A 42,787-nucleotide genomic window follows, 5' to 3' on the forward strand; every position below is an offset into this window, starting at 1 on the left:
CACGAAAGTAAGTGCCCGCCCCGGCATGAGGGGCAGGCCCGCGCAAGCAGAAACCCCGCGGTATAGCCGCAAAGAAAAGAATTCGGTTCTTTCATCAAAGATAAATCGAAACACATAAAATCAACGAAGAAGCATGCCCTGTGCCAGCAGACAGGCTGAGCCTGCACGCACATCGCGGGAAATCCCGCAGAAAAACAGCTCATTCTGCCGCGGATATGACCTCTCTGCCAGAAAGTAAAAAGACCCCGGTGCGAATTGGTGGTAATCCATGGGCACACAGCGCTGCTATCCATTAGGCGGTATTACAGTCGTTTGCGGTTATTATACCACAAAGCAGACATTTCCGGTTGCATTTTTTTCGTCCAACTGATAAAATGGAAGCGAAAAATTGAACGCTCCCCGCGGCAAATCGCAGAAAAGTGTTGTTTTTTTTTCAAAAATCGTTTATACTATTTTAGTTAGCTTATGAAAAAGCAAGGCAGAATTGCGTGCAATAGGATATGCGGGCGGGCGGGCTCTGTACGGCTGGCCGCCGTGAACCATGTCAGGCGGGGAACCGAGCAGCATTAAGCGGATTGGCCGGTGCGATGCAGGTTGTGTCTGTTCGTCCGCATATCCTATTGCATGTGTCGTCATTTTGGCGAACTGTCTTGCTTTCGGTTTATTCACGCAAAGGCAGGTGGACACATTCCGATGTATCAGGTTTTATACCGTAAATGGCGGCCCCGGCAGTTTTCAGATGTCGTAGGGCAGCCTCAGGTTACGTCCACTTTAAAGAATGAGCTGCTCTCCGGCAGGCTGGCCCACGCGTATCTGTTCACCGGCTCAAGGGGAACCGGCAAAACCACCTGCGCCAAAATTCTGGCCAAGGCGGTCAATTGCCTGAATCCTCAGAACGGCGACCCGTGCGGAGAATGCGAAATCTGCCGCGGGCTCGACAACGGCTCCGTGATGGATGTGGTGGAGATCGACGCCGCCAGCAACAACGGTGTAGAGAATATCCGCACCCTGCGCGAAGAAGCGAATTTTACGCCCGCCGCCGCAAAATACCGTGTATACATTATCGATGAAGTCCACATGCTTTCGATCGGCGCGTTCAACGCCCTGCTGAAAACGCTGGAGGAACCGCCGGAGCACGTGATCTTTATCCTGGCCACTACCGAAGTGCATAAGCTTCCCGCAACGATCTTATCCCGCTGCCAGCGGTTTGATTTCCGCAGGATCGCACCGGCGGATATTGCGGACCGCCTCACCTACATTGCCGGCGAGGAAAATGCCAGCATTGAGCCGCAGGCGGCGCTGCTGCTGGCCAGACTGGCCGACGGCGCCTTGCGCGACGCACTCTCGCTGCTCGATCAGTGCCTGGGGCGCAGCCGCGACGTCACGGTGGACATCGTCACCCAGACCGCCGGACTGGCGGGACGGGAGCATTTGTTCCGGCTGGCGGACGCCATTACCGGAAAAGACGCAGCCACAGCGCTGCTGGCGATCGACGAGCTGTATACTGCGTCAAAGGACATGGCGCGGCTGTGCGAAGAGCTTTCGGGTTATTTCCGCGGGCTGATGCTGCTGAAAACCATGAAGGACGCCAGGGATATTCTGGCGGTTCCGGAAGAAGAATATCAAGCCATGTCCGCACGGGCCCTCCCCACCTCTCTGCCGGTGATTCTGCATTGTCTGGATACGATGCAGGACGCATTGGAGCGGATGTACCGGGGTGGCAACCGGCGGATTGAAATGGAAATGGCGGTTCTGCGCCTTTGCTCGCCCGAGCTGGATTCCGGCACGGACGCGCTGGTACGGCGGATTGCCGCGCTTGAGAGAAAGGGCGTTGCCCCCGCGGTGCAGACGGCACCACCGGAACCGCAGGTCCACCGCATACCGGAACCTGCGCCCGTTGCCGTGGCGGCTCCTGCTCCTTCTGTTTCCCCCGCACCCACGGTGCAGCGTCAGGAACCGGACGACGTACCTCCATGGATGGAGGAACCGCCGCCTGATCCGTATGAACCGGCTGTTCCCACACTGCCCTCTGTTCCCGAAGAGCCGGTGTCTGAGGAAGCCTCAAAACAGCCCGCCGTTTCGCAGGCTGTAAGGGAATCCGGCACATCCAATGCGCTCGAGGAGCTGCAGGATTCGGCCCGGCCGCTGGATGTATGGCCGGAAATTCTGCAGACGATGAAGGATTATTCGCGGGTCGTCGCCGCTTCGTTCGCAGGATCCACCGCCTATGTGAGCGGAGAATACGTTTTGATCGACGCACCCAGCCCCACCGCTCTTGAGCTGCTTCGCCGCCCCGCTCAGCGGGATAAAATGCGCGACGCCATCAAGCAGGTAACGGGACGTACCTATAAACTGGGGCCATACAAAAAGCCCCAGACAGAACAGACAAAAGAACAGGACCCGCTCAAAGCCCTGGCGGAAAGCGCCGCGGCGGCGGGAATCCCAGTGATTCAACAATAACGGGAGGTTTCGACATGAAAGCAAGATTACCGGAAGGCTACGGCAAAGGCGGCGCCGCCAATTTACAGCAGCTGGCACGGCAGGCCCAGAAGCTGCAGGAGGAAATGGACAAGACCACCACCGAGCTGGAGACCAAAGAGTACACCGCTACCTCCGGCGGAAACGCCGTAGAGGTTGTCGCCACCGGCAAAATGGAGCTGAAATCTATCACCATTAAACCCGAGGTCGTGGACCCCGAGGATGTGGAGATGCTTTCCGACCTGATTCTGGCCGCAACAAACGAAGCGCTGCGCACCGCCGCTGCCGACAAGAGCGAGCGGATGGAGGCCCTTTCGGGCGGCCTGAACGTACCCGGGATCTTTTGATCTATGTCCGCCTATTATGTGGCGCCCTTGGCGCGGCTGATCGAGCAGTTTGAACGCCTGCCCGGCATCGGCCATAAAAGCGCCCAGCGCCTTGCTTATTATGTTCTTGGGCTCTCTAAAGAGGAAACGGAGCAATTCACCGGAGCCATCCGGGAGGCCCACGAGAAAATCCATTACTGCAAAGAGTGCTGCAACCTAACGGATCAGGAGCTTTGCCCGGTCTGCCGCAGCGCCGGCCGTGACCGCTCGATCATCTGCGTGGTGGAAGACCCGCGCGACGTGTTCGCGCTCGAGCGCACCAACGAATACAAGGGCCTTTACCATGTACTTCACGGCGCGATCTCCCCCTTGAACGGCGTGGGCCCTGATCAGCTCTGCATCAAGGAGCTGCTGGCCCGCATGAACGACGAGGTCAAGGAGATCATCATGGCCACCAATCCCACGGTAGAGGGCGAGGCCACAGCGATGTATCTGTCGCGCCTGCTCAAGCCCATGGGCATCACGGTGACACGCCTGGCTTATGGCATTCCTGTCGGCGGCGATCTGGAATATGCCGATGAGGTGACCCTGACCCGCGCGATGGAGGGCCGAAGAGAAATTTAGAACGGAGGCTTTTTTGTATGGCCGAAAAGCTTGCAACCAAAACAATCGCTCAAAACAAAAAAGCCTTTCACGACTATTTTGTGGAAGAAAGCATGGAGGCCGGTATCGAGCTGGCCGGCACCGAGGTCAAATCCCTGCGCCAAGGGCGCGCCAACCTGAAGGACGCGTGGTGCTCGGTGGTAAACGGCGAGCTTCTTCTCAACGGCATGCACATCAGCCCATATGAGCAGGGCAATATCTTCAACAAAGACCCCTTGCGCGTGCGCCGCCTGTTGATGCACAAGCGCGAAATCATGCGGCTGTTCGGCCTTGTCAAGCAGGACGGCTACTCCCTGATTCCGCTGTCGCTGTATTTTAAGGGTTCCATGGTCAAGGTACAGGTCGGTCTTTGCAAGGGTAAAAAGCAATACGACAAACGGCAGGATCTTGCGGCAAAAGCCGCGAAGCGCGACATCGAGCGCGCAATGAAAGACAAAAACAGGGCATAATATCTGAAAGAAGCCTGTATCTATATTTTTAATATGGGGATGCAATGGTTTCGACGGGGGTTGTGAGCCTAAGTAAGCGAGTAGCGGTGCGGAACCGCTATAAAATCCGCAAACTTAAAATTAAACGACAACAATAAAGTTGCATTAGCAGCCTAATTTAGGCTGCTCGTTCTTACCGGGAGTACCGCGGCCCGGATAAGGGCGTCATTTAGCGGTGAACATGAACCGGGCTACGCCTTTAACCCGGTCATGGCTTAAAGGCTACTGATGCACAGAGCCTGCCGACGGGCGCTGTGCGGAGGGAACGTTAAAACACCGGCTACACTCGTAGAAAGCTTTGGTAGGCGGTCTTCGGACAGGAGTTCGATTCTCCTCATCTCCACCAACCTTATCACTATCCGCATTGGCTCTTGGGCTGATGCGGATTTGTGCTGTAATAGGGGAAGGTCGAAAAAACCGAATAAAACAATGAAGCGGCGCACTGAAATGATTTTCCGGTGTGCCGCTCTTATTTTTTATGATGTCTCGATAATTTTGATAATAAGCAGAAAATATCATAATGTCCGAGGGGTCTCTCTAGTTAATTAAAATAACTGGTGTTTCTTGTGGCAGTTCCCTGCGCTTTTACTCCTTTTTCTACCGTTACTTTGACAGAAGCGTGCGTAATCTCCTTTTCGTCTTGATATACGGTGATCATAATATAGCTCGTTCCCGGTTTTACTCCGGTTACCCTGTAGTTTCCACTGGGCAGTTTTTTTACAGTGGCAATTCCGTCGCGAGAAGATACCACTTTAATGGTACGCATATGTCCATAGCCCGCCGGCCTTACCCCAATATCATAGATATTTTGAGGCTGCATTTGATATGTTTTGGTATCTACCATAACCGATCCCTGATAGTCTTTTCCGTTGTATTTTATTTTTCCCGGGGAAGTACCAAGGGAACGGAATGGGATTTTCTTTGCGGCGGAAAAGCTTTGAATCTTACTGTGTTCATACCCGCTAATTGTAAGCTTAGATAATCCCTTAAAACTATTTGACTCATCAATGCTCACAACACTGTCCGGAACAAACAGATTTTTTAAATTTTTGCAGTCCCCCAGAAAATTATACCCCAGAGAGAAAACACTATTGGGAATTTCCAGATTGACCAAGCTGGAGCAGTTTGTAAAAGAATATTGTTTGATTGATGTGACGCTGCCGGGAATTGATAGGCGGGTCAGACTGGTGCAATCATAAAAGGCAAAGCTTTCAATGGTTGTAACACCGTCGGGAATGCTGACATATTTCAAACGAGAGGATCCTGAAAAAGTGCTTTCCTGAATACTGGTAATCCCCTCCGGAATAATCACGCTCTCAAGATTATCACAGGAGTAGAAAGCTTTTTTGCCAAGATAAGATAATTTTTTTGGCAGTTTTACTGTCTTCAAACTGCTGCACTCAGAAAAAAACTCATCTCCAATTCTCGTTACGCTGTCCGCGATAACGACAGTTTCCAGCTTGCTATTGTGTTGAAACAAATAGTCTCCCATGCTGGTGACGCTGTCGGGGATGGTAATGCTTTTTAACTCGGAACAGTAAGCAAACGCACTGCCGCCGATGCTGGTAATATAATTTGGTACAGCAAACGAAGTAAAGGCTGTTGCGGTGAACATTCCTCCCTCAATTCGGGTAATGTTTTTCGAGAGAGTGATCTTAGACAAACTGTTGCAGTCGTTAAAAACAGACATTCCTAATACCGTAACGCTGTCGGGCATAATAACGTTGTTTAATTTTCTGCAGCCCATGAAGGAGTAGTCGCCCAATTCCACCAGGCCTTCGGGCAAATTGATTTGAGTCAGGCTTTCGCACCATTTAAACGCGCTAACACCGATCTTTTTGACGCTATTGGGAAGCGTCACATCTTTTAAGTTGATGCAATAGCTGAATGTGTCCTCTTCAATCTCTGTGATACCTTTGGGAATCACAATACCGGTCAAGACAGTGCAGTCGGAGAATGCCCCTTTTCCAATTTTTGTTATGCCGTTTGGAAGGTTTATTTCTGAAAGATTTTTACAGTACTGAAAAGCGCCTTCTCCAATGGTAGTCAATCCTTCTGGAAGGATCACTTTTTTGATTTGGAGTTGAGACATAAATACATTCCTGCCTATGGAAGTAACTCCATCAGGAACCGTTACAATCTCTTCCTTTCCCGTATACTGAATTAAAACTCCATTTTCAATCCGAAAGGGATCCGTTTTTTCCGCAGATACTGGAAGTACGATGAAGGTACATAATAATACCAGGCTTAATAAAGATGAGATAAATCTTACCACACTTTTCATAATTTCTCCTCAATGTATGTAATTGCACAAAAACCACAAATTCAGGAAGGCTGAATTGAGTCCTAGCGTAAATAATTATATCGGATAAATGTTAGGAATTTCAAATCCATTATATCCCATATAAAGAGAGTGCATTGTGCAGCCTTATAGGACATATTCCCCTTTTGTTGATACTATTTTTGATTATGGAAATAATTTGTCTTGTCAGTACAACTGTAGTAAATGGACGAGTTTATGCGTTTGGGGCCAGATATTTGAATTATCCTGCCCCTGCTTATTTATACCTTGATATGACAATCCCCCGTAACTGGAGTAAATTCAGTTACGGGGGATTTTTTTGTTTTATATTCTGATTGTTCAGTTTTCTTTACTATCCTCTTTCTTTTCCTGAATTGCGTCAATCAGATCATTAGCCTTTTCAGCAATCTTTTCTTTTACCTTTTCCCCAACCTCGGCTGCTTCGCCTTTTAAGCCCTGCAGTTTTCCCTTTAGCTCCAACTCTTCGGAATTGACAACCTGCCCAGCAACCTCTTTTACCTTACCAACTATCTTGTCCACATTTTTTTCGATCTCGTTGCTCATTTTTTATTCCTCCTTTGATGGGGCTTAATTATACTTTATTTATATATAACATAAATTTCTATCATCGTCCAACTATTTCTTCAAAAATACAGTTTACTTGAAAAGCATTTGTGGTCTGCAATGTACCATTACACAACCGGACTTTTACCCATTCATATATGCTCACTTGCCATATATAAGCTATATTTAAAAGAATTACCACTTAAATATTTCCGAATGGAACTTGCTTCAATGTTGCTCATTTTTGCTAATTGCTCTGGGGTGATATCTCTTTTATTAAGAACATTAAGATAGTCGGGCTGAGAATTGATCCATGTCTGATTCTGGAAATCTCTCGCAGCTTCCTTGAACACTATATACACCAGACAACCAGTCCATATCTACATTCAGCGCCGTTGCGAGTTCGTACATCTTTTGACTTCTGGGGGTTACCGTACCGTATAAATAGGTAGCTAAGATATTTTTATTGCAATTGATTCAATTAGCAGGCTCACTTTACATCACACTGGCTGATTTCATGGCGAGTTTAAGATTATCTTTGAATTGATTCATCTACTAGCCCCACTATCTCTTAAACTTTACCTTATTATAATAAATATACCTAAATACCTGTGTTTGGTGTGAGAGATGTGGATCGAATCATATTGCATTCGGATTGCAACAGCTTTTATGCGTCTGCGGAGTACCTGCACCGGCCAGAAATCTTGATAAGCCGGTTTTTTTTAGGCGGCGGCCCAGAGCAGCGGCACGGGATAATATTGACCCAAAATGAGCAGGCAAAGAAATATGGCATCAAACCCGGTGAAGCTCTTTGGCAGACGTTGCAGGAATGTCCTGATCTGGGTGATTGCACCGGCGCGTTTTGTGTTGTACTAGCGCTTTTCAAAGCCTTGTCATAAAATCCACCTTGACTATACTGACGAAGTGTGACCATTTGGGCTGGACAAACGCTTGCTTGATCTCCCGGCCATCAATGAGGATCGTTTTACTACGCCGACAGCACTTCCTTTCTGCTGGCCGTAAACGGTAAGATTACACACAGGTCATCTCTACCATATTAAGACGCTGATTATTGATACAATGTTGACGCACGAAAAAAGCCCGGTAACACTGGGCCTTTTTGCATTTTGGGGCAGAAATCCGGGCGCCTTTCAGGGCAGTCTTTTGAAACCTCTATCGTGAAAAGACGCAATCGGTCTGTGCGATATTTCTGGCTTTCGTGAAAAGGTTCGAAGGAATCGTGAAGAAGTGCTACCCCCTAAGATGACGTTCATTTTCCTTGAAAAAATTCAATTAAGAAGAACGTCAAAAAGTCATTCATGGCAGATTGTCACTCCTGACTCTGTCAAAGAAGAAGTGACCTGCCCATAAGGTTCCGAGAATTGTTGAAAAACCGACTAACAACAATTGAATTGGTATTATAACACCTGTGATCTGGCCTTGTAACGTATGAGCATAGTAATCCGGCAGAAAGATCAAGAGAAATTGTAACGGCTTTATATGCCAAAAAATCTCGGTGAACATGCTTTCTAATAAGAGAAACAACAGGCAGCCGAATGTGCCTGCGGCTTTGATTTTGCTGAAAGACCGTATGAAAAAGAAAATGGACATATAGATTATCAGTACAATAACCTGCAGCAAGAAATTTACAAGGCTCCATGGATTGAAAGAGCCAAATCCTAAAGTATTGGTCAGGCCGACTGTACAAAACAGTACATAAAAAGTTATCAGCAGCAGCATGCAAATAACAGACTGTTTGAACCGGCGTATGTATTGCCTGAGTGACAGCCGTTCGGAGGCTGAGTCTCCCAAAAGAATACCAGACAGGAAAATCATAAAAACTGAAAGCAGATGCGGTGGAGTAGAAAGCGTGTAAATCGCGTTTGCGCCGCAAGGAGCAAAGCCAAGCATTTGCTCCGCATAAAACTTTGTACCGTCAATGATGGGATCGGTGCTTAGGTAAGTTATTCTTATAATAGTAAACATTGCGTATGCCACAGTCGCAAACCCAAGAATAACCAGATTTTTCCGCCGCTTCGGGGAACCAAAAGGCTTTGGGGAGCGTGTGAATACGCTTGCGGCAATAACCAATATCCCAATTAGCACAGCGGTAAGTGTCGTTAAAGTAAAATTTATGGAATGAAAAAATATCCGAACAGATTCATCGTCAAAAATCATTTGCAGGGCCATGAACACCAAGTATCCGGAACATAAATAAGTAATTATTTTGTATTTGTCCATCAACTTTGATACGGTTTTGCCGAACAATAAAAGGATAGGCAGACTGATTAAGAGCGCGATGACAATTTGCCCTACTTCTTTTCCTCCTAACAACGCTCCATTCTTGGTAACAATAGATAAAATAGATATACTGCTTTCCAAACTCAAGGTAATATTAGCGGCAAGGATAGACAGGAGTGCCACCGCTATCCCTTCATTTTTAACGGTTCTTCCTTCGTTATTATCAATGTGGCGTAACATATTATAATTAACATAGATCAGCAATACGCCTCCAAGGATACGGATATGCATCCATGACATATTTAACAAAAAACTTGTTAGCCATATAAATAATAGCACCAGCAGTGGTGCCAGACAAATACCTAAAAGGCGCAAAAGATTTGACCGTCTGGGTTGTAAGCTCTTTGTCGCACTCGCGATAATGACCACGTTATCGCAGGCAAGCAGCAGATACGTTAAAAATATTTGGATCAATACTGACATTTTTTCACCTACTCCTCCACTTATTAATTGATATGAAAATTGATCTCATACCATAACGAGTCAAGAGAAATATTCCAACTGCTAAAGCCAATTACAAAATGTTCAGATGGTTATATGGAATGAATTTAAATTCTGTTTACATTGTTGTCGTAGAATAATCTGTAAATTTGTTCTATTATGTAACAAAAGGGAGGTATGATTATGTATTTCAGACAACTGACTTTGATGGTCAAAAACCTTGAGGAATCTATTGAATTTTATGAGACAATCACGGAGCTGACAATTTCTCGCCGTTTTAAAGACGGGCCTGCAGAACTGGCCTTTTTGTCAAATGGAAATGGGGAAACGGAAATTGAATTAGTCTATGCACCGCAGATGCAGAAATTTGAAGGCAAAGGTTTTTTCATATGCTTTGTAACGGATAAGTTGGACGCGATGCATGAACTTGCACAGAGCAAAGGACTAAATCCTTCGGATATTCGAAATCCCGATGCCCAAAGTCGATATTTTTATGTCTATGATCCCGATGGAGTATCCGTACAGCTAAGACAAAAAATTTAAGATTACTCGGCCCGGAGCATATCGTTTGCATCCGGGCTTTTTTGTTCGTCCAGAAACCGACGCAAAGCACATATCGTTTCCTCACTTACCACATGTTCCAGTGCATGGGCATCCAGATATGCAGTATTGGAATCAACCTGAAGCTCGTTGATCAGAAAGTCATTGATGATCCAAAATTTGTCTAAAACGGACATTGCCTGCTTTTGGCCCTTATGGGTAAGGTAAACCAGCCGACCAGCATCCCGCCATACAAGCCCTTTCTCTTCCAGTGACTTTGCGGCTACACTGGCGCTGGCCTTTGATACTTCGAGGTTGGCAGCAATATCGGATATATGAACTGCGCCTTCATGCAAAGAAAGCTCATATATGATTTTTATGTAGTTTTCCTGCGATTTTGTAAGCTGGTTCATACTCCTTCACCTCCCTTTACGTTATGCTGGCGATCGCCTTCCAAGCGAGGGCGAATCCACCAGACGGTGTGAGTCACCTTTCTTTTCCAAGCTTGCAAAGAGGTAACAACCGATAATCAGGCAAACCACCCTCAGTGCGGCAATGGCGGCACAATTTATGACCGGGTTAAACAATGTAACCCTGTCTATTCTGGTACTCCGACATATACGACTGCGCATACTGCCGTTCCAAATTCACGCCGAACACGTCGATCTATTTCCACAGGTTTCTGCGGCTTATTGCATTCAAGCCTTGCGCCGGCTGGTCGAGAAAGAGAATTTTCGATGTGTGAATCAACGGATAATCTTCAGCTTGCTCTGTATGCCGCCGGATAGCTTCTTAATCGTCCCAGACAGAGCATCCTGTATTCCAATGATTTCAACCAGCTCATTCACTCGCCTACGACAATCGGCTGGCACTATCCAAAAGGCCGGACTATAGCTGTACATCCCATGCAGACATGGATTGAAAGCAAATGTTTTCTTCTGCGGTAAGCTGCATGTCAAGGCTGGGGTGCTGGAATAGAGCCCCTACTTTCTCACGCACATGTTTCGCTTCCCTTTATACATCATAGCCCGCGATGTTAACCTCACCGCTGATTTTGCAGAAAATAGTGGTCTGGATTGGATATAACCGTAGTTTTCCCGCTCCGTTCGGGCCAAGAAAGGTGAAAAATTTCTTCTTGTTCACCGTGGAATCGATCCCATTATCCGCCGCTTCCTTTGTCTTATTATGTTTTTTTACAAGGCCTTACATTTACAATTGACTGCACAAAAAAGCCTGCGTTTCATTTGATGATTGCATTTTACAGCCGCAAATTAAACAGAGGTTAAATTGTAGTTAAACACAATGTAAACGCACTAATCATTTTTTGATCGGTAAAGGCACGCTGAAAACAAGCCTGTCCCCAATTTACTATCTGCTGTGATGTACCCCATACAGCTCTATAATTTTTTACCAGTGGCAATCCAAGTACATTTCCACCGAAGCATGGTCACGGGCTTTGTCCGTCTTATAAAATCGCTCGAAAATGTGCATCTGATTATCGAGAGTGATCCTTACACTGCTATCAGATACGGTGACGATAGCTGTCTCCACAGGCAGAGTGATTTTTAGACTGCTGTCTATGGCTTGTGCAGAAGATTCACCCACACCTGTAACAGAAGATCCTTATTCACCGCAGAAGGTTAATTTTTGATTCGATTTGAGCCGGATAGGGTGTCTTGAATTCGAGCTGCCTATATGGACCGATCACTGTAGAAAAAGAAATCTATATTTTGTACCTTCTTCATTCATTCCGCCTTTATTGTTTAGGAATGTTTTTGAATTCTTCCTTCTTGATCGGGAGGAATGATCCCACAAATACGTTATTGTGGGTAAGCCTGGGATGAGTTTGGAAAGGAGCAGAGCGACAGAATGCCTGCTCTTTCAGAAGCTGTCATCTTCAATTTGTAGCCGCTTAGCTTCCTTTTTTAGAAAGTAGACGTCACGGTAGTAATCGCGCTTTGTCATAAAAGTATTCCTTTCCCAAAGTATGTGACCATAATAATGTTCTAATCTGAACGCTCACTAAGATGCTATACACGAATCCAGCTTGGCAACATAAAATGATTCATAGGAGGGTACCTTTATGAGTATATCATTGCAGGTTGAACGCTTAACAACGGGAACCGTTGAATCTAACACAAACGTCATCTTTGATTCAACACTGATTTCTGTTGGGAATATCAGTTACAACAATGCCACTGGCGTTATCACAATACAAGAAGCAGGCACATATGAATTTGATTGGTGGGTAGCCACACAATCCTCTGTATCGACCATCGGAGCCGGATTTTCGCTGGTTTCATCGCAGGGAGATGTCATAATCGGTAATTCTCCCATTAAAACAGGTGAAGTAGTCGGAGTTGGCGTCATAGAGGTGGTAGCAGCGCCTGTAACCGTAGAACTGAGGAATAGCAGCAGCGCTACGATTTATTATTCAACCGTTGTCCCAATCAAAGCCTCTCTGGCTGTAATGGGAACAGATGATACGGGCATGACAGGTCCCACCGGTCCAACCGGTCCGGAAGGTCCCACTGGCCCAACCGGTCCGGAAGGTCCCACTGGCCCCACCGGAGAAGTCGTCTTGGCTTTCGGGTCTTTACGAGGAAGTAGTGTTGAGACACCTGGGGCAACACTCACACCCGTACCATTCAGCGTGGTCGGACCCTTATCGGATACTGTCACAGTCAGTGTATCGGGCAATGAATTAGTGGCAGGAGAAAGCGGAATTTATCAAATCACGATATCTATTAACGCTGAAGCCACCACAGATCCAGATCCAGATGAACCATATCTGAATGCTATTATCACGGTCAATGGTACACCGATTTTTGGTGACACTACTACTTTCTTTAAGATATCTAATCGAAGCAGTTCAACGTTTGTCGTTCAAGCTTCCCTAACAGCAGGAGATGAAGTAGGCGTAAGTATTAGTACAGATTTTCCTGTTTTAGGTTATATAAACCGCTCTTTAACTCTTGTTCAGTTAAGTGATTAAATCATCTTGAATATGAATGAGGCAAAATTCTGAATTTGTGGGTAAGGTAATACTTCTGAAAACAGATAAAGCAAAATCTGAATCCTTTTATTGGATTCGGATTTTGCTTTATTCCTCATATAGAATCAAACATTATCACTTGATTATCCTTTATAGGTTGTTGCCAGACGACCGGAAGCAATCGAATTCCGAGCTTTTTATTACGTTGACCGCTTATTGACTGCCCCATTTCGAATCGCATATTCGTCAATAAAACTCTTTATATGTTTTACTATTTCATCTGCTGAATAATTAGGCGTGACAAACTCCTGTACTACTCCCTTGTTGAAAGCAAGCTCGTATTTATCTAAAAGCTCATCATCAATAAACAACAATACATTTTCTTTGATGATCATTTCGGCGGCTCGATTGAGCATAAAAACCTTTTCTACCTTCTCGTTTTTGTAGTTATAGTAGACGACAGTTACCTGATAAATTATTCTTGAAACATAATAATCTCCAACATTGTTTCTATAGTAACCCATATATGATTGAAAGTATTCATTTGAATGCTCGTTGTTAACCATTCTATCGTTAAAAACAATTAGGGTATCATCGTCTTCCCCGTTGTGGAAACTATAATAATTATGTAATAAAACAAATTCATCCTGATAAGCTTTCCGTTCATGGATGATAAAAAAGTGTAAAATCGGTTCGATCTTAACGTTTGCTTGCCTTATTTCACCGCCCTTCCTAATGATTTCATATGAATATTCCATGTTATCTGGGTTGTATCTATTATTGATTGAAAAGAAAGGTTGCTTTTCAAGATTTGTTGTTTTCATCGCCAATTCAGTAAGGTAATTCTGATAACTTGCTACACTACATGAAGCTATGCTCACTGCGATAGCAGCGCCAGTCAATGCAAAGGATAATATCGTCTTAAACCATATCTGATACTCTTCTAAAAGTTGTGTTAGTCTTTCTTTTCTTTTTGGTAGTTTCATAAAATCCCCGCCGCTTCATTTATTTTTCAAAAGATGAATGTAGGTATCCATCAAAAACGCTGCAGAGTGGTGGTTTCCTTTTTTCCGTAAAGCTTTTCTACCATCTTCGAAGAGTTAACATGCAACAGCCTAAGTGCGCCGTGGATCACATGGCTGCGTTTTTGGTAGCAAATACGGACAATTATGATCCTGAAATTGTGGTAGATAGTAAAACGAACTATTTCCTCGATTTATTTATTTGGAGGCTAATTCATTAACTCCGTTATATTAATATTTCTATTTTCAATGCCTTACTTGAATTGTAACACGATGGACATTGTTGTCAATGAGATTAGAAATGAAACAATACAAACTCACACTAGCAACGAGCAAATGCGGGCTTATGATAAAATATGATAAAAAAGGAAGGCTCATCCCTGATATGAGCCTTCCACAAGATTGTTCACATATGACTGCATTTCTTCTTTTGAGGAAACTTGTCTTGCCCCGTAAATAAAAGATTCCTGCGCTAACTGCGACATATTCGAAAATCTGTTCAACGCTTCCAGATTTCCCGTGAGCGCCATTCTCAATCCTGCCGGCATCTCGGCATTCTGATCATATTGACTATTCATTTTTATCACCTCGATCTTAGTGTGCACAGATCATCCGTCTTTCATCACAAACGAGAAGGAAATAATTGTGATTGCAACAATTGAGGTATTTCGTAAGGAGCGTTTCAGGTAATTCCACACTGAAATCGGCAACAAAAAACAGTACAATCCTTCAAAGGATTGTACTGTTTTTGTTTGTCTCAAAGAAATATAAACATCAAAAATTCAGGTATATCTTTTCGCACATACAGGGCAGAAAATATTTCTGATCAGAAATATGGAAAATGCAGCAATGTCAAAATTCTGATGAAAAGTTTGGTTTATATTTCGATAATTCAAAAAAAATCAGAAAAATACACAATTAATAATTTTATAATTAGGTTTTTTTAAGATAGTTTACGGACACCAACTGTGATACAATATGGGCAATTTCGATTTTTTTTTAACAAAGCAAGGAGTTGACATTCTGTGAAAAACAATGTAAATCTATTCCTGGCTGTTTCTGTGATCGTATCTTTATGCTCTTTCCTCTTCGCTGTGTGGCTGTATAAATGGGTTGAACGACAGCCATCCTCGAATGTACAAATCGCCAGAATCGGCGAATTGATTCGCGGCGGTGCCAATACATTCCTAAAAAAAGAATACACCGTGCTGGCAAAATTCGCCGGGGCGGCGGCTGTCCTGATCTTTCTGTTTCTTCCTTCCCCTGTTTGGACAGGCAATGTAATCCCCAATATCATCATGATGATTTCTTACCTGGCCGGTACCGTATTTTCTGCCGCGGCGGGTAAAATCGGGATTCAAATCGCAACCATTGCCAACAAAAAGACAGCCGAAGCGGCACAAAAGGGAATCCAGCCCTCTTTCATGTGCGGATTCCGCGGCGGCGCTGTGATGGGCATGGCCGTCGTCGGCAGCACTTTGCTCGGCGTTTCTTTGGTATTCTTTCTGACGAACAACACCACTTCCCTGTTAGGCTTCAGCTTCGGCGCAAGCTCCCTTGCTCTGTTCGCAAAGGCGGGCGGCGGTATTTTCACCAAGACGGCAGACATCAGCGCCGACCTGGTGGGCAAAGTCGAGCTTGGAATCCCGGAGGATGATCCCCGCAATCCGGCCGTCATTGCAGACAACGTCGGCGATAACGTGGGAGATGTTGCCGGTATGGGCGCGGACCTGTTTGATTCGAACGTCGCCTCTATGGCCGCGGCGCTGGTAATGGCTGTTTCTTTGGATAAGGCCGCAGGCGGCTCTCAAAATTCCGCTACCGTATTCTGCTATGCGGCGATCGGCCTGTTAGCCTCGATCATCGGCGTGGCAACCGCCAGAATGGGGAAAAACGGGAATCCGACCAGAGCCTTAAATAGCAGTACATATGTCACCACCGCTATCTTTGCTGTTTTAACCGCACTTGCCACCTGGTTTTTCGATCTGGAATGGAGAATCTGGGGCGCCAGCATCATCGGCCTGCTGGTCGGCGTCGTGATCGGCATCGCCAGCGACTATTTTACTGACGACACAAAGCCTCCGGTGCATCAGGTTGCGAATGCCTCTGAAACCGGCCCGGCCTTTACCATTCTTTCCGGCGTATCCTATGGATTCATCAGCACCCTGCCCGCTATGATCGGCATCGGCATTTCCGCTTTGGCCGCTTACAAAATCTGCGAGCCTCTGGGCGGCGGCTACCCCATGTTTGGAATCGCGATGTCGGCAGTGGGTATGCTCTCCATCGTGGGAATGATCATCTCGAACGATGCCTATGGCCCGATTGTTGACAACGCCCGCGGACTGGCTGAAATGGGCGATTTAGGGGACGAGGTCCTCGATATTACCGATTCGCTGGACAGTGCCGGAAATACCGTAAAAGCGGTAACCAAGGGCTTTGCGATCGGCGCGGCCGGCCTGACAGTCATTGCGCTGTTGGGGGCCTTTATCAGCGAAGTAAATGAAGCGGGAGCTTCTATCGCCGGATTTGTCCCGATTACCGGCTTCGACATCATGAATCCCACGGTCTTTTTCGGAATGCTGGTCGGCGCATCGATCCCTGCGGTATTCAGTGCTATGCTGATGCTGGGTGTTGACCGCAACGCGCAAAGAATGATAGCGGAAATCCACCGTCAGTTCCGGGAAATCGCCGGCCTGAAAGAAGGAGACCCCAATGTGGAGCCCGAATATGACAAGTGCATTGAAATTGCCACGCACGGTGCTCTCAAAGAATTGATCCCTGCCGGACTGATGGCGATTCTTTCTACCATTATCGTCGGCTTTGTCGGCGGTGTGGAAGCCATCGGCGGATTTTTGACCGGAAACATCGTCAGCGGACTTCTGCTGGCTCTGTTTATGAGCAACGCCGGCGGGCTTTGGGATAACTCCAAAAAATTCATCGAATCCGGGCACAATGGCGGAAAAGGCAGCAGCGCACATAAAGCTGCTGTTGTAGGCGACACAGTAGGCGATCCTTTTAAAGATACGGCGGGCCCTTCCATTAATACACAGATTACCGTAGTTTCTCTTGTTTCCTCCCTGATGTCTACCTTATTCCTCACCCTGTCCCTGTTCCATTAAGCTTGGGCCTGCACACAAAAAACGCACCTCACTTTTGTGAAGTGCGTTTTTATATACATACTGTTTTTTTTGGATAAGCGGAATCATAAATCCTGCAGATCCGCATCGGGAATGTTGTTTTCCAGATTATCCCGTGCCAGATCGGTGTCGATGACAGGATAAATATCCTCTGGAATCGGCTTTTCACTGTCTTCGTCTGCAGGCCATATCCGTTGATTTTTCTTGGGTCCCATATGATTTCCTCGCTATTGTTTCAGTTTATATCTTTCAATACAATCTTGAAGATCCGCTTCAGAACGGATTTCTTCCTTGAGTATCGCCTTTTGCGCATCCTCCGGCAAGGATAAAAAAACATTCTCCAGGCCGGAGTCCTTCCCGAAAAGATCCCGAAAAGCAAAAGGATAAATCAGACCGTTTGTACCGCTTTCCATCACAACTATCACCTCAAAATTAGCTTGCACAGATTCATGAAGTTTATCCGTGCCCGCCAGTGAGGGATTCGGCAGAAGAAAGCGGAATCACTATCGCGTTTTTGAGGCTGCAAAAGCAGCTTAAGACGGGATGATCCATCACATGATGTGATCCTGGTTGCTGATCAGCTGGGCATCGACGCCGATATTGCGCAGATGCTTTTCGATTGCGGATACATTGGTTCCGCTGCTGTCGTAATCGACCGCAACCTGATCCTTTTGGCCATTTGCACTCACGGATAAAACGCCCGGGATTTCGTCGAGTCCCTGCTTGATTTTTTTGATCTCATGCTTTCCGTCAAGCCCCGGCACTTTAAAATATGCGCTCTGTTTTGACACAATCATCACCTCGCCCATAGTATCGGCGCTGGCCATTGGGATATGCACAGACGCTTGATAAAAACCGACTGCCGCGCGGCCTGTTAAGCTCCTATTTTTAAAGATGAAATGACTGCCGCAATATGGAAAACCGCCCTTTTGAAAAGGGCGGCTCCACAGAAAGGAAGATGAAAAATGTATTGTGATCCTCACAGGAGGAGCGTGCAAGCAATTTAACGCCGACAACATCTTATGTGAAAGGAACAACAGATTGTTTTTTGATGATTTCAGTGTACCGGAGCGATATGTACGAAATATGGCGTTTGAATGAGAGTTTTAAGAAGAGACTGTAAAGAAAATTTGAACCTCTGCGCAAAACCAGAACGGCCGCCCAAAAGCAGAGCGGCCGAATCAAAGCTAATGACAGGAATCACACCGCAGTACCCGGCAACTGGCCAGAAAAAGCGGAGCAAGCACTTCGTGCTTCGTGCTCGCTCCGCTTACACACTCCTTTTTGGAGAAACCGGCGGTGTAGTTGGTATGGATTGTATAAGCTTATTTCATCATTTCTGGTATAGTGCATGATACAGACGAATGAATTTCTCATCCCGCTCACGGATCGCCTGTTCCCCCTTATCGCCGCTGTAATCGTAAAAGCCCTTGCCGGTTTTCACACCCAGCTCGCCCTTTTCAAACTTTTCCCGCAGCAAAGCGGGCACCTCTTGTGAGCTGTACAAATCCGGCACCAGATATTCCGCCACATGATAAAAAATGTCCAGTCCGCCAAAATCGGCCGTTTCGAGCGGGCCAAGGCAGGCATACCGAAACCCGATGCCGTATTTTACGGCCTTATCTACATCCTCCGCGTCGGCGATGCCGGACTGCACGATATGAAGAGCCTCTCGCAGAATCGCGGTCTGCAGGCGGTTACCGATAAATCCCTTGGCATCCTTTTTGACCGTTACGGCTTTTTTGCCGATTCGCTCTGCCAGCTCGGCCACAACGCGGGCCGTCTGATCCCCCGTTTTCTCCCCTTTGATCACTTCTACCAGCGGTACCAGGTGCGGCGGGTTAAACCAGTGCATGCCGCAAAAGCGTTCGGGCCGCTGCACGGCCTTTGCGATTTCGGTAATGGAAAGCCCCGAGGTATTTGTGGTCAGAATCGCACCCTCGCGCGCAAGGTCCGAGATTTTCTGCCAAAGCTGATGCTTTGCTTGCATATTCTCGACGATCGATTCCACAACGACGTCGCAGTCCTGAAAGCAGGATTCGTCTGAAGTCAGCTGAATGCGTGCCTTTACGGCATCCGATTCCGCCTGGGACAGCTCCCCGCTCAGTACCAAAGCCTCCTGATTCAGCTCGACCATGCGGCGTGCCTTTTGGAGCGTTGCCTCCCGGTGATTGTAGAGCACCGTATCGTATCCGTGCGCCGCAAAAATCTGCGCCATCGAGGTTCCCATGGTACCCGCACCGGCCATCACTACCTTTTGAATCTGTTCTGTTTGCATCAAAACCACACCCTTTCTAAACGATAACCATTACAGCTTTCAGGCAGCAATTTATCCCCCACCAAAGGCAGGGGATAAATTGCTCTTGATTCAACAAAATGATCGTTAAGCTGTTTGATTTCCACCAAAGCCGAATTATAGATCGCTTTCATTATCCGATCCAATCCCCTTTTCTGCCAAAACAGGAGGAGGGAATTTTCTGCCGTACTGTGCAAAAGGAACTCCTGCTGCCGGAAAAAACGCTACAGAAGCTCGCGAAAATCATAAATAAAGCGATCCGACATCTGACGCAGACGCATTTCTTCGTCCTTGCTGTAAGAATCGAACACTCCCACCGTGTAAAAGCCGCCGTCCCGCGCGCCGCGCAGGGCATCCGGCAAATCCTCAAATACGACGCATTCCTGCGGCAGACGCCGCATCCGCCGTGCCGCCTCCTCATAAATGTCGGGGAAACCCTTGCCGCGGCTCACCTCCGACACAGTGACGATCGCGTCGAACCAATCTAAAATCCCATGGCGCTCCAGCGTGGGAAGAAACAGCTCACGATGGGAAGAGGTCGCGACAGAAAGCGGCACGCCCTGCCCCCGCAGGCGGGAAAGATACTCCCTGGCCCCGGGTTTGAGCTCCACGCGAAAGCGGTACGCATCCTGCGCCATCTGATGCCATTCCTCCGTCAGCTGCTGCGGCGTGTCGGGCAGCCCGAACCGGCGAATCGTATACTCCGCCGACTGCCAAAAGCCAAGCAAAGCCACCGCCTGCGCATAATCCTCCGGCACCGGAATTCCCCGGCGGCCCAAGGTGTCCCGGTCGATCTGCTCCCATACCCCCATGGAATCCAGCAGTGTCCCGTCCAAATCAAAAACCGCTCCCTGAAATTGCTTCACACGCATTCTCCCCAAATTGATTTTCTACAATGATTTTCATTTCCGCCCCCGGCCTCGACGCGAACAGAAACCGGTTCTTTTGAATTCTATTTTAGCACAGGATTTTTGGATTTGCCAGTCCCCTGTTTCGCCCGATTTCTGCGCCAAACGCAAAAAGGGACTCCCTTAGCAGGGGAGCCCCTCCCCACCCGATTGCCGGATGGTTTACTGTTATTTTCCGATGGGTGTTTCAAAGAACGCCTTAAAGCCGCGGTATGCCATGTGGATATCGAGCTTTGCGGTAACCTCCAGCGGTGCATGCATCGAAAGCACCGGAACGCCGACGTCTACAACGTCTACGTTCAGGTTTGCGATGAACATGGCAACGGTTCCGCCGCCGCCCGCATCCACCTTGCCAAGCTCACCGGTCTGCCACAGAACGTTGTTCTGAAACAGCAGATTGCGCACCTGAGCCATAAATTCCGCGGAAGCGTCGGAGGTGCCGGACTTGCCGCGCGAGCCGGTGTACTTCATCACGGAAACGCCGTTATTCAGGTAGCAGGAGTTGGCCGGTTCGTATGCGCTGGCATAAATGGGATCATACGCCGCGCAGACGTCCGCCGACAGGCACTGAGAACGGGTAAACACATCTCTTGCTTCCACGCCGTCCTGCTGGGCCAGCGTTTCCACAAAGTAGCGCAGGAACGAGGAATTCAGGCCGGTGTTGCCCTCGCTGCCGACTTCCTCTTTATCCGCCAGAACGGTAATCGCGGTATGCTCGGGGGTTTTGCAGTCGAGGATCGCCATCAAAGCCGGATAGGCGCACACGCGGTCGTCGTGGCCGTAAGCGCCGATCATGCTGCGGTCAAAGCCCATGTCCTGCGCGTGCCAGGCAGGTACAAACTCGATTTCGGAGGAAACAAGGTCCTCTTCGGTGATCCCATATTTTTCATTGAGCAGGCGCATCACATTAAGCTTAAACAGGCTTTCGCCCTTACCGGTTTCTGTACGAACCGGGCGGCTGCCCACCAGGATGTTCAGGTTTTCGCCCTCGATCGCTTTTGCCAGCGGCTTCGACATCTGCTCGGCGCCCAGATGCGGCAGCAGGTCTGTCACGCAGAATTGCGGCTCGCCCGGCTCCTCGCCGATGCGCACGTCGACGAAGCTGCCGTCCTTCTTCACAACGCGGCCGTGCATCGCGAGCGGAATGGCCGTCCACTGGTACTTCTTGATGCCGCCGTAATAGTGAGACTTGAGCAGCGCCAGATCGTTGGATTCATACAGCGGATAGGGCTTTAAATCGAGGCGGGGGGAATCGATGTGCGCGGCAGAAATACGCACGCCCTCGCGGCAGCCCTTTTTGCCGATTACCGCCAAAATAATGGATTTGCCCCTGTTATTGAAATACACCTTATCGCCGGGGTGATACACCGCGTCGGAATCCAGCTCGCGGAAACCGCGTTTTTCAGCCTTTTCGATGGCGTACGTTACGCATTCGCGCTCTGTTTTGCACAGATCTAGAAATTCTTTATAGCCCTCGCAGTATTCGTCGGCCTCTTTGATCTGCTCGTCGGTTACGGAGAAAAAGCCGTTCTTGCGGTTGATCAAAAGCTCCTCGCGCAGACGGTCCACCTCAGTTTTTTCCTCTGCGGCGGATTTTTTTTCAGGCTTTCCGTCTTCTTTTTTGCTCGTCTTTTTTTCTTCTTTCTTCGCCATATCAAAAACCTCCTTCGTCATATTAAGCCATATCGCTTTTCAAATGGGATTGATTTTCCTCCCGCCACGGCGGAGAAGAAATCGCCTTTTTCGGCAACATGCTTATTTTGTCATTGGATTGCTGCAATTCAGGGGATCTATCTGAAACAGGACTAAAAATCATATAATTCCTGATAGATTTCATAATTCTTGATCACGGCCTCGGTGTAGTGCGCAGTTTCGGGATAAGGGATTTTACTCAGCGTGACCCCATCCGGAGAAACGGACCGGTCAGAAAGCCAGCGGTCTACCGTTCCCATTCCGGCATTATACGCACACAGCGCGGTCGTTCGGTCTGAATAAATCGAGCTGAGCATCGACAGCAGATAGCAGCCGTATTTGATGTTGGTTGCCGGGTCTAACAGCGAGGTCTCATCCATGGCGTCCTGCTCTGGGAGCTTTGTCTGCAGCCACTCAAACGTTGCGGGCGTCATCTGCATCAGCCCCACGGCTCCCGCGCGGGATTTGGCGTCCGGGTCGAAATTGCTTTCGGCCTTGACCACCGCGTACACCAAAGCCGGCTCCAGATGATAGTTTTCCGCTTCTTTCTCTATGATATCCTGATACCCCAGCGGATACTGGCGTTTCATAAAAATTTCGTAGCCGTTTGCCAGAAAAAAATATCCAACTGCCGTTAAAAAAAGCAGAATCAGCGAGGCACCCACTATTTTTTTAGCTCTGCCGCCCCGCTTCGTCCGCGTGGAAACGATTTTCATCTGCGCCACCTTTCCAGAAGAGCAGCTGCCTGCCGCCGCAGTTCCCCGGGATCTTCATCCCCTCTCAGACAGGCATCGGATCTCTCCGTATAATAGGCATCCTCCTGCTGGGCCCGGATGCGCGATAGAGCCATTTCATGGTCGATATTATCCCGCCGGATGATGCGTTCCAGCCGGACGGGCAGCGGCGTGATTACCGCCAGGATTTTATCGCAGAGCTTCTCGGCTCCGCTTTCGAACAGCAGCGGCGCGTCGACAATGATGAACTCCTTGCCCGCAGCTTTCCACTCGTCGATTTCCTTCTGCACCCGCCGCAAAATCCACGGGTGGGTGATTTCGTTGAGCCGGTGTGTTTTTTCGTGAGAGGAAAAGGCGCGGCGCGCCAGAAGCGCTCTGTCTACGCTGCCGTTTTCCCCCACAATATCGTCGCCGAATTCCTGCCGCAGCTCCCGTACGCACGGTTCGCAGTCGACAAGCACCTGTCGGGCCGTTTGATCGCAGTCGATCACGGCGCAGCCAAGCTCGCCCAAAATACCCGCCACGGTGGATTTCCCCGCTCCGGTCGGGCCGGTCAAACCGATAATCACAGATTCAGCCAAGCTCTACCACCTCGAATCCTGCCGCGCGAATCAGCCGGTTATACACGGCAAGACCCACGCCTTTCGGCTGCGGGCTGCGGGCATACACGACCTTCGCACCCATCTGGTCCAGCTTTCGCAGCGCATCGAACAGGTGCCGGGCCTGCCCGGCGGCGTCCTGTTTTGCGCCATAGGCGACCGCGGGCACGCGCAGCGCTTCCTGCTCGCCGTCGTAGCACAGAGCGAACACACCCTCCCCTGCGCGGCTGTTGACATACTCTGAATACGCCGAAAGATTTCCCTTTACCAAAATTACGTTGGCTTTCGGCGAATAATGCTTATACTTCATACCTGGGGAAAGAACTTTTTCTCCCGCTGCCAGCGGATTCATCACGGCGGGGTCCACCTCGACCCGGCCCAGCACCTGCGAAAGCTGCTCCGGCGTAATTCCGCCTGGGCGCAGCAGGCGCGGAACCTCCTGCGCCAGCGTGATCACCGTCGACTCCACTCCTACGCGGCACGGACCGCCATCCAGAACGGCGTCGATTCTGCCGTCGAGATCGGCCAGCACATGCTGCGCCTCGGTCGGGCTCGGGCTGCCGGACAGATTCGCCGACGGCGCCGCCAGTGGCACACCTGCCGCATCGATGACCGCGCGGGCCACCGGATGGGATGGAAAACGCACCGCAACCGTCGCCTGCCCGGCGCTCACCTCATCGGGAATGAGCGGCGACTTCGGCAGTATAATGGTCAGCGGCCCCGGCCAGAACCGGTTTGCCAGCTCCATCGCACGCGGCGGAATCTCGCTGACGAGCGCCGCCCATTGGTCGAGCTGTGAAATATGGACGATCAGGGGATTGTCCATCGGCCGCCCCTTGGCGGCAAAAATGGCGGCAACGGCCCGGCCGTCGAGCGCGTTGGCCGCAAGGCCGTACACCGTTTCGGTCGGAATCGCCACAAGGCCGCCGTTTTTGAGCAAATTGCCCGCTGTTTGTATCTCTTCTGCCCTGTCCGCCGAAAGGCGCAGGGTTTTACTTTGCTGTTCCATGACTTTGCTTTGATTACTCCTGACGATCGATTGTTTCCTCCAGCTGTCTGGCACGGTCCGCAGTGATCAGCGCGTCGATCACTTCATCGAGATCGCCGCTGAGCATTTCCTCCAGCCGGTAAATGGTCAGGCCGATCCGGTGATCGGTCAGCCGCCCCTGCGGGAAATTATAGGTGCGGATCCGCTCGGAGCGGTCGCCCGTGCCAACCTGGGATTTTCTCTGCTGTGCCACCTGTGCGTCCTGCTCCCGCTGCTTTGCCTCATACAGGCGCGAGCGCAGAACCTTCATGGCCTTGTCCTTATTTTTAAACTGGCTTCGTTCATCCTGGCATTCCACCACCGTGCCCGTGGGCAGGTGCGTAATGCGGATGGCCGACTCCGTCTTGTTGACGTGCTGGCCGCCCGCGCCGCTGGCCCTATAGGTATCGATCTGCAGATCGGTGGGGTTGATCTCGATTTCGACGTCGTCCACCTCGGGCAGAACGGCCACTGTTGCGGTAGAGGTATGGATGCGGCCCTGCGTTTCCGTTTCGGGCACGCGCTGTACCCGGTGAACGCCGCTTTCATATTTCAGGCGCGAATACGCTCCGTCGCCCGTAATTTGAAAGCTGATTTCCTTATACCCGCCCAGCTCGGTCTCGTTGACGTTCAAAAGCTCGGTTTTCCAGCCGCGCCGGGTCGCGTACATGCTGTACATGCGGAACAGCCGCGCCGAAAACAGCGCTGCTTCCTCGCCGCCCGCGCCGCCACGGATTTCCATAATCACATTGCGCTCGTCGTTCGGGTCGCGCGGCAGAAGCAGAATTTTCAGCTCCTCTGCCGTTCTCTCCACCTGATCCTTGGCATCGTCCAGCTCCTGCTGGATCATTTCCTTCATCTCGCGCTCAAGGCCGGACTCGCCGAGCATTTCGGTGGAATCCTCCACCGTTTGCACCGCTTTCAAATATTCGCGGTATTTTTCCACGATCGGTTCCAGATTTTTATATTCCTTCATCAGCTCGGCATATCCTTTGGCATCCGCCGCGACGACGGGGTCAAACATGCGCTGATTCAGCTCCTCCAGCCGGTTGACAAACACGGTCAGATTTTCAAACATTTTGCTACCACCTTACCTAATATGGAATCAAACAGAGTGATCAGCAAGGCAGCTACAAGGTATCCTGCGTTTCTTCGCGCAGAATCTTCTTGATGTTTTTTTCGCATTTCAGGCGCGGAACCATTACCTCATGCCCGCAGCCCCTGCACCGGATTTTAAAATCCATGCCGGCGCGCAGCACCACAAATTCTTTACTGCCGCAGGGATGCGGCTTTTTCATCTGTAAAATATCACCGGGCCGTACGTCCATACCGTATCCCTCCTCAGTTCATTATTTCAGAGCAATTTTTCTTTTGCGGAGAATCCCCGCAGGGATTCTGCTTGCATAGGGCTTTCCACTCAGGCCGAGACATTCCCTCTTTTATTTTCAAAAAGGAAGAAAATCTTTTCATGCGGCTTTGCTGCGGGGAATTTCTTTTTTGTCGGTTTGCCCCGCTCGGTGGGGTAAGTCTTTTCTTTTTTTATCTTGATAGAAAGAGATAATTTTCAGCGGGTGCCCCCGCGTAGGGTTTCTGCTTGCGCAGGCCGCGCCTGCACACACATCACAAAAAACAGAAAAACAACCTATTCTGTCCCGAACACACCCCTGATGTTGGAAGGAGAAAACTCGCTGAGACATTCAAATACTCTCTATATTATAGCACGATAACAACCATAAGACTATTCTCTTTCCTAAAATGCAGTTCTTTAAAGCAGAGTCCTCATACTTCGATGCTCTCTCGGACGCCCGAAGCTTTGGCTTCGTTTGGCTTGCGCCGTGAGGTTATTATAGCACTAATTGCAAAAAACTCCCATGCTTTTTCGAAAATTCTGCAGTTTGCCTTTCTGTGCTTGCCTATCCGGGGGAAAACAGTCTATAATGGAAACAGAACCGGATGAAAAAGGACGGAGAAAACGATATGAAAAAGGAAGACATTATCCTTCAATATTTAAAAGAGAGCAAAGATTACCTTTCCGGCGAGGAGTTGAGCCGGCGCTTGGGAATTTCGCGTTCCGCAATATGGAAGAACATCAACAGCCTGCGCGAGAGCGGCTATGTGATCGAATCGGTGACGAACCGCGGCTACCGCATTCTGAATTCCTCCGACGCGCTGACCCCCACCGAGATACAAAGCGGTCTTTCGACCGAAGCATTTGGACAAACCGTATCCGTTTTTGCAGAAATCGACTCCACGAACGAGGAGGCAAAGCGCCAGGCACACAAGGGCGCTCCACACGGAGCCGTGTTTGTGGCGGAACAGCAAAATGGCGGGAAAGGCCGGCTGGGCCGCCCGTGGCAAAGCCCGCCGAAATCGGGTCTTTGGTTTACGATATTGCTGCGCCCCGATGCCGCGCCCCCGCAGGTTTCGAACCTGACGCTGCTGGCGGGGCTGGCCGTCAGCCGGGCAATTCATACTTTGACCGGATGCGAAGCGAAAATCAAGTGGCCGAACGACATCGTCATCGGCAGCAAAAAGGTATGCGGCATTTTAACGGAAATGACTGCCGAAATCGACCGCGTTCATTTTGCGGTTGTCGGCATCGGCGTGAACGTCAACGACGAAGGATTCGCCGAGGAGCTGAAGATAAAAGCGACCTCTCTGCATCTTGAAACCGGAGCGCCGGTTTCGCGCGTGACGCTGCTGCAGCAGATATTAAAGGAATTTGAGGCACTCTATCTGGAATATTTTATTGAGGGAAGCAGCCGCTGGCTGCAGGCTTATAAAGAAAGCTGCGTTTCGCTGAACCGTACGGTAGGCGCGACTCGGGGACACGAGAAAATCATCGGCACGGCGGTGGATATTACCGATGGCGGCGAGCTGGTGGTGCAGACCAGCGACGGCGAACGCATAGAGATCAATTCCGGCGAGGTCGTCGTACAGGGCATCTACGGGCAGACGCCGGAAGCATAAGGAACGGAGGCGCATCGCTTGGCGATCTACGATTACAAAAGCAAAGAGGAATTGCTCGACGCCATCGACCGAAACTACCGGCTTTTTGACGCCGAGTTTGAAGGAATTCCGGAAGAGGACAAAGACCTGCGCCTGCCGGAAGTGGACAAAACCCCAGCGGAGATGCTGGCCTACCAGATCGGCTGGCTGCCACTGGTAAGGGGCTGGGACAAGACGGAGCTTTCGGGCCAGACCCCCGAGGTGCCCGCGCCGGGCTACAAATGGAACCGGCTGGGCAAGCTGTATGCAGAATTTTACCGCAGCAGCGGCGGCCTTTCTCTGCGGGAGCTGCGAAACCGACTGGCCGAAGAGGAAGCCGCCTTTGTGGGTTGGGTGACAAACCTGACGGAGCAGGAGCTTTTCGTGCAGGGCGCGCGCCGTTGGACGGGCGACAAGCTCAACTGGCCGATGGCGAGGTGGATTCACATTAATTCAGCCGCTCCGTTTCAGACCTTCCGCTCGAAAATCCGCAAATGGAAGCGTGTACGCGCGGCAGCGGCTGCACGGGCGGCGGAACGGGAATAAACGCAGCGGCAATACAATCATAACGCATTTACAGCAGCACAGGATAAAAATCAAGACCGGCTCCGAGGCAGACGCTTTCGCGCATGCTTCGGAGCCGGTCTTTTCCGCCCACGCCGCCCAATCGGCAGCTATGGACAGTATTAAGGAGGCTTATTGATCGACGACTTCGGGGAAGAACTTGTTGTGGATCGCCGCAACCGCCTTGTCGGCGTCTTTGCGCTCGATCAGAACCGAAATCTTGATCTCGCTGGTGGAGATCATCTGGATATTGATATTGGACTCAAACAGGGCCTCGAACATCATCGCGGCTACGCCGGGGTGTGTCTCCATACCTGCACCGACAATGGAAACCTTTGCGACGTCCTCGTCATATACAACACTGGAAGCACCAATCTGCTCCACATAGGGGGTGAGAACCTCCATAGTGGCCTGCAGGTGATCCTCAGAAACAGTGAAGCTGATGTCCTTTGTGCCGTTGCGGCCGATGGACTGCAGAATAATATCGACATTCACGTTCTTTGCAGAAAGCTTGGAAAATACCTTAAAGGCCAAACCGGGACGGTCCGGAACTCCGATAATCGCTACACGGGCTACCCCGTCATCCTTTGCAATGCCGCTGATCAACATTTTTTCCATTTTGGTTGCCTCCTTCACAATCGTACCCGGTACCCGGTTATAACTGGACAGAACTTCCAGCTCAATATTATATTTTTTCGCCATTTCCACAGAGCGATTGTTCAGCACCTGCGCGCCGAGCGTGGCCAGCTCCAGCATTTCGTCGTAAGAAATGACATCAATTTTCTTTGCGTTTTTGATTTTGCGCGGATCGGCGGTGTACACGCCCTCCACGTCGGTATAAATCTGGCACAGATCCGCGTGCATGACAGCCGCAATCGCAACGGCGCTGGTATCGGAGCCGCCGCGCCCCAGAGTGGTCATGTCGTTGTAGCGGTTGATTCCCTGAAAGCCCGTAACGATCACGATGTTGCGCTTATCCAGTTCTTTCTTGATACGGTCGGGCGTCACGCGCTTAATGCGGGCGGAACCGTAAGACGTATCTGTAAGAAAGCCTGCCTGCCAGCCGAGAAGCGAAACGACGGGGAACCCCATCCGCTCGATGGTCATGGCGAGAAGCGAAGCAGACATCTGCTCACCGGCGGTCAGAAGCATATCCATCTCCCGTTTGGAGGGGCGGGGATTCACCTCTTTGGCCTTGGCAATCAGGTCATCTGTTGTGTCGCCCTGTGCAGACACGACAACGACCACGTCGTTGTTTTGGGAATACGTTTTGGTGATGATGTCGGCGACGTTGCGCAAACGATCCGCGTTGGCCACGGAGCTGCCGCCGAATTTCTGAACGATCAAGCTCATAACGTTCTGTCCTCCATTATCAGATAAAAATTCATCAGGAATTTGTTTCTTCAAATACTCTGGCGCCGTGCGCTTCCGCGCTGCGGATCGAGATTTCCCAATCTGCCACGCCCCACTGTGCCATATGCGCCCGCGCCTGCTTCGCAAAGTCCTCCGCCTGCCCGGCCTCCACCATCGCGATGATGGTCGAACCCGCGCCGCTGATGTAGGTACCAAGAGAACCCAGCGCAGCGCACATTTCAAACACCTTGTCGCAGTGGTCGATCAGGCCCTTTCGGTATGGCTGGTGAATGCGGTCCTGCACAGCCACACGCAGGTTTTCAAGATTGCCCGAAAAGAGCGAGGCCGTCATCAGCGCCGAACGCGACAGATTGTAAACCGCATCCTCCCGCGAATATTCCTTTGGCAGCACCGAGCGCGCCGTTTCGGTCTTCAGCTCAAAGGGGGGCACAAAAACAGCGAACCGGATTTTCTCGGATACCGGCACGCTGACGCTGTACACGCGCCCCTGCTCCATTGCCGAGGTGACAAGCCCGCCCAAAAGAGCCGGCGTGGTATTATCGGGGTGACCCTCAATCTCTGCCGCAAAATCGATCAGCTGCTGCTGGCCGAGCGGGTTGCCCAGAAGATGGTTGGCGCCCAGCAGGCCGGCCACAATGCAGGCCGAGCTGCTGCCAAGACCGCGCGCCATGGGAATGTTGTTTTCCTGCTCAATATGCAGCCCGCGCGGGCTGTGCCCGCAGCGTTCATACAGCAGTTTTGCCGCCCAGTAAACCAGGTTATGCTCATCCTGCGGCACCGGGGTCGCATCTCTGCTCACAATCTGAAGGGTATCGCTCTCCTCCATCCAAACCTGATTGTACAAGGTGAGGGCGATTCCCAGCGCATCGAAACCGGACCCCAAATTCGCGCTGGTCGCCGGCACTTGTATTCTGATCATATCGGGATATCCTCTTTCTATGCTGATTAAAATTCGCCGACGCGCAGAGTGGAAAGCACCTTTGCGCCTTCCTCCCTGAGCTGCTCCAGCTTTTCAAGGAAGTCCTCTTCCACCAAAGGCTCGGTGACAAAGGCAAACTCGTCTTTGTCCGCGCCCTTGCGCACCAGCTGGCGAACCGGCCCAAAGAGGCCTTCTGCCTGACCCAGCGCAAAAGCAGAGTCTTCGGATTTGGCACGGACATAAAAAGCGATGGTATCCTTGCGGTAATCGCGCACATAGTCCGGCACGGCCTGATCCCAGAACAGGTACTTGCGAGCCTTGAAGTGCCGCACACAGTCGATCACATCCGCTACCACGGCGCTGGCGGTGGGCAGCTTACCCGCGCCCTTGCCGTAGAACACCACATCGCCGATCGAATCGCCGCGCACCTGAATGCCGTTGAACACGTCGTCCACGGTGGCCAGCTGACTGCTGCGGGGAACAAACATCGGGCAGACCATAATATGAATCTGATCGTTTTCGAGAATCTTGACCCGGCCGATCAATTTGATCACGCCGCCCCACACCTCCGCGTATTCCACGTCGGCCAGGGTTACCTTGGTGATTCCCTCCGTATGCACCTGATCGGGGTACACATGCTTGCCAAACGCCAGAGACGCCAAGATGCAGATCTTGCGGCAGGCATCCATTCCTTCCACGTCCGCAGCGGGGTTGTGCTCCGCGTAGCCGAGCTTCTGCGCTAAGGCCAGCGCGTCGTCAAAATCCATCTGATCGCGGATCATCTTGGTCAGGATGAAGTTCGTTGTGCCGTTCAGGATACCGTCGATCTCGATCACGTCGTTTGCCGCCAGGCACTGGCTCATGGGACGGATGATCGGGATACCGCCGCCGACGCTGGCTTCAAACAGAAAGTTCAGGTTCTGCTTCTGTGCCAGGGCCAGAAGGTCTGCGCCCTTGGCCGCCACCAGCTCTTTGTTCGAGGTAACGACGCTCTTGCCCGCCAAAAGGCAGCTGCGCACAAATTCATATGCCGGATGCAGGCCGCCCATTACCTCTACTACGATTTTGACTTCCGGATCATTCAAAATATCGTCAAAGGATTTCGTAAAGCGATCCGCCAGCGGATCCTCGGGGAACTCCTTTAAATCCAGAATATATTTGATTCTGATTTCCTCTTTTGCCCGTTTGGCAATATTTTCGGTATGGTTGCTCAGAACCTCCGCCACACCGGAGCCCACTACACCATACCCCATGATTGCGATTTCTACCATTTCTTCCACCCCTTATCCAATTTTCCCTGAAACAAGGCCATTGATTCCCCCTCGCTGAAGGCAGGGTAAGGAATTGCCTTATTTTCTAAAGTCACTTTCAAAACGAAATTGACCCTATTCTCTACTGATCGGTAATATTATCGATGCTGCATACGCCGTCGACATTCCGAAGCAGGGCCAGCAGCTCGTCAATCGTACCCATCATGTTGTTGATTCGCGCGGAGATCGAAACCATCGCCTTGCCGCTGACAGGGATATTCTGATTGATCGTCAGAATGTTGGCCCCGGCCCCGTAGAATTCAGACACCAGCGACATCAAAACGCCGGGGCGGTCGTACAGCACCGCCTGAACGGTCAGAATCCGGTTTGTGGCTTCCGGCTGGTAAGGATACACGGAATCCTTGTATTTGTAAAACACACTGCGGGAAATCCCCGCCATCCGCGCCGCCTCGGATGTGCTGGCGGCCTCAGCATTCATGATATACTGCTTGGCTTCCACAACCTTGGAATATACCTTTGGCAGAACCTTTTTATCCACCAGAAAGAAAGTTGGCTCTTTCATTGTCCACCACCCGCGAACTATTGTATTGTGTTAAGATACAGTTTATCATTTTCCACCGTGAAATTCAATAGCCAAAAGTGTGAAATTCTGCACCTTTGCCTTGAAAAACCCGTATGCTTTGACGAACCGGAGGGCAAACGGGCAGAAAAAAGCTCCCAAAAGAAAAATGATTCTTTCGGGAGCTTGTGCATTTTCTGTTCCTTTTGCGGGCTTCAGCCTCAGGGACGGATTTCCGTATCCGGCGGAACCCAAAGACCGTTTCCGTCCTGTCCGGGGCCATTTCCATTCCCGTTCCCGTTCCCATTCCCGTTCCCCTGCGAATGAGAGGAGGACGGCCGGGAACTTGCGGGAGAGGAATTCTCCCAGTCCGGCTTTGAACTGGTTTCAGAAGTAGACGGGTGCGATGTCTCCCACTGGGAATTCTCGGGCTCCGACTGCTCCGGCTCCGAGAGAATGTCTGAAGCGGTGGAGGAACTCACGGGCGGGCTGGTATCCACCTCCGGCATATTGCCGCGCTCATACCACCCCGTTTTGGTGGGAACGCCGACGTCCGCGCCGGACAGCTTTCCATTATCCGTACGGAACGTGGCAGAAACCACATTGGAATCGTACTGGAAGTAAGTCTTCTTCTTTCCGTCCAGATATTTGGCCATAATGTTCCGCCAGATCTTGGCGGCCCATTTGGTGTAATTTTCCTTTTGCCCGTAAGACAGCGATTTGGGCGTTTCATACCCCGTCCAAATTCCGGCTACCGCGTAAGGCGTTCCGCCGACAAACCAGCTGTCCTTATCCTCATCGGTGGTACCAGTTTTGCCGAATACCTCCCAGCCGCTCACGGCCGCGCCGCCGCCGGTTCCCTCAGAACCATATACAACGTTGCGCAGCAGGCGGTTCATGATGGTGGAGGTGGTGGACTTGATGACCTGTGTGCCCGTGCTCTGCCGGTTGTCCAGAATCACGTTGCCGTCGTGGTCCTCCACATAGTAATAGGTATAAGGCTTATGATACTGGCCGCCGTTGCCAAATATCTGGTAGGCTGCCGTCATTTCTTTCACCGTAACGCCGCCGTTCATGCCGCCGATCGCCATGGCCGCGATCTGCACGCTGTCCGTTTTCGGATTCAGATGGGTAAAGTGCAGCTGATCCGTCAAAAAGCGGTACGATGTGATGGGAGAAATCATTTTCACAAGCTGCGCCGCCGCGGCGTTGGAAGAAATTTCCAGCGCGCGCTGAACCGTAATATCGCCGTAAAACTTTTTATACCAGTTGTTCGGGCCGGGTTTTCCGCCGGCAAAATAATTGTCAACCGGCTCGTCGGGCAGAATCGAAGAGTAATTGAGTACGCCCATATCGACCGCCGGGCCATAGGATGCGATCGGTTTAATGGAAGAACCGGGCTGCCGCTGGCTGTCCGTTGCGTAGCTGAGCAGACGGTTGCCCGTCTTTTCGCCGCGCCGGCCCACGGTGGCAAGCACACGACCGTTGTAGTCCATCATAAAATAGCCCAGCTGGATTTTTTGATCCGCCGGCATGTTGTCGCTGGAAACAACCTCTTCCGCCGCATTCTGCGCCTTCTGATCCATGGCGCAGTAAATCTTCAGGCCGCCGTGGTACATCATGTAAACGGCCTTATCCTTCGAGATTCCCTGCGTCGTCTGCAGATCCTCAACAATATCCTCGAACATGGCGTCGATATACCAGTTCCACACCGGGGTATCGTTGACCACATTCTCGTTCTGATTGCCCACAAACACCATGTGGTTCGATTCCTCCATGGCGCTGTTGTATTCATCCTGGCTGATCATCTGCTGGTTGAGCATTTCACTCAGCACAAGCTGCTGGCGGGTCTTATTGTTTTCGGGGAAATTGAGCGGATTGTACTTATATGGATTCTGCGTGATGGCCGCGATGGAAGCACACTCGGCCAGAGAAGCCTGGCTGATTTCCTTGCCGAAATACAGATTCGCCGCCGCCTGCACACCCTGACACCCGCTGCCGTAGTTAACAACGTTCAGGTAAGCCTCCAGAATCTGTTCCTTGGAATAGCGGGAATCCAGATTGATGGCGCGGAAAATCTCTTTCACCTTACGGGTCAGGCTCACCTCGCCCTCACCGGTGATATTCTTGACCAGCTGCTGCGTAATGGTAGAGCCGCCGTAGCTGCCGCCCTTGGTAACCAGTGTGGTCACGGCGCCGGCCGTACGAATCCAGTCTACTCCGTTATGTTCCATAAACCGCTTATCTTCAATTGCGACCATCGCGTTTTTCATATTCTTGGGGATTTTGTCGTAGTCCACCCAAATGCGGTTCTCCGAGCTGTAAAGCCGCTGATATTCCACCGGCTGGCCCGAATCGTCGTTCACATAAATAAAGCTGGTATAATTGAGCTTCAGATTATTCAGATCCATTTTAATGGATTCATTCCGAAAGCTCAGGATAAAAGAAGTCATAAAAACCAGCACAATCACTCCGGCAACCGCCAGAACCGCTATGATGCTGTACAGCCCTTTCAAAGCAATCCTTGCGGTGATCGATGCGCTTGCGGCGCGGCCGGTTTCCGGCGCACCGACATATTTATTCAGATCGGTTTTCCTCATAGGCGGTCACCTCCTTTTTGCTGTTTTTCTGCTGTGTCCGGAATCTTCGTACCCATAGGATGGCACATTATACCGGTAATCTTGCAAAGATATGAATAATTTTCCAATCATAATCTAATACTATCGCTGAGGTGATTCCCTTTGAAAAAATTCGTCAGTCTTGCCGTGTGTACCGTACTGGTCCTGGTCGGCCTGATGCTGATCGCACATTTCAGTCCTCAGGTAAGCGGAAGTCCCGCTTCTTCTGCATCAGAAAATCAGATTCATTTTACCTCAAATGCCCCTTCAAGTCAAGAAAGCGGTAATCTGCCAGCCATGACCAGCCAGCAGGACAGCTACTTGGTGCGCACTTACGACGGTAAAATCGGCATCTTTAAAAACGAGGAAAAATCCCCGTTTGAAATTATAGACGTGGATGTTTCCTCCCTTCCCCAAACCGACCAGCTGCTGTTGGCCACCGGAATCGAGGCGGATTCTACCGCTGAGCTCCAGCGGATCCGTGAGGATTACGAAAGCTAAACCGAATCCCCCACGATTCGCAATTTCCCCCAAAAAAGTTTGGAGCCCCATACCCGATTGGGTATGGGGCTCCGCTATACGACAGAAGTTTATTTCATGTTCTGTTCGTAAGACTCGATCATTTTCTTGACCATCTGGCCGCCAACAGAACCGGCCTCACGAGAGGTCAAATCGCCGTTATAGCCCTGCTTCAGGTTTACGCCAACCTCGGAAGCGGCTTCCATCTTAAACTTGTTCAGTGCCTCACGAGCCTGAGGAACAACTGCCTGATTGCTACTTCTAGCCATAAATAATACACTCCTAATCTTTTTTTGAAATTGATTTGTAAAACTCTTTGTGCGTCTGCACCCTTATTGTGTGCGGGTGCACTTTTTTTATAACTGACAATTTTTTGAAATATTAAAAAACATTAAAATTGATATCCCGTCTCTGAATCGATGCCGCACAAAAGGCACACGGCACAGGCCGCCAGCAGAGAATACGTGCCTATTTCGCGCTGCAGCGCAACGGAAATATCTTTTGGCTCGAGGATTTCGCCAGTGAGGGTGCACAGGCTGCGCAGCAGACTGACGCACGCGCTGCCTTCCGCCAGGCTGGCGACGCTGAGCGTATCCTTGGAGGACGTGCCGCATGCCACCGGAATCACGGGCGCGCCCTTGAGCTGCTCGGCCGCTTTTTCACAGCGCGAGCTGAATACCGCAGGAATTCCGTGCGGCAGTCTGGCCGGTTCTGCGGACGGTGTAAAGCTGTTTTTAAAAACCAGAACGGAATTCGGCGTGTTTAAAATTGGCAGCCGCTCACAATCGTAAATACAAAAAACGCCTGGGTTTTCCCCAGGGATGCTGTTGAGCTGTATTCCATTATAATACTGCACCCGTCCATACCTGCGCAGCACGTCGATCATCGCCTGTGAAATAACCGTATCACTTTGTTTTCCGCATAATATAATGGTTTTCATGCTCTCCCTCTTTCCGCAAACTGCGAACCACTCATTCGAATCAAGCAGCCATAAACTTCCATAAGTTCAAATCCAATATCCGGCATCGCTTTTTACAATCCATATCACTTTAAAATAGTCTGATGCAGGTACAGCGCTTTCTTAAAGTGGTATTCCTAATACAGCGCATTTCCGGTACTGTTTAGTATAAATCGGTGCCGGTGGTTTATGTGGTTTGCTGCTAAAAAAGTATTTTGTGTCAGAATCAAAGTACAACCATATAATGTTGTTAAGGCAACTTTTCGCCAATTGTATCAAGCGAGGGATGAGCTTATATGCCCTATAATGAAAGAGAACTGCTGGCAAGGCTGATCAAATGCGAAGCCGGAGGCGAGGGCGACAACGGAATGAACGCCGTGGCCACCATCGTGCTAAACCGTGCCAATGTTCCTTACGGCGAATTTTTTCGGGTCAGTCAGGGCGGCAGCATCCGTAACATTATCGAACAGCCCGGCCAGTTTACCTGCATGATGACTACTGTCGGCGGGCAATACAATGCGCAGAACGTTTACAATATGGATCCGGAGGAGATTCACTACCAGATTGCCGATGCTGTAATGGCCGGCAATGTGTTCGCCGGCGTTGGAAACAGCCTGTTCTACTTCAATCCATACCGTCCTACCTGCCCGGATAACTTCCCACCCGGCGGCGTCGGCACATTTTACAGCCATATCTACCAGCACTGCTTTTACGCTCCCACAGAAAGATACCAACTCACATAAATGAGGTGACATCACCATGAATCAACCAAACATGGGCTACAGCGCGGTTTATTCCCAAACCGGACCATGCCCATCCTGCGGGATGCCAGCCTGGCAGCCCGCCGCACAAAGCACAACACAGACCATGAGCGCACAGAGTCAAATGGCAGCACAAATTCCCCCACAGCCCATGCCGTCCATGACTCCCACCATTTCCCCTACGCCATACCAGCAGGTCAGCTTTCAGCAGCCGGCCGGTGCATCTCCCTCCACGGCGCTGACACAGGTTCCCCCCGTTTCCGGCTCGACTGGCTTTGTGCCCAACACGCCGCCGGAAACCTTCAGCGGCGCGATCACCGACCTGAACCAGCCGATGCCCATGACGGTAGAAAGCCTGCAATACCTGAACGGCTTCCTGCGCACCCAGATCGGACGGCGCGTGCGGGTGGAATTCCTGCTGGGCACCAACACCATGACCGATCGCTCCGGCACATTGCTGGGCGTTGGCGCAAACTATATCCTGATCAACGAATCCGACAGTGACGATCTTTTGGCCTGCGATTTTTACAACATCAAATTTATCCGTTTCTATTATTGAACCGCGAGTACGCTTCTCCGCCCCGCACCTCTGCCCCGCCCGGCTGTATGGTCAGCCTTGGGAACAGAGGTGCTTTTTGCTGTTCCTTTCATTTCCGACTGCCCGAAGGCTATAATAAATTCAAATGATTTTGAAATGTTATAAAATTTTTTTTATTTAGAAGTAACTTTTCCCTTTCGGCAATCGTTTTATTTGTGAAAGGAGTGATGAAATGCGGGATCAAGATGAGTCCTTACTTGCACAAAAGTTTGACGACTACGGCGCCATGCTGTTCCGGATGTGCATGGTTCTGCTGGGAAACCAACAGGACGCCGAGGACGCGGTACAGGACACCTTTGTGGGCTATTGGAAAACGCGTCCTGATTTTCAAAGCGCTGAACACGAAAAAGCCTGGCTGATCCGTGTCGCGACCAACAAAAGCAAGGACAGGCTCCGCAGCTGGTTCCGCCGGTCTACCACCGGGATGGAGGCGCTTGAGGGGATCGCAGAATACCCGAACGACCTCTTTGTGCTGGAACAGCTGGCCGCCCTTCCCTATAAAGACAAAACGATCTTATATCTGCATTATGTGGAAGGATACCGGCTTCGGGAGATTGGCGATTTGCTTGGCATGAAGGAAAACGCAGTAAAGGCTGCCGCACGGCGCGGCAGGGAAAAATTAAAATTGCAGATAAAGGAGGCTTCGGCAGAATGAACGAACAAGATCTCAAACGAGCCGTGGAGCGAATCCAGATGAATCCTGCACTGAAAGACAAGGTCATGGCTGCCACCATTTCTCCCCGGCAGAAGCACACCGCGCACCGCCTGCAGAAAGCGGCTCTGTGCTTTGGGGCGATTCTGGTTCTGGTGCTGGGCGGTCTTTGGGGCAGGCTGAATCCATTTCCTTCCCCCGACAAAAACCAGTTTTCGCTGGTGGTCGCGGCGGCTGAACAAAAAGAAAGTACAATGAAAAAGGGAGAACCCATCAAACTGCAAACATACAGCGCCAACTACTATGCCCCGCGGACTCTTGATCTGCCGGACGGATCTCAGGAATGGAAGATTTATAATGTGTTCGCACTAAACTGCAGGGGAGAAAACATTAAAAGCATTACCTATGAATCCGACCGCATTGATTTTGCGAAGATCGTTATTTTAAATAAAAAGCAAGCAGACGATCTTGCGAAAGAGTTTATGGAAATCGATAATAAAAAGGGAGATTACTACGCCAAAGACTATGCAATTGATCCCTGGGCGCTTGACATGACGGGGACAAACCCCGAAAACTGGAATATCCCCCAATATTTTAATTTGGAAAAGTATTCCAAGGAAGACCCGACACAAGTGAATTGGGGCTACAAAACGGTAGGAAAAAGCTACACCATCACCTATGAAGATCAGAATGATTTCGGAAAACAGTATGGCTATAAGCTGTCCAGCTATGTTTCTGCCGAAGCGCTGGCAAAAGTAAAAGCCGAATGGGCCAAGATCACAGCCGGTTTAAGTGACAAACAACTGGAAAAATTGAGAGAAGACCCTTCTTTTAAAGACCCATGGATCGAATTTGAGACCAGCATATTGTCGGGTATGACTTCGCAGATCAATGGCAGTATATTACGCATTACCGTAACCTTCAACGACGGTTCCACGCAGACGCGTAACGTCAGGCTGAATGCCGATGAAAACGGCTTTAATCTTACGGCCACACTGCTGGATTAAAACACTCGTTATCATTCTTTGCCGACAAAATTCCATCATAAAATAAGCAGAGGGCGGATTCCAAATGGAATCCGCCCTCTTTGAATCGTAATCTTTGCGTATGTGTGACAAAAGGGTGCTGCTTTCCTGCAAAGCAGAAAATCATTCGCCCCAGTACTGCAAAGCGATTTTTTGACCCTGATCGATTTTTGCCCACTGTTCGTCTTCCGTCAGTTCATTGCCGCCGTCGCAGGAGGCAAAACCGCACTGATGCGAAAGGAGCAGGCGCTCTTTCGGGATAATCTGAGACGCCTCGTCCAGCAGTCTGAGCACGCGGGCCTCGTCATCCAGCGTGTTCGTTTTGCTCGAAAGCAGGCCGAGCACGATTTCCGTGTTGGGTTTCTCCTGGAACACGGCAAGTGCTTCCAGCGAGCCCGCTCTGTCGTCGTCCCACTCCAGGAAGAAACGGTCGTATTTCAGCTGCTTCAGGAACAGGTTGGCGATCTTCAGGTACGAGCCGCCGCCCATGTTGCGGGAATCGTAGTTTCCGCGGCAATTGTGTGTCCACACTCTCAGCCCGAGGCTGTGGCCGAAGTCAATAATCGTGTTGTTGATGTCAATAAATTCCGATGCCAAGGCCCGAACCGTATCCTGATCGATATTCTCGCCCGTATACGGGGAATTGGGGTTATCATCGGCAAAAATCTCCCACAGGCAGTCATCGAACTGCAGAATCTTTCCTCCTGCTGTGGCGTATTCCTCAACAAATTCCTGATATGCCTGAACAAGCCCTGCTTTTAACTCCTGGGTGGTGGAATAGACGGAATCCTTGCCGCCGATATTGTCAGACCACGAAAGCTCGCCGAAGATATGCGACGGCGACGGAACGCAAATTTTTGTTTCTTTGTCGCCCGCGATGGACTGAAGGCGCTTGAAAACCTGAATAAAATGGTGGTTCCGTCCGCTCAGGGGTCCGGTAATGCGCAGACCGATATCGCGGCGTGTTTCGTATTTCTGGGTTTCGTCCTTGTCGCGGAAGAAATAACCGTGATCGGCAATATAACGGCTGATGCCCTTCAGGCCCCAGACAAAATCCAGGTGCCACATCGACTTTGAGTATTCTCCGTCTGTAATAATTTCAAAACCGTGCTGAATCTGCTGATTCACCACGTCTTTGGTTGCTTCAAACTCGCATTCCTCATACCCTTCAAAATCATTATAGAACGGGTAAGTAATATCGTCGCGCTGTTCAATCTGATGTTTATAGCTCAGCAGTTTTTGGGGGCGCAGTAAACTGCCGACTGTTTGAAATCTCTTGCTCATTGAGAAGCCCTCCTAAGTGTTTGATGAGGTTATTATAACTCATAATAAAACATATATGGTAACTCCATTATCCTATATTCCGTTATAGTTATTGCCTATACCCCGCACCTCTCCACCTAAATACAGCAGTTCAAAGAGGAGCCGCCCCGTAAAGGGCAGCTCCTCTTTCAAAATTTACGATATGCAGGGTATACACGATTTGCCATACAATCGCGTTTTCCTGATCGCACTCTCGTTTTCATTACAAATGAAGCAGCTTTTTCACCTGTGCCATTTCAGAGGTGGTCTGGCTGTTTTCCAGGAATGCGGCGGAATACAGCATAAACCCGTTTGAGCCGAGACTCCTGCTTTTCTGAATCTGATATGCCATCACAGAGCCGGGGGTCATCCAGGTGCCGCCATCCACATTGGAATCGGCCTTATACAATGCCAGGCCGAAATACAGCTTCACGTTCGGATTCGTTACCAGCTTTCGCCAGGTGACCGCCGTTGCGTCGAAGGGCATCACCGCGTTGCTGGAATTGACATACAGCTGCGGGCAAAGATAATCGACATACCCAGCCTGACTGCCCCACGTGGCAACATCGGCGCCCATGTTCCGGTTGTTCTGAAGATTGGCCTGCGGAGAAATGCCGAACAAAACAGCCGGCTTTGTCTGCTTGACTGCCGCGTATACCTGAGAGACCAGCGTATTGATGTTCTGACGCCGCCAATCGGCTACAGACAATGACGTTCCGCTGGCAAGGTACGATACGCTGTCGATTGTGGAGGCCGTAGTAGGATAAAAATAATCGTCGAACTGAACGCCGTCTACATCATAATTCTGAACGATCTCGCGCACGCCGGACACAATCCGGTCGCGTACCTCCGAAATACCGGGGTTATAATACCACTCGCCGTTCCATTCCATCGTCCAGTTCTGCTTCGAGGCATCGTTCTTCCAAATCACCGCCGGGTTATCGGAAGAAAAGGTCTTTGGCAGGCCTTTTAAGGAAACGCGTAGCGGGTTCACCCAGGCGTGGAATTTCAGCCCGGCCTGATGCGTGGCCTGAATCATATAGGCCAGCGGATCGTACCCCGGCGACGTTCCCTGTGTGCCGGTGAGCAGGTGTGACCACGGATAGTAGGCCGAAGGATACAGGGAATCCCCGAACGGGCGCACATGAGCGATCAGGGTATTCATGCCGCTGTTCTTCGCCTGTGCGACAAGGGTATCAAATTTCTTGCGGAAAGCCGCTTCGCTCCGATCGGCCTGCCCGCTCATGTCAAGGCTCATATACGGTATCCACACAGCGCGCATCTCGCTTTGTGAAGACGCCGTGCCGATCACTGTGACGGAACGGTTGGCCTCGCCCTGCTTTTGCACACCTTTTTTCACCGTAATACGAACAGAGGCGTGAACACCGTACACCTCAGAAGTAACGTAGGTGGTTCCTTCTTTCAAGGCTGTGACACGGTACTTGTCTGTTCCGGCAATTCGGCTGACCTTAGCAACGGAATCGCGTGAGGAATACACCACAACATCAGAGGAACTGACGTTTGCGCCGCTCACCGACACCTTAATGTCGTAAAGATTTCCGGGTGCCATCTGGTAGCTTCTGGTATCCATCACCAGCGTGCGCGCTGCCGTACTCTGCTGCGCCCCCACCTGTATCCCCGACAGCACCAGTATTACGGCGGTCATCAGGACAGCGAGGCATCTTCCCCATACAGATCGCTTTTTCATCGTTGTTCTCCTTTTGCTGTTCGGGCCTGACTCTCTGCAAAACGCACCGGGCGTTTGACAAGGTCATATCCGTCTTTTTCCAATGGATTATTTTTCATTGGTTTTATTTTCATTATAAAGATAGTCGGAACCCTGCACAATAGGGAACCTGCAATTACTAAGAGCCTATCCATAAATTAAAACAAGGTGTAAAATAGGGACTGGTGAGAGAAGAATGAAAGAGAAGAAATCTTATCAGTCATGGACAATATCGGATGAGTTTTGGGAAGAAATCAAGGATAAGATACCAGTAAAAAAGCGGGACCCGCAGAAAAAGTATAAACACGCACCCGGACAAGGCCGTCCTCCGATACCGCCAAGGAAAGTGCTGGAAGGGATTTTTTACGTATTACGCACAGGATGCCAGTGGAAGGCTGTTCCCAGAAAGTACGGCTGCGCGAGCAGCATTCATCGGTATT

Annotated in this window: 43 protein-coding genes and 2 other RNA genes; 18 read left to right on the plus strand and 27 right to left on the minus strand. The window is 50.2% G+C overall.

All coding sequences use genetic code 11. The features are described from left to right. Window positions 1-508 precede the first annotated feature (508 nt). The 6 genes from ffs (at window position 509) to ssrA (ending at window position 4,301) form a co-directional block, all read left to right on the plus strand. An RNA gene (gene ffs / locus HMPREF1141_RS16985) (signal recognition particle sRNA small type) lies at window positions 509-607 on the plus strand. An 86-nt stretch (window positions 608-693) separates the two neighbouring features. Further along, window positions 694-2,460: a DNA polymerase III subunit gamma/tau gene (gene dnaX / locus HMPREF1141_RS00585; RefSeq protein WP_009059932.1), complete on the plus strand. Its 1,767-nt coding sequence runs from the start codon at window positions 694-696 to the stop codon at window positions 2,458-2,460. A 14-nt stretch (window positions 2,461-2,474) separates the two neighbouring features. After that, entirely contained in the window at window positions 2,475-2,825 is a 351-nt protein-coding gene (locus HMPREF1141_RS00590; protein ID WP_009059874.1) for a YbaB/EbfC family nucleoid-associated protein, read from the plus strand. A gap of 3 nt (window positions 2,826-2,828) precedes the next feature. Further along, a complete protein-coding gene (recR, locus tag HMPREF1141_RS00595) occupies window positions 2,829-3,428 on the plus strand; it encodes a recombination mediator RecR (protein WP_009059946.1) in 600 nt (199 codons plus the stop codon). A 17-nt stretch (window positions 3,429-3,445) separates the two neighbouring features. Continuing rightward, window positions 3,446-3,916: an SsrA-binding protein SmpB gene (smpB, locus tag HMPREF1141_RS00600; RefSeq protein WP_009059898.1), complete on the plus strand. Its 471-nt coding sequence runs from the start codon at window positions 3,446-3,448 to the stop codon at window positions 3,914-3,916. A 35-nt stretch (window positions 3,917-3,951) separates the two neighbouring features. After that, window positions 3,952-4,301, plus strand: a transfer-messenger RNA (tmRNA) gene (gene ssrA / locus HMPREF1141_RS16990). 195 nt (window positions 4,302-4,496) lie between these two features. Here ssrA and HMPREF1141_RS16785 read toward each other — a convergent pair. Beyond that, entirely contained in the window at window positions 4,497-6,239 is a 1,743-nt protein-coding gene (locus tag HMPREF1141_RS16785) for a leucine-rich repeat domain-containing protein (RefSeq protein ID WP_009059908.1), read from the minus strand. 357 nt (window positions 6,240-6,596) lie between these two features. Continuing rightward, window positions 6,597-6,821 (minus strand): CsbD family protein, encoded by a 225-nt coding sequence (locus HMPREF1141_RS00610; RefSeq protein ID WP_009059939.1) that lies wholly within the window; start codon window positions 6,819-6,821, stop codon window positions 6,597-6,599. A 629-nt stretch (window positions 6,822-7,450) separates the two neighbouring features. Here HMPREF1141_RS00610 and HMPREF1141_RS16995 point away from each other — a divergent pair. After that, window positions 7,451-7,720 (plus strand): hypothetical protein, encoded by a 270-nt coding sequence (locus tag HMPREF1141_RS16995; protein ID WP_242824535.1) that lies wholly within the window; start codon window positions 7,451-7,453, stop codon window positions 7,718-7,720. Window positions 7,721-8,138: 418 nt separating this feature from the next. Here the strand turns inward: HMPREF1141_RS16995 and HMPREF1141_RS00615 are convergent, their stop codons facing one another. Continuing rightward, a complete protein-coding gene (locus HMPREF1141_RS00615) occupies window positions 8,139-9,545 on the minus strand; it encodes a tellurium resistance protein TerC (RefSeq protein ID WP_009059905.1) in 1,407 nt (468 codons plus the stop codon). 201 nt (window positions 9,546-9,746) lie between these two features. Between HMPREF1141_RS00615 and HMPREF1141_RS00620 the strand changes: the two genes are divergently transcribed. Then, entirely contained in the window at window positions 9,747-10,106 is a 360-nt protein-coding gene (locus tag HMPREF1141_RS00620; RefSeq protein WP_009059930.1) for a VOC family protein, read from the plus strand. A gap of 2 nt (window positions 10,107-10,108) precedes the next feature. On the opposite strand, the gene HMPREF1141_RS00625 is transcribed toward HMPREF1141_RS00620, so the two are convergent. Beyond that, on the minus strand, window positions 10,109-10,516 hold the full coding sequence (locus tag HMPREF1141_RS00625) for a metal-dependent transcriptional regulator (protein WP_009059940.1): 408 nt from the start codon (window positions 10,514-10,516) through the stop codon (window positions 10,109-10,111). 1,670 nt (window positions 10,517-12,186) lie between these two features. On the opposite strand from HMPREF1141_RS00625, the gene HMPREF1141_RS17635 reads away from it, so the two are divergent. Next, window positions 12,187-13,098, plus strand: coding sequence for a collagen-like protein (locus tag HMPREF1141_RS17635; RefSeq protein WP_009059891.1), 912 nt, complete (start codon window positions 12,187-12,189; stop codon window positions 13,096-13,098). A gap of 200 nt (window positions 13,099-13,298) precedes the next feature. Here the strand turns inward: HMPREF1141_RS17635 and HMPREF1141_RS00640 are convergent, their stop codons facing one another. Together HMPREF1141_RS00640 and HMPREF1141_RS17245 are read right to left on the minus strand one after the other, a co-directional pair. Beyond that, window positions 13,299-14,084 (minus strand): hypothetical protein, encoded by a 786-nt coding sequence (locus tag HMPREF1141_RS00640; RefSeq protein WP_035316326.1) that lies wholly within the window; start codon window positions 14,082-14,084, stop codon window positions 13,299-13,301. Window positions 14,085-14,494: 410 nt separating this feature from the next. Further along, entirely contained in the window at window positions 14,495-14,698 is a 204-nt protein-coding gene (locus tag HMPREF1141_RS17245) for a hypothetical protein (RefSeq protein ID WP_035316335.1), read from the minus strand. A 447-nt stretch (window positions 14,699-15,145) separates the two neighbouring features. Between HMPREF1141_RS17245 and HMPREF1141_RS00650 the strand changes: the two genes are divergently transcribed. Continuing rightward, a complete protein-coding gene (locus HMPREF1141_RS00650; RefSeq protein WP_009059925.1) occupies window positions 15,146-17,239 on the plus strand; it encodes a sodium-translocating pyrophosphatase in 2,094 nt (697 codons plus the stop codon). 83 nt (window positions 17,240-17,322) lie between these two features. Here HMPREF1141_RS00650 and HMPREF1141_RS17435 read toward each other — a convergent pair whose 3' ends face one another. The 12 genes from HMPREF1141_RS17435 to HMPREF1141_RS00705 form a co-directional block, all read right to left on the minus strand. Next, window positions 17,323-17,472, minus strand: coding sequence for a hypothetical protein (locus HMPREF1141_RS17435; protein WP_009059889.1), 150 nt, complete (start codon window positions 17,470-17,472; stop codon window positions 17,323-17,325). Window positions 17,473-17,484: 12 nt separating this feature from the next. Then, entirely contained in the window at window positions 17,485-17,670 is a 186-nt protein-coding gene (locus HMPREF1141_RS00655; RefSeq protein ID WP_009059913.1) for a hypothetical protein, read from the minus strand. Between the two features lie 138 nt (window positions 17,671-17,808). Further along, window positions 17,809-18,084, minus strand: coding sequence for a heavy-metal-associated domain-containing protein (locus HMPREF1141_RS00660; protein ID WP_009059923.1), 276 nt, complete (start codon window positions 18,082-18,084; stop codon window positions 17,809-17,811). 506 nt (window positions 18,085-18,590) lie between these two features. Next, window positions 18,591-19,535, minus strand: a complete 945-nt coding sequence (locus HMPREF1141_RS00665; RefSeq protein WP_009059876.1) for a 3-hydroxyacyl-CoA dehydrogenase family protein — start codon at window positions 19,533-19,535, stop codon at window positions 18,591-18,593. After that, window positions 19,535-19,687: a hypothetical protein gene (locus HMPREF1141_RS00670; RefSeq protein WP_009059948.1), complete on the minus strand. Its 153-nt coding sequence runs from the start codon at window positions 19,685-19,687 to the stop codon at window positions 19,535-19,537. The genes HMPREF1141_RS00665 and HMPREF1141_RS00670 overlap by 1 nt, the downstream gene beginning before the upstream one ends. 90 nt (window positions 19,688-19,777) lie before the next feature. Further along, on the minus strand, window positions 19,778-20,419 hold the full coding sequence (locus HMPREF1141_RS00675) for an HAD family phosphatase (RefSeq protein WP_009059896.1): 642 nt from the start codon (window positions 20,417-20,419) through the stop codon (window positions 19,778-19,780). A gap of 210 nt (window positions 20,420-20,629) precedes the next feature. Then, window positions 20,630-22,114 carry an aminopeptidase gene (locus HMPREF1141_RS00680; protein ID WP_009059941.1) on the minus strand — a complete coding sequence of 495 codons (1,485 nt, stop codon included), beginning with the start codon at window positions 22,112-22,114 and terminating at the stop codon, window positions 20,630-20,632. A 152-nt stretch (window positions 22,115-22,266) separates the two neighbouring features. Next, window positions 22,267-22,869 carry a lytic transglycosylase domain-containing protein gene (locus HMPREF1141_RS00685; protein ID WP_009059915.1) on the minus strand — a complete coding sequence of 201 codons (603 nt, stop codon included), beginning with the start codon at window positions 22,867-22,869 and terminating at the stop codon, window positions 22,267-22,269. Continuing rightward, on the minus strand, window positions 22,866-23,468 hold the full coding sequence (gene coaE / locus HMPREF1141_RS00690; protein ID WP_009059954.1) for a dephospho-CoA kinase: 603 nt from the start codon (window positions 23,466-23,468) through the stop codon (window positions 22,866-22,868). The genes HMPREF1141_RS00685 and coaE overlap by 4 nt, the downstream gene beginning before the upstream one ends. Continuing rightward, window positions 23,461-24,495 (minus strand): L-threonylcarbamoyladenylate synthase, encoded by a 1,035-nt coding sequence (locus HMPREF1141_RS00695; protein ID WP_009059902.1) that lies wholly within the window; start codon window positions 24,493-24,495, stop codon window positions 23,461-23,463. The genes coaE and HMPREF1141_RS00695 overlap by 8 nt, the downstream gene beginning before the upstream one ends. A gap of 13 nt (window positions 24,496-24,508) precedes the next feature. After that, window positions 24,509-25,591 (minus strand): peptide chain release factor 1, encoded by a 1,083-nt coding sequence (gene prfA / locus HMPREF1141_RS00700; protein WP_009059911.1) that lies wholly within the window; start codon window positions 25,589-25,591, stop codon window positions 24,509-24,511. 52 nt (window positions 25,592-25,643) lie between these two features. Then, entirely contained in the window at window positions 25,644-25,841 is a 198-nt protein-coding gene (locus HMPREF1141_RS00705) for a DUF951 domain-containing protein (RefSeq protein WP_009059880.1), read from the minus strand. A 649-nt stretch (window positions 25,842-26,490) separates the two neighbouring features. Between HMPREF1141_RS00705 and HMPREF1141_RS00710 the strand changes: the two genes are divergently transcribed. Both HMPREF1141_RS00710 and HMPREF1141_RS00715 read left to right on the plus strand, forming a co-directional pair. Continuing rightward, a complete protein-coding gene (locus tag HMPREF1141_RS00710; protein ID WP_035316338.1) occupies window positions 26,491-27,483 on the plus strand; it encodes a biotin--[acetyl-CoA-carboxylase] ligase in 993 nt (330 codons plus the stop codon). Window positions 27,484-27,501: 18 nt separating this feature from the next. Then, a complete protein-coding gene (locus HMPREF1141_RS00715; RefSeq protein ID WP_009059927.1) occupies window positions 27,502-28,047 on the plus strand; it encodes a ClbS/DfsB family four-helix bundle protein in 546 nt (181 codons plus the stop codon). Between the two features lie 150 nt (window positions 28,048-28,197). On the opposite strand, the gene HMPREF1141_RS00720 is transcribed toward HMPREF1141_RS00715, so the two are convergent. From HMPREF1141_RS00720 to HMPREF1141_RS00745, 5 genes are all read right to left on the minus strand, one after another. Next, window positions 28,198-29,418, minus strand: coding sequence for an aspartate kinase (locus HMPREF1141_RS00720; RefSeq protein WP_009059901.1), 1,221 nt, complete (start codon window positions 29,416-29,418; stop codon window positions 28,198-28,200). A 34-nt stretch (window positions 29,419-29,452) separates the two neighbouring features. Next, the gene (gene thrB / locus HMPREF1141_RS00725) at window positions 29,453-30,358 is read right to left on the minus strand and encodes a homoserine kinase (protein WP_009059903.1); all 906 of its coding nucleotides are present in this window, start codon (window positions 30,356-30,358) and stop codon (window positions 29,453-29,455) included. A 26-nt stretch (window positions 30,359-30,384) separates the two neighbouring features. Beyond that, window positions 30,385-31,629, minus strand: a complete 1,245-nt coding sequence (locus tag HMPREF1141_RS00730; protein WP_035316329.1) for a homoserine dehydrogenase — start codon at window positions 31,627-31,629, stop codon at window positions 30,385-30,387. A gap of 121 nt (window positions 31,630-31,750) precedes the next feature. Continuing rightward, window positions 31,751-32,191, minus strand: a complete 441-nt coding sequence (locus HMPREF1141_RS00735; RefSeq protein ID WP_009059882.1) for an ACT domain-containing protein — start codon at window positions 32,189-32,191, stop codon at window positions 31,751-31,753. A 218-nt stretch (window positions 32,192-32,409) separates the two neighbouring features. Further along, window positions 32,410-34,788: a transglycosylase domain-containing protein gene (locus HMPREF1141_RS00745; protein ID WP_009059884.1), complete on the minus strand. Its 2,379-nt coding sequence runs from the start codon at window positions 34,786-34,788 to the stop codon at window positions 32,410-32,412. 141 nt (window positions 34,789-34,929) lie between these two features. Between HMPREF1141_RS00745 and HMPREF1141_RS00750 the strand changes: the two genes are divergently transcribed. Beyond that, window positions 34,930-35,307, plus strand: a complete 378-nt coding sequence (locus HMPREF1141_RS00750) for a hypothetical protein (protein ID WP_035316330.1) — start codon at window positions 34,930-34,932, stop codon at window positions 35,305-35,307. 89 nt (window positions 35,308-35,396) lie between these two features. Here the strand turns inward: HMPREF1141_RS00750 and HMPREF1141_RS00755 are convergent, their stop codons facing one another. After that, a complete protein-coding gene (locus HMPREF1141_RS00755; RefSeq protein WP_020074171.1) occupies window positions 35,397-35,594 on the minus strand; it encodes an alpha/beta-type small acid-soluble spore protein in 198 nt (65 codons plus the stop codon). Between the two features lie 122 nt (window positions 35,595-35,716). Continuing rightward, complete coding sequence (locus tag HMPREF1141_RS00760; protein ID WP_009059921.1) at window positions 35,717-36,265, minus strand: hypothetical protein; 549 nt, start codon at window positions 36,263-36,265, stop codon at window positions 35,717-35,719. Window positions 36,266-36,579: 314 nt separating this feature from the next. Between HMPREF1141_RS00760 and HMPREF1141_RS00765 the strand changes: the two genes are divergently transcribed. The 4 genes from HMPREF1141_RS00765 (at window position 36,580) to HMPREF1141_RS00780 (ending at window position 39,301) form a co-directional block, all read left to right on the plus strand. Next, entirely contained in the window at window positions 36,580-37,026 is a 447-nt protein-coding gene (locus tag HMPREF1141_RS00765) for a cell wall hydrolase (protein ID WP_009059955.1), read from the plus strand. Between the two features lie 16 nt (window positions 37,027-37,042). After that, window positions 37,043-37,603: a hypothetical protein gene (locus tag HMPREF1141_RS00770; protein ID WP_009059944.1), complete on the plus strand. Its 561-nt coding sequence runs from the start codon at window positions 37,043-37,045 to the stop codon at window positions 37,601-37,603. A gap of 211 nt (window positions 37,604-37,814) precedes the next feature. Beyond that, a complete protein-coding gene (locus HMPREF1141_RS00775) occupies window positions 37,815-38,297 on the plus strand; it encodes an RNA polymerase sigma factor (protein ID WP_009059936.1) in 483 nt (160 codons plus the stop codon). Next, on the plus strand, window positions 38,294-39,301 hold the full coding sequence (locus tag HMPREF1141_RS00780) for a hypothetical protein (protein WP_009059900.1): 1,008 nt from the start codon (window positions 38,294-38,296) through the stop codon (window positions 39,299-39,301). Before HMPREF1141_RS00775 ends, HMPREF1141_RS00780 begins: the two co-directional genes overlap by 4 nt. Window positions 39,302-39,442: 141 nt before the next feature. Here the strand turns inward: HMPREF1141_RS00780 and HMPREF1141_RS00785 are convergent, their stop codons facing one another. Further along, complete coding sequence (locus HMPREF1141_RS00785) at window positions 39,443-40,603, minus strand: cobalamin-independent methionine synthase II family protein (protein ID WP_009059934.1); 1,161 nt, start codon at window positions 40,601-40,603, stop codon at window positions 39,443-39,445. A 241-nt stretch (window positions 40,604-40,844) separates the two neighbouring features. Next, complete coding sequence (locus HMPREF1141_RS00790) at window positions 40,845-42,329, minus strand: family 10 glycosylhydrolase (protein WP_009059895.1); 1,485 nt, start codon at window positions 42,327-42,329, stop codon at window positions 40,845-40,847. A gap of 214 nt (window positions 42,330-42,543) precedes the next feature. Between HMPREF1141_RS00790 and HMPREF1141_RS17010 the strand changes: the two genes are divergently transcribed. Then, the coding region (locus tag HMPREF1141_RS17010; protein ID WP_155863432.1) for a transposase at window positions 42,544-42,787 on the plus strand (244 nt) is incomplete at its 3' end.

The organism is Clostridium sp. MSTE9, assembly GCF_000277625.1.
Taxonomy (GTDB): Bacteria; Bacillota; Clostridia; order Oscillospirales; family Acutalibacteraceae; genus Faecalispora; species Faecalispora jeddahensis.

Coding starts and splice junctions, on each gene's coding strand:
- HMPREF1141_RS00780 (WP_009059900.1), top strand. CDS start 38,294: ATGAACGAACAAGATCTCAAACGAGCCGTGGAGCGAATCCAGATGAAT.
- HMPREF1141_RS00730 (WP_035316329.1), bottom strand. CDS start 31,629: ATGGTAGAAATCGCAATCATGGGGTATGGTGTAGTGGGCTCCGGTGTG.
- HMPREF1141_RS16785 (WP_009059908.1), bottom strand. CDS start 6,239: ATGAAAAGTGTGGTAAGATTTATCTCATCTTTATTAAGCCTGGTATTA.
- HMPREF1141_RS00705 (WP_009059880.1), bottom strand. CDS start 25,841: ATGGACGTACGGCCCGGTGATATTTTACAGATGAAAAAGCCGCATCCC.
- HMPREF1141_RS00760 (WP_009059921.1), bottom strand. CDS start 36,265: ATGAAAACCATTATATTATGCGGAAAACAAAGTGATACGGTTATTTCA.
- HMPREF1141_RS00735 (WP_009059882.1), bottom strand. CDS start 32,191: ATGAAAGAGCCAACTTTCTTTCTGGTGGATAAAAAGGTTCTGCCAAAG.
- HMPREF1141_RS17435 (WP_009059889.1), bottom strand. CDS start 17,472: ATGGGACCCAAGAAAAATCAACGGATATGGCCTGCAGACGAAGACAGT.
- HMPREF1141_RS00745 (WP_009059884.1), bottom strand. CDS start 34,788: ATGAGGAAAACCGATCTGAATAAATATGTCGGTGCGCCGGAAACCGGC.
- prfA (WP_009059911.1), bottom strand. CDS start 25,591: ATGTTTGAAAATCTGACCGTGTTTGTCAACCGGCTGGAGGAGCTGAAT.
- smpB (WP_009059898.1), top strand. CDS start 3,446: ATGGCCGAAAAGCTTGCAACCAAAACAATCGCTCAAAACAAAAAAGCC.
- HMPREF1141_RS00660 (WP_009059923.1), bottom strand. CDS start 18,084: ATGGCCAGCGCCGATACTATGGGCGAGGTGATGATTGTGTCAAAACAG.
- HMPREF1141_RS00610 (WP_009059939.1), bottom strand. CDS start 6,821: ATGAGCAACGAGATCGAAAAAAATGTGGACAAGATAGTTGGTAAGGTA.
- HMPREF1141_RS00665 (WP_009059876.1), bottom strand. CDS start 19,535: ATGCAAACAGAACAGATTCAAAAGGTAGTGATGGCCGGTGCGGGTACC.
- HMPREF1141_RS00755 (WP_020074171.1), bottom strand. CDS start 35,594: ATGGCTAGAAGTAGCAATCAGGCAGTTGTTCCTCAGGCTCGTGAGGCA.
- HMPREF1141_RS00625 (WP_009059940.1), bottom strand. CDS start 10,516: ATGAACCAGCTTACAAAATCGCAGGAAAACTACATAAAAATCATATAT.
- HMPREF1141_RS00655 (WP_009059913.1), bottom strand. CDS start 17,670: ATGGAAAGCGGTACAAACGGTCTGATTTATCCTTTTGCTTTTCGGGAT.
- HMPREF1141_RS00785 (WP_009059934.1), bottom strand. CDS start 40,603: ATGAGCAAGAGATTTCAAACAGTCGGCAGTTTACTGCGCCCCCAAAAA.
- HMPREF1141_RS00765 (WP_009059955.1), top strand. CDS start 36,580: ATGCCCTATAATGAAAGAGAACTGCTGGCAAGGCTGATCAAATGCGAA.
- HMPREF1141_RS00695 (WP_009059902.1), bottom strand. CDS start 24,495: ATGGAACAGCAAAGTAAAACCCTGCGCCTTTCGGCGGACAGGGCAGAA.
- HMPREF1141_RS00670 (WP_009059948.1), bottom strand. CDS start 19,687: ATGAAAGCGATCTATAATTCGGCTTTGGTGGAAATCAAACAGCTTAAC.
- HMPREF1141_RS00775 (WP_009059936.1), top strand. CDS start 37,815: ATGCGGGATCAAGATGAGTCCTTACTTGCACAAAAGTTTGACGACTAC.
- HMPREF1141_RS00790 (WP_009059895.1), bottom strand. CDS start 42,329: ATGAAAAAGCGATCTGTATGGGGAAGATGCCTCGCTGTCCTGATGACC.
- HMPREF1141_RS17245 (WP_035316335.1), bottom strand. CDS start 14,698: ATGAATAGTCAATATGATCAGAATGCCGAGATGCCGGCAGGATTGAGA.
- HMPREF1141_RS00590 (WP_009059874.1), top strand. CDS start 2,475: ATGAAAGCAAGATTACCGGAAGGCTACGGCAAAGGCGGCGCCGCCAAT.
- HMPREF1141_RS00680 (WP_009059941.1), bottom strand. CDS start 22,114: ATGGCGAAGAAAGAAGAAAAAAAGACGAGCAAAAAAGAAGACGGAAAG.
- HMPREF1141_RS00685 (WP_009059915.1), bottom strand. CDS start 22,869: ATGAAAATCGTTTCCACGCGGACGAAGCGGGGCGGCAGAGCTAAAAAA.
- HMPREF1141_RS00640 (WP_035316326.1), bottom strand. CDS start 14,084: ATGAAACTACCAAAAAGAAAAGAAAGACTAACACAACTTTTAGAAGAG.
- HMPREF1141_RS00770 (WP_009059944.1), top strand. CDS start 37,043: ATGAATCAACCAAACATGGGCTACAGCGCGGTTTATTCCCAAACCGGA.
- HMPREF1141_RS00710 (WP_035316338.1), top strand. CDS start 26,491: ATGAAAAAGGAAGACATTATCCTTCAATATTTAAAAGAGAGCAAAGAT.
- thrB (WP_009059903.1), bottom strand. CDS start 30,358: ATGATCAGAATACAAGTGCCGGCGACCAGCGCGAATTTGGGGTCCGGT.
- HMPREF1141_RS00720 (WP_009059901.1), bottom strand. CDS start 29,418: ATGAGCTTGATCGTTCAGAAATTCGGCGGCAGCTCCGTGGCCAACGCG.
- HMPREF1141_RS17635 (WP_009059891.1), top strand. CDS start 12,187: ATGAGTATATCATTGCAGGTTGAACGCTTAACAACGGGAACCGTTGAA.
- HMPREF1141_RS00620 (WP_009059930.1), top strand. CDS start 9,747: ATGTATTTCAGACAACTGACTTTGATGGTCAAAAACCTTGAGGAATCT.
- HMPREF1141_RS00615 (WP_009059905.1), bottom strand. CDS start 9,545: ATGTCAGTATTGATCCAAATATTTTTAACGTATCTGCTGCTTGCCTGC.
- recR (WP_009059946.1), top strand. CDS start 2,829: ATGTCCGCCTATTATGTGGCGCCCTTGGCGCGGCTGATCGAGCAGTTT.
- dnaX (WP_009059932.1), top strand. CDS start 694: ATGTATCAGGTTTTATACCGTAAATGGCGGCCCCGGCAGTTTTCAGAT.